Origin of the sequence: Nocardioides soli, from assembly GCF_014191495.1 — a bacterium.
GTDB classification, from domain to species: Bacteria; Actinomycetota; Actinomycetes; order Propionibacteriales; family Nocardioidaceae; genus Nocardioides; species Nocardioides soli.
In genome coordinates, this window is the sequence record NZ_JACHWR010000009.1 from 1 (window position 1) to 43,894 (window position 43,894).

A 43,894-nucleotide genomic window follows, 5' to 3' on the forward strand; every position below is an offset into this window, starting at 1 on the left:
CGACGTCGCCGCCCCGCCGTGGATCTCCTCGACGGGGGTCTCCCGCCTGCGTCGCCACCACGAGATCTGGTCGCGCACCAGGATCGTCCGCGCGTACGCCGTCGGGTTGCCGTCACGCAGCCGGTCCCAGCGCAGCGCCACCTTCACGAACGCCTCCTGGACCAGATCCTCGGCACGGTGCAGGTCGCCGGTGAGCAGGTACGCCGAGCGCAGCAGCCGGCGCTCGACGCCGGCCGCCCACGCCGTGAAGTCCTGGCTGTCCATCGGCCTCCCTCGCCGGATGAACGCTCGCACCACCCCGGCCGGTTGGCACGACTTTCGACGGATGCGGGCCCGTGCCGCCGGGACGTCATACGGACGGAGTGTCCCCTTGCTCGGAACGTATGACGTCCCGGCGACCCGACCGGCCGGCCGGCCCGACGACACCCTCAGCCGGAGACGGGCTCCTTCCGCTTCTTGATGCCCAGCAGCGTGTAGAGCAGCGCCACGAGTGCGGTGGCGCACAGCAGCATCAGCCCGATCGTGTAGCTGTGGTCGGCCTCGTCGTACGTCGCGCCCATCACCAGGGGCGGGAAGAACCCACCGAGGCCGCCGGCGGCGCCGACGATGCCCGAGACGCTGCCCACGCGCTCCTTGGGCGCCATCGCGGCGACCCAGGCGAAGACGCCGCCGGTGCCGAGGCCGAGGAACGCGGCGAGCACCACGAAGGAGATCCCGGCCGGGATCTCCGGCTCGGGCTGGAGGGCGACCACGACGGCCATCACCGCGGCGCCGGCGAACGAGGTCGCCGCCACGGCCCGCGGCCCGATCCGGTCGGAGAGCACGCCGCCGATCGGCCGGCAGACGACCGCGGCGATCGCGAAGCCCGCCGTCCGGGTGCCGGCCTGGGTGAGGTCGAACTCGTAGACGTCCTTGAGGTACGTCGGGAGGTAGGTCGAGAACGCCACGAAGCCGCCGAAGGCGACGGCGTACAGGAAGGACATCTGCCAGGTCACCGGGAGCCGCATCGCCGCGGCGAGCTTGGGCACCACGGGGTCGGTGTTGGGCGACCAGACCGGCGAGTCCCGCATCGCCGACCAGACCACGAGCGCGACCACGACCAGCGCGACCGCGATGATCACGTGCGTCACGCCGTACCCGAACCAGTCGACGAACCGCGGGGTGAAGAACGCCGAGAGGGCGGTGCCGCCCATGCCGGCGCCGAAGACGCCGGTGGCGAAGCCGCGCCGGTCGGCCGCGAACCACGCATTGACGAAGGGGATGCCGACCGCGAACGTGGTGCCGCCGATCCCGAGGAAGAAGCCGAAGAGCAGCATCAGGCCGTAGGAGTCCTGGTCGCCGGCGAACGCGACCAGCAGCACGAACGGCGCGGTCGCCACCAGCAGGACCGTGAACATCAGCCGGCCGCCGAAGCGGTCGGTCAGCGCGCCCGCCAGGATCCGGCCGAGCGAGCCGACCAGCACCGGCGTCGCGACCAGCAGCGACTTCTCACCCGAGGTGAGGCCCATGCTCTCGGCGTAGCGGACGCCGAGCGGCGCGATCATGTTCCACGCCCAGAAGCTCACCGCGAAGGCGAGCGTCGCGAGTGCGAGGTTCTTCGACTGACCGGACCTGAGATCCGGTACGACGGCGGTGTCGCTCGTGTGGCTCATCGGGTGCTCCGATCCCGGTCGGGAGTGCCCACCGGACTCCAGCCGGCGCGCGGCCGGCCGGTCGGCGCCGGGGTCCGGGCGTCGCGGCTCCGGTAGACGATGTAGGGGCGGAAGAGGTAGTGCACGGGCGCGGTGAACGCGTGCACGAGCCGGGTGAACGGCCACGCGGCGAAGAGCAGCATCCCGACCAGCACGTGCACGTGGAACTGGATCGGCGCCTCGGCCATGGCGTGGACGTCAGGGTTGAGCCGCCAGATCGAGCGGAACCACGGCGAGACCGTCTCACGGTAGTTGTGCGCCTCCGACCCGGCGCCGACCGCGACCAGCGTCGTCCAGAGGCCGAGCGTGATCGCGCCGACGAGCAGCACGTACATCACCTTGTCGTTGACGGTGGTCGCCATGAAGACCGGCCCGGTCCTGCGCCGCCGGACGACCAGGATGATGATCCCGGCCAGCGTGCAGAAGCCGGCGATGCCGCCGAAGAGCAGGGCGTTGAAGTGGTACATGCTCTCGGAGATCCCGACCGCCTCGGTCCAGTCCTCCGGGATCAGCAGGCCGCCGACGTGGCCGATGAACACCACGAGGATGCCGAAGTGGAAGAGCGGCGACCCGATCCGCAGCAGCCGCGACTCGTAGAGCTGGGAGGACCGGGTGGTCCAGCCGAACTTGTCGTAGCGATAGCGCCAGATCGTGCCGAGCACGAGCGTCGCGATTACCAGGTAGGGCAGCACGCCCCAGAGCAGCACGTTCATGGGCGCTCTCCTCCGCTGTTGGCCATCGGCAGCAGGCGCGGGTCGTAGGGCTCGAGGCCGACGAACTCCGTCGGCGGGCCGCCGACCATCGCCTGCACGGCGGCCCGATCGGCGGGCGAGGCGCCCGGCAGGGTGGCGCAGACGGCCGCCACCACCTCGGCGTACGGCGCCCCGTCCTCCTCGAGACCGATCCGCAGCAGCTCCAGGCTGGGGCGGTACTCGCGCAGGATCGTCTCGCCCACCTCCGGGTCGGCGATCGCCGCGAACTCCAGCACCATCGGCAGGTAGTCGGGCAGCTCACCGGAGGTGTCGACGACGAAGCCGCAGGCCCGGTACGCCGCCTTGAACCGCGCCAGCACCTCGCCCCGCCGCCGGGTGTCGCCATCGGTCCAGTAGGACAGGTAGAGCGCGTGCCGGCGGGAGAGGTCGAAGACCTCGACGTACTGCCGCTCCAGCTCGCGCAGCGGAGTGCCCTCGAGATGGTCGAGGAAGGCGTCGAGGCCGTCGACCCCCTGCTCGGCCAACGCGTCCCGCAGCAGCGGCACCCGGTCGAGCAGCGCCTGGTCGGGGTAGGCGAGCAGGTACGACGCGGCCTGTCGGGTCACCCGCGCCCTCATGTCGTCGCCTCCCTGGTGGTGGTTTCGAGGCTCAGGCCTAGCGGCCTTCGCACCTCAACCACCGTGTCGGTGGTTGAGGTGCGAGCGAAGCGAGCCTCGAAACCACCCCGTCCCGCGCTCATCGCGACTCCTCCTCCCGCCGCGGCGGGAACAGCCCCCGAGGGGTGCCGTTGCCGTCCCAGTTGAGCAGGTTGACCCGGCCGCGCAGCTCCTCGTTGCCGGCGGGCTCGTCGCTGGTCTGGCGCTGCTGCAGCGCCTGGAAGTTCTCGACCGCGACCGGTACCGGGCGACCGCTGGCCTCGCCGAACGGGCCGTACATGCCCGGGCCCTCGTCGTAGTCGAGCGAGCAGCCGAGCTCCTCGAGGTCGTGGGCCTGCTCGACGTGCGCCTTCGGGATCACGTAGCGCTCGTCGTACTTGGCGATCGCCATCAGGCGGTACATCTCGTACATCGTCTCGCCGCTCAGGCCGACCGAGGCCGGGATGGACTCGTCCGGCTCGCGGCCCAGGTTGATGCCGCGCATGTAGGAGCGCATCGCGGCCAGCTTGCGCAGCACGCCGTCGATCACCTCGGTGTCGCCGGCACTGAAGAGCTCGGCGAGGTACTCGATCGGGATCCGCAGCGCCTCGATCGCGCCGAAGAGCACGTCGCGGTCCTCGGCGTCGTGCCCCTGCTCGGAGAGCAGGTCGACGATCGGGGACAGCGGCGGGACGTACCAGACCATCGGCATCGTGCGGTACTCCGGGTGCAGCGGCAGCGCGACGCGGTACTTCTTCGCCAGCGCGTAGACCGGGGAGCGCCGGGCGGCGTCCAGCCAGTCCTCGGGGATGCCCTGCTCCCGCGCCGCGGCGATCACCTGCGGGTCCTCCGGGTCGAGGAGCAGGTCCATCTGCGCCTCGTAGAGGTCCTTCTCGTCGGGCACCGAGGCCGCCGCGGTGACGGCGTCGGCGTCGTACAGGAAGAGCCCGAGGTAGCGCAGCCGGCCGACGCAGGTCTCCGCGCACACGGTCGGGATGCCGACCTCGATCCGCGGGTAGCAGAACGTGCACTTCTCGGCCTTGCCGGACTTGTGGTTGAAGTAGATCTTCTTGTACGGGCAGCCGGTGATGCACTGGCGCCAGCCCCGGCAGCGGTCCTGGTCGACGAGCACGATGCCGTCCTCGGAGCGCTTGTAGATCGCGCCGGAGGGGCAGGAGGCCATGCACGACGGGTTCAGGCAGTGCTCGCAGATCCGCGGCAGGTAGAACATGAAGGTCTGCTCGAACTCGAACTTGATCTTGTCCTCGGACTCCTGGCGGATCTTCGCGACGATCGGGTCGAGGTGGCCCAGCTCCGACGTGCCGCCCAGGTTGTCGTCCCAGTTGGCCGACCAGGTGACCTTGGTGTCCTCGCCGGTGATCAGCGACTTGGGCCGGGCCACCGGGAAGTCGTCGCCGAGCGGGGCCTCGACCAGCGTCGCGTAGTCGTAGGTCCAGGGCTCGTAGTAGTCCTTGAGCTCCGGCTGCACCGGGCTGGCGAAGATCGACAGCAGCCGCTTGAGCCGGCCGCCGGTCTTGAGCTGGAGCCGGCCGCGCTTGTTCAGCTCCCAGCCGCCGTGCCACTGCTCCTGGTCCTCGTAGCGGCGCGGGTAGCCCTGGCCGGGGCGGGTCTCGACATTGTTGAACCAGACGTACTCGGTGCCGGCCCGGTTGGTCCACGCCTGCTTGCAGGTCACCGAGCAGGTCTGGCACCCGATGCACTTGTCGAGGTTCATCACCATGCCCATCTGGGCCATGACGCGCATCAGCTCTCCCCTCCGATGGTGGTTTCGAGGCTCAGGCGCAGAGCGCCTTCGCACCTCAACCACCGTCTCGGTGGTTGAGGAAGGCGCGCTAGCGCCTGTCTCGAAACCACCCATCAGTAGGTCACCTCCTGCGAGCGCTTGCGGATCGTGGAGACCATGTCGCGCTGGTTGCCGGTCGGGCCGAGGTAGTTGAACGTGTAGGACAGCTGGGCGTAGCCGCCGATCAGGTGCGTCGGCTTGACCAGCAGCCGGGTCACGGAGTTGTGGATGCCGCCGCGGCGGCCGGTCGCCTCCGACTTGGGTACGTCGATGGTCCGCTCCTGCGCGTGGTGCACGTAGACCACGCCCTGCGGCATCCGGTGGCTGACGATCGCCCGGGCGACCAGGACGCCGTTCGCGTTGGTCGCCTCGACCCAGTCGTTGTCGTGGACGTCGATCGCGCCGGCGTCCTGCGGGCTCATCCAGACCGTCGGGCCACCGCGGGAGAGCGACAGCATGAAGAGGTTGTCCTGGTACTCGGAGTGGATCGACCACTTCGAGTGCGGGGTCAGGTAGCGCACCGTGATCTGCAGCTGTCCGTCGGAGCCGAGCGCCGGCTCGCCGAAGAGCCGTTGCATGTCCAGCGGCGGCCGGTACGTCGGCAGCGCCTCGCCCACATCGGTCATCCAGTCGTGGTCGAGGTAGAAGTGCATCCGCCCGGTCAGGGTGTGGAACGGCTTGAGCCGCTCGATGTTGACGGTGAACGGGGCGTAGCGGCGTCCTCCGGTCTCCGAGCCCGACCACTCCGGCGAGGTGATCACCGGCACCGGCGCCGCCTGGGTGTCGGCGAAGCTGATCCGCTTCTCCTCCGACCCTTCGGCCAGGTCGTGCAGCTGCTTGCCGACCCGCTCCTCGAGGGTCCGGAAGCCCTGCACCGCGAGCGCGCCGTTCGACGTGCCGGAGAAGCGCAGGATCGCCTCGGCCAGGTGCTGGTCGGTGGCGATCGAGGGCCGCCCGGCGCCGGCACCGGACGACATCACGCCGTTGCTCCGGGCGAGCGCGGCGACCTGCTCCTCGAGCCGGTAGGTGACGTTCTTGACCGTGAACCCGAGGGTGTCGGCGAGTGGGCCGACGCTGGCGAGCTTGTCGGCGATCGCGGTGTAGTCGCGCTCGACCACCTGGAAGACCGGGGTCGTGTCGTACGGGTCGCGCGGCGTCTCGCCCGGGGTGTCGTGCTGCAGCGGGACGCTGACCAGGTCCTGGCGCGTGCCGAGGTGCTTCTTCGACAGCTCGGAGAGCCGCTGCGCGATCGCGTGGAACGTCTCGAAGTCGGTGCGCGCCTCCCACGGTGGGTCGATCGCCGGGCTGAAGGCGTGCACGAAGGGGTGCATGTCGGTCGAGGAGAGATCGTGCTTCTCGTACCAGGTCGCCGCCGGTAGCACGACGTCGGAGAGCAGCGTCGTCGAGGTCATCCGGAAGTCGGCGGAGACGAGCAGGTCGAGCTTGCCCTCCGGTGCCTCGTCGTGCCACGCCACCTCGCTCGGCCGGGGCGCGGCCGGGTTCTCGCTCCCGAGCACGTTGGAGTGCGTGCCCAGCAGGTTCCTGAGGAAGTACTCGTTGCCCTTCGCGCTGGAGCCGAAGAGGTTGGAGCGCCAGAGCACGAGGGTGCGCGGCCAGGACTCCGGTGCGTCGACGTCGGCGATCGCGGGCTTCAGCCGCCCGTCCGCGAGCGCGTCCTTGACGTACTGCGCCGGGTCGTCGGCAGCGGCCGCCTCCGCGCCGACGTCGAGCGAGCTCCGGTCGAACTGCGGGTAGAAGGGCATCCAGCCCTTGCGCGCCGACTCCGCGATGACGTCGGCGGTGTGCTTCCCGGAGAGATGCCCCCGAGCGAGCGGGGAGTTGAGCGAGTCGGCCGAGTAGCCGTCGGTGCGCCACTGGCCGGTGTGCATGTACCAGAACGACGTGCCGGTCATCGTGCGCGGCGGCCGGCTCCAGTCCAGCGCGTTCGCGAGCGAGATCCACCCGGTGATCGGGCGGCACTTCTCCTGCCCGACGTAGTGGGCCCATCCTCCTCCGTTGCGGCCCATCGCACCGGTGAGGATCAGCAGCGAGAGGATCGCCCGGTAGGTCGCGTCGCCGTGGAACCACTGGCAGATGCCGGCGCCCATGATGATCATCGAGCGGCCGCCGGACTCCTCGGAGTTGCGGGCGAACTCGCGGGCGATCCGGATGCACTGCTCCGCCGGCACGCTGGTGCGCTCGGCCTGCCAGGCCGGGGTGTACGGCGTGCTCGCGTCGTCGTAGCCGGTCGGCCACTCGCCGGGCAGGCCGTCCCTGCCGACGCCGTACTGCGCCAGCATCAGGTCGAACACGGTCGTCACGAGATGACCACCGACCCGGCGGGCCGGGACGCCGCGCCGCAGCACCGTGCCGCTGCCGTCGGCGTCGACGAAGGCCGGCAGCAGCACCTCGACCGGCTCGCTCGCATCGCCGGCCAGGGTCAGCGCCGGCGCGACGCCCTCGAGGTCGAGGTTCCACTTCCCCTTGCCGGACTCGGCGTACCGGAACCCCATCGACCCGTTGGGGACGACGGCCTCGCCGGTCGTGCCGTCGAGCAGCACGGTCTTCCAGGCGTCCTCGGGGGTGGCACCGCCCAGGTCGGTCGCGGTGAGGAACTTGCCCGGGACCAGGCCTCCCCCGGAATCGGCACCGTCGTGCTCCTCCAGCCGGATCAGGAACGGCAGGTCGGTGTACTTCTGCACGTAGTCGACGAAGAACGGCGTGCGCCGGTCGACGAAGAACTCCTTGAGCAGCACGTGGCCCATGGCCATCGCGAGCGCGGCGTCGGTGCCGGCCTGGGCGGGCATCCACTCGTCGGCGAACTTGGTGTTGTCGGCGTAGTCGGGGCTGACCGTGACGACCTTGGTGCCGCGGTAGCGGACCTCGGCCATCCAGTGGGCGTCGGGCGTCCGGGTGACCGGCACGTTGGAGCCCCACATCATCAGGTACGTCGCGTCCCACCAGTCGCCGGACTCGGGCACGTCGGTCTGGTCGCCGAAGACCTGCGGGCTCGCGACGGGCAGGTCGGCGTACCAGTCGTAGAACGACGTCATCACGCCGCCGATGAGCTGGATGAACCGGTTGCCGGCCGCGTGGGAGACCATCGACATCGCCGGGATCGGCGAGAAGCCGGTGCAGCGGTCGGGCCCGTGGGTCTTGATCGTGTGCACGTGCGCGGCGGCGACCATGTCGATCGCGTCGCGCCAGCTGACCCGCACCAGGCCGCCCTTGCCGCGCGCCTGCTGGTACGTCCGTCGCTTGACCGGGTCGCCGACGATCTCGGCCCACGCCTCCACCGGGTCGCCGAGGCGGTCGCGGGCCTCGCGGAACATCTCGACGAGCACGCCGCGCGCGTAGGGATAGCGCACCCGCGTGGGTGAGTAGGTGTACCAGGAGAACGCCGCGCCCCGCGGACAGCCGCGGGGCTCGTACTCCGGCCGGTCCGGCCCGACCGAGGGGTAGTCGGTCTCCTGGCTCTCCCAGGTGATGATCCCGTCCTTGACGTAGACCTTCCACGAGCAGGAGCCGGTGCAGTTCACCCCGTGCGTCGAGCGGACCACCTTGTCGTGGCTCCACCGGTCGCGGTAGAAGACGTCGCCCGCGCGGCCGCCCTCGCGGAACACCGCCCGGCCGTCGTCGGTCTCCTCCCACCTCGTGAAGAAACGTCCGGCCCGCAGCAACGCATCGCTGCCCGCGCCGTCCAGACCTGTCCGAGAGGTGTCGGTCATGCGCTTCAACGTAGGGAACCTCCGGTCTCGCTGACAAGGACGACCGGCTCGGCGCGCCCCCTTCGGGTGCCGGCGTCGGCGGCGCGGGCCGCGACGTCCGCATCGCTGCAGAAGCCGGTACGCCGCCGCTTCAGGCACAGCAGCCCGACGAGCCGCCCCTCGCCGTCGACGACGGCGAGGCGCCGCTCGCCACGGGAGAGCAGCAGCTGCCGGGCCTGCTCGACGCCGACCGAGGGCGGGATCGTCCGGCCCTCCAGCACGGCGTACCCCAGCGCCGGGTCCGCGCCGGGCGCGTCGTCCGGCAGGTCGGCGCGCACCAGCGTGCCGAGCAGCTGCCCATCGTCGGTGAGCAGCAGCATGTGCACGTGGTCGCGCTCGAAGGCCGACCGGGCCTGTGCAACCGTGGCCGCACGGCCGAGCGTCTTGGGCAGTCGCACGACGACCTCGGCGACGGTCCGGACGTCGGGACCCATCGGTCTGCCCTCCTGTGCTGTCGGGTCAGGGTGCTGTCGGGGTGACGGTGACCGCCCTCCCGCGGAACATGCCGTCATCCTGGGCGGCGCTGCTCCGTGTGTCTCAGGGACGTTAGTCCCTGACGCCCGTGCCCATCGGCCCACCGGACCGGCGCGCCGGGGACCTTCGGCCCTGGCCCGGCGCGGTCCGACGACCCAGACTCGGCGACATGTGCGAGCACTGCGGCTGCCGCGGGGTCGAGCCCATCGCCGAGCTGATGGACGAGCACCTCGATCTCCTCGACCACGCCGGCGAGGTGCGCCGGCTCCTGGACGGCGCCGACCTCGACGGCGCCTGGGACCGGATGGGGCTGCTCGCCGGCCTGCTGACCCGGCACGTGCGGCGCGAGGAGGCCGGCATCTTCACCGCGATGAAGGAGCAGGGCGACTTCGCCGACGCGGTCGTCGAGCTGGAAGCGGAGCACCGGTCCTTCGACGAGGCCCTCAGCGACCTGGACCGCTCCTCCCCGACGCTGGGCGCCGACCTCGAGGCGCTGTTCGCCGAGCTGACCGAGCACATCGACAAGGAGAACCTCGGCATCTTCCCGGTCGCGGTCGTCACGCTCGGCGCCGACGGGTGGGACACCGTCGCGCGCGCCCACCGCCAGCACCCGCCCCTGGCCTCCTAGGCCGAGGCCCTACGCTCGATCCATGACCATCCTCGACTCCTCGATCGCCCACCTCGACGGCACCCCGGCCACCCTCGGCGAGCTCACCGCCGGCCGCCCCGCGCTCCTGGTCAACGTCGCCAGCAGGTGCGGACTGACGCCGCAGTACACCGGCCTGGAGCAGCTCCAGGAGAAGTACGCCGAGCGTGGCTTCACCGTCGTCGGCCTGCCGTGCAACCAGTTCATGGGCCAGGAGCCCGGCACCGCCGAGGAGATCGCCGAGTTCTGCTCCGCGACCTACGGCGTCACCTTCCCGATGACCGAGAAGATCGAGGTCAACGGCGACGGCCGGCACGAGATCTACCGGACCCTCACCGAGGCGACCGACGAGAAGGGCGACACCGGCGACGTCCAGTGGAACTTCGAGAAGTACCTGGTCTCCGCCGACGGCGCGGTCGTGGCCCGCTTCTCGCCCAAGGTCGAGCCCGACGACGAGCGGATCGTCGGCGCGATCGAGGCGCAGCTGGGCTGAGCCGGCCCCCTTGCACTCGGCCGGTGACGAAGCCCACGTCGCCGGCAGACGAAAGTCGGATGACCACTGTCGGTGGCGACACCTAGCCTCCTACGAGTGAGTACTGAGACCCAACCAGCCCCCGAACCGGAGACCGAGAAGCTCGACGGCCGCGTGCTCGTCATCGCGGGGGTGGTCGTGCTGGGCGCGATCATGTCCATCCTCGACATCACCGTCGTGTCGGTGGCGCTCGAGACGTTCAAGCAGGAGTTCGACGCCACGGCGGCGCAGGTCGCCTGGACCATGACCGGCTACACGCTGGCCCTGGCCGCGGTGATCCCGATGACCGGGTGGGCGGCCGACCGGTTCGGCACCAAGCGGCTCTACCTCCTCGCGATCGTGCTGTTCGCGGCCGGGTCGGCGCTCTGCGCGCTGGCCACGAGCCTGCCGATGCTGGTCGCGTTCCGCGTCGTCCAGGGTCTCGGCGGCGGCATGTTGATGCCGCTCGGCATGACGATCCTGACCCGGGTCGCCGGCCCCGAGCGGGTCGGCCGCGTGATGGCGATCATGGGCATCCCGATGCTGCTCGGCCCGATCTTCGGCCCGATCCTGGGCGGCTGGCTGATCGACATCGCGAGCTGGCACTGGATCTTCCTGATCAACCTCCCGATCGGCGTCGCCGCGATCATCTACGCCGCGAAGGTGCTGCCCCGCGACCACGTCGAGCCGTCCGAGACCTTCGACTGGCTGGGCATGATCATGCTCTCCCCGGGCCTGGCGCTGTTCCTCTTCGGCATCTCCACGATCCCCGAGACCGGCACCTTCTTCGCAACCAAGGTCGTCGTGCCCGTCGTGGTCGGCATCGTCCTGATCGCCGCGTTCGTACCGTGGGCGCTCAACCGCCGCAACATCCACCCGCTCATCGACCTGCGGCTCTTCCAGAACCGCAACATGACGGTCGCGGTGCTCGCGATGTCGCTCTTCGCGATCTCGTTCTTCGGCGCCGGCCTGCTGTTCCCGCTCTACTTCCAGCAGGTCCGTGGCGAGGACGCCATGAACGCCGGGCTGCTGCTCGCCCCGCAGGGCCTCGGCGCCATGATCACCATGCCGATCGCCGGCATGCTCGCCGACAAGATCGGCCCCGGCAAGATCGTGATGACCGGCATCGTGGTCATCACGATCGGGATGGGCATGTTCTCGACGCTGACCGACACCACGTCGTACGCCTTCCTGCTGACCTCGCTGTTCATCATGGGTCTCGGCATGGGCGGCACGATGATGCCGATCATGTCGGCCGCGCTCGCGACGCTGCGCGAGCACACGATCGCCCGGGGCTCCACGCTGATGAACATCGTCCAGCAGGTCGCCGCGTCGATCGGCACCGCGGTCTTCACGGTGCTGCTGACCAACGGCCTGCAGGACAAGCTGACCCCGAGCACCCCGCCCGACGAGATCTCCAGCGTGACCGCCGGGGTCTACGGCGACGTGTTCGTGGTCGCGGCCGTGCTCGTCGCGCTGGTGCTGGTGCCGGCGTTCTTCCTGCCCCGCAGGAAGGTCGAGCACGAGCTCGACCCGGCCGTGCTCGTCGGCCACTAGCCGGTTTCGGCTGTCAGCAGCCACGACCCGCACAACACGCCGTGTTCGACCGGTGTGTCGTGCGGGTTTCGGCTGTCAGCAGCCGAAACCCGCCAGCCACCCGGTGATCGGCGGCAGGTCCGCGAGCGTCACGATGCCGGGTGGCGCGGCGACGACGTACGGCACCGCGTTGGTGACCGGCATCGCGGTGTAGATCATCCCGAGGCCCATGAAGCCGGGCTCGGTCCAGTCCTCGGGCGGCAGGCAGTGCAGCACGGTGCGCATGTTCGGTCGCCCGAAGACCTGGATCACGTGCCCGTGCGCGAGCGGCTTCGGCGGCACGGCGTACTCGCCCATCACCCAGTTGAAGCCGACGCTGACGACGTTGCGACCGCCGGACCAGCCCCGGTGGTAGCCCAGCACGCCGCCGACGGTGCCGGCGGGGATCGTCATGAAGCCGAGGTCGCTGTCGCCGGTCGCGGTGGTGAACTCGACGTCGAAGGTCATCTCGTCCAGGGTGACCCCGAGCGCGTCGGCCATCATCGCCGCCGACTCGGCGAAGACCTCGCTCTCCCGGCGCACGCTCTCGGCGAGGCCCGGGGTGTCCGGGTGCTGCGCGAAGCCCATCGCCCGCTGGGTGCCGGCGCTCTCGTACGTCGAGCAGTCGACCGACTCGGTGATCCGGATCTCGTCGACGCGCTCGCACGCCCCGGAGAGCACCATGCCGACGAGGTTGGTCATCCCGGGGTGTGCGCCGCTGCCGAAGATCGTGGCGTCGCCGCGCTCGCAGGCCTTCCGGATCCGGTCGAGGTCCTCCGGCGTCTGCTTGCCGCCGGTGATCCAGGCCGCCGAGGTGCACACGTTGACGCCCGCCTCGAGCAGCACGCACAGCTCGTCGATGCTCGGCCAGAGCGGGTTGTAGCAGCAGGCGTCGGCCCCGAGCGCGAGCAGCGCGGCCACGTCACCGGTGGCCAGCACCCCGGTCGGCGTCGGCCACCCGCACAGGTCGGCGGCGTCCTTGCCGATCTTCTCCGCACCGTGGGCGTAGACGCCGACCAGCTCCAGGTCCGGTCGGCCGAGGATCGCGTGCAGCGACCGACGGCCGATGTTGCCGGTGGTCCACTGGATGACGCGCAGGGGTCTGTCCATCCCCGAAGATTAGAACGCGTTCTAGGATTGGACCAGTCCCTGACCGGCTACGCCTGGGTGGCCAGCACCAGGGGCCGGACCTCGGCGGCGCCCGCCCCGCGGATCGCCCGCGCGGCCAGGGTGAGCGTCCAGCCGGTGCCGACCCGGTCGTCGACCAGCAGGATCCGGCCGCCCTCGGGCACCTCGGCCCGGAGGTCGAAGCGCCGGCCCACCGCGGCGATCCGCTGCGCGGAGTTGGCCGCTCCCTGGTCGGGCGCCACGTCGGGGTCGACGATGGCCCACCGCCCCACGACCGGCACCCGCAGGTAGCGGGAGAGGCCGTCGGCCAGGTCGGCGGTCAGCGTCGGCCGGGTGGCGGACTCGACGACCACGATGCCGTCGACCGGCGGCCGCCAGTCGTCGAGCACCTCGATGACCGCGCGGACCAGCGGCACGGGCACCGGGCCGTCCGGGGTCGACGTCGCGAAGAGCTCGCGCAGCGCGTTGCCGTAGCCGAGGTCGGTGAGCCGGGCGACGGCCCGGCCCTCCTCGGCGGCCTCCCGGATCTTGCCCTTGAGCTCGACGCCGAGGTTGCCGAGCGCGGTCGGCCACATCTTGCGCGGCTCGATCACCACGCCGGGCCGCGCGAGCCGGGCCTCGGCCTCCTCGACCGCGGCGGCGGAGATCTCGGTGGCGACGCTCAGGCCGCCGCAGTTGTCGCAACGGCCGCAGTCGAGCTCGGCGTCGAGGTCGGGATCGTCGAGCTGCTCACGCAGGTAGCGCATCCGGCAGCCGTCGGTCGCGATGTAGTCGAGCATCGCCTGCTGCTCGCGCTCGCGCGCCTCACGGACCCGGAGGTAGCGCTCCTCGTCGTAGGTCCACGGCCGGCCGGTCGCCTCCCAGCCGCCGCGGACCCGGCGCACGGCACCGTCGACGTCGAGCACCTTCAGCATCGTCTCGAGCCGGGTGCGGTTGAGGTCGACGTACGTCTCGAGCGTGGCGGTGCTCAGCGGCCGGCCCTCCTCGGCCAGCACCTCGAGCGTGCGGCGCACCTGCTCCTCGCGCGGGAAGGCGAGCGAGGCGAAGTAGGCCCAGATGTCGCGGTCCTCGGTCGCCGGCAGGAGCACCACCGTGGCGCTCTCCAGATCCTCGGGGAGTCCGCGGCCGGCGCGGCCGACCTGCTGGTAGTAGGACACCGGCGACGCGGGCGCGCCCAGGTTGACCACGAAGCCGAGCGTCGCGTCGAAGCCCATGCCGAGCGCGCTGGTCGCGACCAGCGCCTTGACCCGCCCGCCGGCGAGATCCTGCTCGAGGGCGTGCCGCTCGGTGGTCTCGGTCTGGCCGGAGTACGCCGCGACGTCGTGGCCGCGCGAGCGCAGGTAGTCGGCGACCTCCTGGGTGGCCGCCACCGTCAGGCAGTAGACGATGCCGGACCCGGGCTGCTCGGCGAGATGGTCGGCGAGCCAGGCCAGGCGCTGCTCGGGGGTCCTCAGCCGCACCACGCCGAGCCGCAGCGACTCGCGGTCGAGCGAGCCGCGCAGCACCAGGACGTCTCCCAGGGATCCGGCACGGCCCAGCTGCTCGGCGACGTCCTGGGTGACCCGGGCGTTGGCGGTCGCGGTGGTCGCGAGCACCGGGATACCGTCGGGCAGGTCGCCGAGCAGCGTACGGATCCGGCGGTAGTCGGGCCGGAAGTCGTGGCCCCAGTCGGAGATGCAGTGGGCCTCGTCGACGACCAGCAGCCCGCAGGTCGCCGCCAGCCGCGGCAGCACCTCGTCGCGGAAGCCGGGGTTGTTGAGTCGCTCGGGGCTAACCAGCAGCACGTCGACCTCGCCGGCCCGGATCGACTCCTGGATCGGCTCCCAGTCCTCCATGTTCGTGGAGTTGATGGTCACCGCCCGGATGCCCGCACGCTCCGCGGCGGCGATCTGGTTGCGCATCAGCGCGAGCAGCGGCGACACGATCACGGTCGGGCCCGCGCCCTGCTCGCGCAGCAGCAGCGTCGCGACGAAGTAGACCGCCGACTTGCCCCAGCCCGTCTTCTGCACCACCAGCGCCCGGCGCCGGTGCACGACGAGCGCCTCGATCGCCGACCACTGGTCCTCGCGCAGCACGGCGTCGCCCTGGCCGTCGCGGGGGCCGACCAGCGCTCGGAGGTGGGCCTCCGCGCTGCGGCGTACGTCGGTCGTGGTCGGCGTGCTCATGTCGCCTGTCTACCAGCGGCCGCCGACCGCCGATCCCCGCCCTCCACAGGAAAGTGCTGGGACCGAGGTATCTGCGGCCCGGAGGCGTGCTCCTGGAAGGTGCCAGCGCGCAACACGGGGTGCGTTCGCTGGCAGGGGTCACACCCTGGGCAGGTGCCCTGCGTGAGCCGCAGCGACGCAGGGCGCCTGTCCGCCTCCGGTCGGTCAGCCCGCCACGAACGCGCCGTGCGTCAGCACGGGTACGACGTCGCTGCCGTCGAGTTCGGCGGCCACGGCGACGTCGCCGGCGAAGCCGATCGCGGCCAGCTCCCGACCGCTCGCACACGCCGCGAGCTCGTCGGCCAGGTGCGGCTCGACGGCCCGGAACGCCCGCTCGGCCAGCCGCGCCTCCGGGCTGAGGTCGCCCACCCCGAGGTCGACCAGCGCGGCGATGACGGCGCCGGCGCCCCAGAGGTCCTCGACGGCCGGCCGCAGCGACCCGTCGGGCCACCGCTCGCCGCCCGCGACCACCGCCACCGCACCCCCGCGCCCCGCGAGCCGGCGGGCGACCGCGGATCGATTGCGCAGCGCGGCGCCGACGACCTCGGCGCCGGCCTCCGCGAGGGCGACGCTGATCGCCGAGCCGTTGGGCGAGGGCAGCACCAGCCGCTCGACGCCCACCGACTCACGCACCGACACCGGCGACAGGCTCACGCCCTCCCGCTGGGACCGCCCGGTCGCGAGGACGGCGCCGCGCGCCTCGGCGTACGCCGTCGCCCGCTCGTCCTTCCAGCGGAACGGATAGACGGTGATTCCACGGTCGGCCGCGACGCTCAGCGTCGTCGTGAACGACAGCACGTCGACCACGACCGCCACCGGCGCCGCCACGGCCGCGGCGCCGGTCGGGCCCCACTCCAGGCGGACGTCGTACGCCGCCTGGCGGTGGGCCGGGTTCACCAGATCCGTACCCGATCGGCGGGGTCGAGCCAGAGGCCGTCACCGTCCGAGGTCTCGAAGACCTCGTGGAACTCGTCGAGGTTGCGCACGATGTTGGCGCGGAACTCCGGCGGGCTGTGCGGGTCGATGGTGAGGTACTGCTGGTCAAGCTCCTTGCGGCGCTTGGTGCGCCAGCAGTAGGCCCAGTTCATGAAGAGCCGCTGCCGCTCCTCGACGGAGGCGGAGCCGCCGCGGGCGATGAGGTACGCCGTGTGGCCGATCGTCAGGCCGCCGAGGTCGCCGATGTTCTCGCCGACGGTCAGGGCGCCGTTGACGTGCTCGCCGGGCAGGTTGCGCGGCTCGAAGCCGTCGTACTGCTCGATCAGCTTCTTCGACTTCACCTCGAAGGCGGACTTGTCGTCGGGGGTCCACCAGTCGTTGAGGTTGCCGGCACCGTCGTACTGCGCGCCCTGGTCGTCGAAGCCGTGGCCGATCTCGTGTCCGATGACCGCGCCGATGCCGCCGTAGTTCTCGGCCTCCTCGGCGTCGGCGGAGAAGAACGGCTTCTGCAGGATCCCAGCCGGGAAGCAGATCTCGTTGGTGCCGGGGTTGTAGTAGGCGTTGACGGTCTGCGGCAGCATGAACCACTCGTCGCGGTCGACCGGTGCGCCGATCTTCGCGAGCTCGCGGTCGGTCTCGAAGGCCGACGCGGCGGCGACGTTGCCGAGCAGGTCGTCGCGGGCGACCTGGAGCGCCGAGTAGTCGCGGAACTTCTCGGGGTAGCCGATCTTGGGCCGGAACCGGTCGAGCTTCTCGTACGCCCGCTGCTTGGTCTCCTCGGTCATCCAGTCGAGCCGGGAGATCGACTGGCGGTAGGCCGCGAGCAGGTTGGCGACCAGCTCGTCCATCATCGCCTTCGACCGGGGCGGGAAGTGCCGCGCGACGTACTCCTTGCCGACGGCCTCGCCGATCGCGCCCTCGGCGAACGCCACCCCGCGCTTCCAGCGGGCCCGCAGCTCCGGCGTGCCGTTGAGGGTGCGGCCGTAGAAGTCGAAGTTGGCCTCGACGAACTCGTCGGTGAGGTAGCCCGCGGCCGCGCGCAGCACGTGGGAGAGCAGCCACTCGCGCCAGTCGTCGATCGGGACCTCGTCGAGCACCGTCGAGAGGTGCTCGAAGTACGACGGCTGCCGCACGCAGACCTCCGCGAGCGTCTCGTCGGAGCCGCCGAGGTTGGTGACGTAGGCGTCCCAGTCGAAGCTCGGGCAGATCTCGACGAGCTCCGCCTTGGTCTTCAGGTTGTAGGTCTTCTGGACGTCGCGGGTCTCCGCGCGCTCCCAGTGGCCGGCCGCGAGCCGGGTGTCGATGCCGAGCACGGTGGCCGCGGCGCCCTCGGGGTCGGGACGCTCGGCGAGCGTGAAGAGCCTCGTCAGGTAGGCGACGTACTTCTCCCGCACCTCGGCGAACTTCTCGTCGCGGTAGTAGGACTCGTCGGGCAGGCCCAGGCCGCCCTGGACCAGGTTGAAGAGGTAGCGATCGGAGTTCTTGCTGTCGGTGTCGACGTAGGACCCGAAGAGGCCGTGCCCGCCGGTGCGCTCGAACTCGCCGAGGAAGGCCGCCAGGTCGCGCACGTCGCGCAGCCCGGCCACCGCGTCGATCATCGGCTGCACCGGGCGGAGGCCCTGGGCGTCGATCGTCTCGGTGTCCATGAACGAGTGGAAGAGGTCGCCGATCTTGCGGGCGTCCTCGTCGACGTCCTCGCCCGCCGCGACGCGCTGGGCGAGGTCCTCGATGATCGCGTGCACCTGCTCCTCGGCGATCTCCGCGAGCTGGACGAAGGGGCCCCAGCTCGAGCGGTCGGACGGGATCTCGGTCTGCGCGAGCCAGCGCCCGTTGACGTGACCGAAGAGGTCGTCCTGCGGACGGATGGTGGTGTCCATGCCCTCGCGGGCGTCCTCGAGAATGCTCACGCCCTCGACCCTAGTCCCCATCCCAGGGGCGGGCGTAGAGGCGGGGCGACGAACGACGCCGCCGATCGGCCGCGGTAGCCGAACCACCCGAAGGGACCATTCCGGTGGCGCCCCCGCCGATGCCACGCTCGGCTCTCGTCCCTCAGTTCCGCACCGCTGGTCACACACGATCGGAGTCGGCATGCGCTCCCGCCTGTTCGCCGCCGCCGCGCTCGGCGCACTGACGCTCACCGCGCTCGCCCCAGCCTCCGTCTCCGCGGCCGAAGACGCCGGTACGTCGTACCAGCGCGGCGCCCCGGGCACGTGGACCAGGATCACCACCGGCGAGGTCACGAACATCGCGGAGCCCGGGCTCTACCGGACCCCCGACGGCGTGCTGCACGTGCTCTACCACCGGCGGAACGCCTCCAGCGAGGACCTCGCCTTCACCAACGTCTCCTCGACCGGCAAGGTCGTCGCGACCGGCAACGCCGTCACCGGCTGGGCGAGCCTGCCGAACGACCCGAAGATCGTGGCCGGACCGGGCGGCGGCATGCGCCTGGTCTTCGGCGGGCTCCAGGACACCGACGTCGAGAACCCCTACAGCGCGGGCCGGATGTACAGCTCGCTCGCCGACGCCGCCGGCACCTCGTGGGCACTGCAGCCGGGCGCGCTGACGCAGAGCGGCTACGCCTACGGCAGCTACGGCACCGGCGCGACCACCCTGGCCGACGGCAGCACCCCGGTCGTGAGCTTCCCGCTCAACACCGAGGTGACCTGGAACGCCGGCGGCGCCGATGCGGCCTTCACCACGGGCCAGTGCTGCTCCTACCACACGACCCTCGCCCGCGAGGGCGACGCGGTGTGGGTGGCCTACTACTCGAACAGCTCGGCCGAGGCCGAGCAGGGCACCTTCGTGCGGCAGCTGCTGCCGAGCGCCGGCCCGTCGATCAAGGCGCCGCAGTCGACGACGAACGGCGACTCGCTCGCCCCCGGCCAGTCCACGCCGTTCGTCGCCCGCCCGGGCGGCGGGCTGTTCGCGACGTACTGCATCGGCTACCCGACCTGCACCAGGCTCGGGCTCTGGCAGGTCGGCTCGGGCAAGCCGATCACGGTCCCCGGCTCGGTGGGCGCGCAGGAGTACGCGATGGCGGTCGGCCCCGCCGGCCGGATCTGGGTGGCGTGGGCGGAGGCGGACACCAACGTCGTGCACGCCACGCACACCGGCACGAAGGGCCTGCGGTTCGGCGCCGTCAGCACGATCAAGCCGCCGAAGGGCGCCACGATCTACCGGATCGCCGTGGCCGGCTCCGACGGCTCGGCCGACCTGGTCGTCGGCGACGGCGCGTCGATGTTCCACCAGCTGGTGCTGCCCGGCCTGTCGCTCAAGGCCTCCCCGACCGCCTGGAAGAGGGCGACGAAGCGGAAGGTCACCTTCAAGGTGACCGACGCCGGCGTCGCGGTGAAGGGCGCCAAGGTCATCGCCGCCGGCAGGTCCTGCACCACCGCCGGCTCGGGCGCCTGCTCGATCACCTTCGCCCCGTCCAACAAGAAGCACCGCCTCTGGGCCACCGCCCGCCACACCGGCTACGGCGCCGCCAAGGTCCGCCTGCGCCAGAAGTAGCCCCGCCCTTCGGTGGTTGAGGAAGGCGCGCTAGCGCCTGTCTCGAAACCACCCCGCTCACCCCAACGACTCCCGCATCCTCCAACACCGCACGGACACGCGTGCGCGGTAGCAGTGGTTTCGAGACGGTTGCTAGCGCAACCTCCTCAACCATCGTGCCGCGCGGACTCAGGCGCCCTGCGGCCGGAGCTGGCACGCATCGGGTGGGTTCCAGGCTCAACCACCGGGTCCCGGTGGTTGAGGAAGGCGCGCTAGCGCCTGTCTCGAAACCACCCCGCTCACCCCAACGACTCCCGCATCCTCCAACACCGCACGGACACGCGTGCGCGGTAGCAGTGGTTTCGAGACGGTTGCTAGCGCAACCTCCTCAACCACCGTTGTTGCTAGCGCAACCTCCTCAACCACCGTTGTTGCTAGCGCAACCTCCTCAACCACCGTCGTTGCTAGCGAGGTCGACGGCCCGCATCAGCACCCCCGCCAGCGGGGCCGGCACCCGGTCGGGCTCCAGGGCATCGGTCAGCAACCCCGCGTAGCGCGCCTTGCGACCCGCCTTGGATCCCAGGAAGCGGCGGAGCACCTCGGTGCGGGTCCAGGACCGCTGGGCGGGCATCGCCGCCAGCAGGTCCAGCGAGCGCGTCTCCCCGGCGTCGCCGATCACCCGCTCGACGGCCGGTACGCCGAGCGCGCGGATGAGCTCGTCCTCCAGGTCCGCGGTGCAGGCGAAGAAGCCGAGCGCCGACAGCGCGCCGGGGTCCCGGGTCACGGTGAGGCCGGCCGCGCGGAGACCGCGGCGGACGACGTGCTCCTCGGGGGCGTCGTACAGGCCGGCGAGCGGGAGGTCGAGCCCGCGAGGTCCGAAGGGCAGGGCGGAGGACCGGAGGTTCGTGATGCCGCCCATCGCGACGACCGCGACCCCGTGGGCGATGAGGTCGTGGCCGAGGAGCCGGGCGAGCGCGTGCACCGCGCACCGGTCGCTGTCGCCCTCGACCAGCACGACGACCCGCGGTGACTCCACCCCACCATTGGCCGGGACCCGCCACGGCGGGTCAACCGGATATCGGTGCGCCGGTCAGTCCCGCACCCGGACCACGGACTTGCCGAGCGTACGGCGCTCCTCCATGTCGACGAGGGCGCGGCCGAACTCCTCGAGCTCGTACGTCGCGCCGATCGGCGGCCGGATCACGCCGGACTCCATCATCGGGAGCAGCTCGGCCCACTGCTGCTGCAGGTAGCCGGGACGCGCCATCGCGTAGGCACCCCAGCCGACGCCGCGCACGTCGATGTTGTTGAGCAGCAGCCGGTTGACCTTCACCTCCGGGATGCCCTGGCCCGCGGCGAACCCGACGACCAGCAGCCGCCCCTGAGCCGCCAGCGCCCGCAGCGAGTCGGTGAAGGCCGCGCCGCCCACGACGTCGAGGACCACGTCGACGCCCCGGCCGTCGGTGAGGTCCTTGACCGCCGGGAGGAACCCGTCGAGCAGCACGACCTCGTCGGCACCGGCGGCCCGCGCGATCGCGGCCTTCTCCTCGGTGCTGACGACGGCGATGGTGCGCGCGCCGTACCCCTGGGCCACCTGGAGGGTCGCGGTCCCGACCCCGCCGGCCGCGCCGTGCACCAGCACGGTCTCGCCCGGGCAGAGCTGACCGCGCTCGGCGAGCGCGAACTGTGCGGTGAGGTAGTTCATCGGCAGCGCCGCGCCCTCGTCGAGGGAGACGCCGTCGGGCAGCGCGAACGTGAAGTCCGCCGGGCTCGCGACCCGCTCGGCGGCGTTGCCGTAGCCCCCCACGCCCGCGACCCGCTGCCCGGGCTCGAAGCCCGCCGGACCGGAGACGACGACGCCGGCGAAGTCGACGCCGAGGGTGAACGGCAGCTCCGGCCTGAGCTGGTACTGCCCCTTGCTCAGCAGCAGGTCGGGGAAGGAGACCCCGATCCGGTGCACGTCGACCAGCACGTCGCCCGGCCCCGGCGTCGGCTCGGGCACCTCGTTGACGACGACGTCGGCGGGACCGGTGGGCTGGACGACCTGGACGGCGCGCATGGCCCGAGGCTAGCGAGTCACGCCGGGGCCGGGTCAGCGCGGGGAGACCAGCTCGTGCATCTCGAAGTGCATCGGGTCGGTGTAGCGCCAGCGGCCGCCCCAGGTGAATCCCCACTTCTCGAAGGCGGCGACCACGCCGCGGTCCATCTCGCCCGTGGTGCCGCGCTGGTTGCCGGAGACGTTGAGGTCGAGGGCGAGCCCGAAGGCGTGGTTGGACAGGGTTGTCGAGCCGGCGATGAAGCGCGGGTAGTAGCAGCCGGCGTAGTCGTCGCGGTCGATCTCGTCGGCGAGCCCGCGCGAGACGACCTCCTCGAGGGCGGCCCGCAGCTGGGGGAGGATCAGCTTGTTGCAGGTGACCGACCCGAGGATCGGCACCGACTCCGTGGTGATGTGCTCGGCGACCCAGCCCGGGTCGGGCTCGATCTTGCCGGCGCCCAGCACCCGGTAGCGGTAGACGCCCACCGCGTCGGCGATCGTCCCGACGACGACGGCGGTCTGCACGACGTCGGGGTCCAGTCCCTCGCGGGCCACGACGTCGGTCATCTGCACCGACGCGTCGGTGCCGCGCAGCAGCCGCTCGATCGGCTTGCGCAGCGGTCCGGGCGCGGCGGTCGCCGTCCGGATCAGCAGGGAGTTGTCCGGCGTCATGCCGAGCGTCTTCACCCACGTCTCGTTGACGACCGCGTCGGCCTGCCAGGTCTGCTGGGCGTAGGCGCCGACGTGGATGCGGGGCGCGTCGGCGGTGCTACCGAGCGCGACGAACCCCTGCTCGTCGACCGGCAGCTCGCGCTCCGCCGCCGGCCGGATGGCGAGCTCTCCACCGGCGACCCGGTCCCAGATCGCCTGCTTCCTGGCGCTGGGCAGCGAGACGACGTAGTTGCGGTACGTCGCGGGGTCGACCGCGAGCACCGAGAGCGTGCGGTTCTCGACCGGGATCTCCGCCCGGGCGACCCGCTCCACGTCGGTGACGCCGGGAAGCGCGCGGATCCGGGCGACCAGGTCGGGCGGGATGGTCTCGGCGCTGGTCACGATGATGTCCGGCGGCCCCCAGCGGCCCTCGCGCGCACCCGGGGCGGCGACGGCGTGGGCGGGGTCCAGCGTCGGGACCGCGGACGGCGTGGGCGTGCCGCTCGCGGACCCCGACGTCGCCGGGTCGGCCGGTCGGTCGTCGGCACGCGGCGAGCCCTCGCAGGCGGTGGCGGACGCGGCCAGGAGCAGCACGAGGGCGAGCGAGGCGCCCCGCCGTCGCCCGGTCGCGCGTGCTCCCCCCGATCTCACCGGTCCAAGGGTAGGCGGACCGGGTACGGCGCGCAGCGGTCAGCCCGCGCGCCGGCGCCTGATCTCGGCGTTGATCGCCGGCACCACCTCGTGCAGGTCGCCGATCACGGCGTACGTCGCCTTGGTGACCATCGGCGCCTCGGCGTCGGTGTTGATCGCGAGGATCGCCTTGGCCGACGAGCAGCCGGCCCAGTGCTGGATGGCGCCGCTGATGCCGCACGGGATGTAGAGGTCCGGCGAGATCCGCGACCCGGTCTGGCCCACCTGCTCGTGGTGTGGCCGCCAGCCGAGCGAGGTGACCACCCGCGAGACGCCGAGGGACCCGTCGAGCAGCTCGGTCAGCTCCAGCAGGTCGGCGAACCCGTCGGCCGACCCGGCGCCGCGGCCCGCGCCGACGACGACCTTGGCGGACTTGAGGCTGCCGGACAGGTCCGGCTCGGGCTCCTCGGTCGACACCACCCGCGCGACCAGGTCGGCGGGGTCGACGACCGGCCGCTCGACCACGACGTTCCCGACGCCCGGGGTCGGCGCCGGCGTCGCCTCCACGGCGTGGCCGGCGACGGTGAACACCGCGGGCCGCTGCCCGAGCTCCATCTCCTCGAGCGCCGCGCCACCGACGACCTGGCGGGTCACGGTGAAGGGCGACAGGCCCGAGAACGACAGCACGTTGGCCGCCATCGCGACACCGGCCCGGGCGGCGACGTGGGCCATCACCTCGTTGCCGCGCGGCGTGCCGGCGGCCATCACGACCACGGCGTTCTTGGCGGCCCGCACGCCGAGGACGCCCGCGGCCCAGGCCGCCCCGGAGAACGCGTCGAACGCCTCGCCGGTCAGCGCGTGCACGTCGCGGACGCCGTACGCCGCGAGCTGCTCGGCCAGCCCGGCCGACGGCTCGCCGACGACCACGGCGTCGATCGGCACGCCGCCCCCGGCCTCGGCGAGCGAGCGGGCGAAGGCGACGGTCTCGCGGGAGACCTCGACGGCGGCGCCGGACAGGTCGGTCTCGACGAGCACGACGATCATCGGGCGATCACCCCCAGCCGCTCGAACAGGTCGACCACGGCGGGCGCGGCCTCGGCGCCCTTGCCGAGCACCTGCACGTCCGACGGCGTCGGCGGGGGCAGCAGCAGCCGGACCCGGCCGGTCCCCGCGGGCGGAGCGGCCGGCTCGCGCTCCTCGATCGGGACCTTCTTCGCCTTCATCCGGCCCGGGACGGTCGGGTAGCGCGGCTCGACCCCGCCCTCGAGCACGGTGACGACCGCGGGCAGCGGCAGCCGGTAGGTCTCGTGCCCGTCGGGGCCCGAGACGTGCACGGTCGCGGTCGGCCCGTCGGGACCGTCCTCCACCGTCACGGTCTGGGCGCCGTTGACCACCGGCCAGCCCAGCTCGTAGGCCAGCCGGATGCCGACCTGGAAGTCGCCGCTGTCGGCGGCGTCGTTGCCGAGCAGCACCAGGTCGTGCCCGTGCTCGCGGACGACGCCCGCCAGCTCGCGGGCGACGTCGGCGGGGCCGAAGGTCTGCGGGTCGGCCACGAGGTGGGTGGCCGCCGTGCAGCCGACCGCGAGTGCCGCACGCAGCTGCTCGACCGCGTCGGCGTCGCCGAGGGTGACGACCCGGGACTCACCGAGACGGACGGCGAGCTCGACCGCACACTCCTCGTGCGCGCTCATGGTGAAGCCGGCGAATCGGCCGTCCACCGCCTGCGCGTCGTCGGTCAGCACCACCTCGCTGGAGGAGTCGACGACCCGCTTGACGGCGACCAGCGGCGCGACCATCACTTCATCCGCTCGTTGGCGGGGTCGTACGGCGCGGTGGCGTCGGCGGAGACGACGGTGACCGGGTAGAGCTCCTCCATGTAGGACACGGCGAGCTCGGTGCCCACCCGCGCCTGCTCGGGCGGCAGGTAGGCCATCAGCAGGTGCTTGCCCAGCGACGGCGCCGAGCCGGCGGTGGTGACGTAGGGGTGGTGACCGTGGCCGTCGGTGAGCGGCTCGCCGGAGCGGGTCAGGATCGGCTCGCCGCCCAGCATGTAGCGCTTCACCCCGGACGCCGACGTGTGGTCGTCGACGGCCATCGTGCAGAGCACGGTCTCCGGCGCCTCCCCGGAATCGAGCCGAGCGCGCTGCGCGAGGTAGGCCTCCCGGCCGGTGAAGTCGGCGGCCTTGACCTTCGGCCGCTGCATGCCGGCCTCGACGATGGTCCGCTCGGCGTCGAGCTCCGCGCCGACGGCCCGGTAGGCCTTCTCGATCCGGCCGGTGGTGCCGTAGACACCGATGCCGACCGGCACCACGCCGGACGACGAGCCGGCGTCGAGCAGCGCGTCCCAGAGCTGCGCGGCGGCGTCGACCCCGACGTAGAGCTCCCAGCCGAGCTCGCCGACGTAGGAGATCCGCGACGCGAGCACCGGCAGGCCGGCGACCGTGATCTCACGGCAGGTGAGCATCGCGAAGCCCTCGCCGGACACGTCGTCGGAGGTGAGTGAGGCGAGCACATCGCGGGCCCGCGGACCCCACAAACCGATCGTCGCGATGTCGTCGGTGCGCGAGGTGAGCACCGTGTCGGGCCCGGCGTGGTCGGCGAACCACGAGCGGTCCGCCGGGCCGTGCGCTGCTCCGGTGACGACGCGGAAGTGCTCGTCGCCCAGGCGCATCACGGTGAGGTCGGCCTTGAAGCCGCCCGCCCCGTCGAGCACCGGCGTGTAGACGACCTTCCCGACCGGCACGTCGCACTGGGCGACGCAGGTGCTCTGCACGGCGTCGAGCGAGCCCGGGCCCGTGATGTCGAAGACCTCGAACGCCGAGAGGTCGACGACGCCGCCGGCCTCGCGCATCCGGAGGTGCTCGGCGTTGATGATCGGGCTCCACCAGCGGGCGTCCCACTCGTGCTCGCGGGGCAGCACCGCGTCGCCGTACTCCTCGAGCAGCGGGGCGTTGGACTCGTACCAGTGCGGCCGCTCCCAGCCGCCGGTCTCGAAGAAGACGGCGCCCAGCTTGACCTGGGAGTCGTGCATCGCGGCGAGGCGCTGGTCGCGGTCGGACTCGTACTGCTCGGACGGGTGCACGATCCCGTAGGTCTTGATGAACGACTCGGTGGTGCGCAGCCGGGTGTGCTCGCGGCGCATCTGGTGGGGGTGGAAGCGCCGGATGTCGCTGTGGCTGACGTCGATCTCCGAGTGACCGTCGACCATCCACTCGGCGACCGCACGGCCGACGCCCGGGCCCTCCTTGATCCAGACCGCGGCCGCGGTCCACAGACCCTCGACCAGGCTCTCACCGAGGATCGGGTTGCCGTCGCAGGTCAGCGACAGCAGGCCGTTGATGGCGTAGCGCATCTCCGCGCCCTCGGCGCCGAGCAGCTCCGGCATCAGCTCGTAGGCCTGCTCCAGCTGCGGGTCGAAGTCGTCGGAGGTGAAGGGCATCTCGGTGGGCGACAGCTTCGCCTGCTCGATCGAGGGGATGTCCTCGGGCTCGTGCAGGATCGCGCGGTGCGCGTAGGAGCCGACCTCCATGTCGGCGCCGTGCTGCCGCTCGTAGCAGAAGGTGTCCATGTCGCGGACGATCGGGAAGGAGATCTCGCCCTCCCGCTCGGCCAGCTGCGGGCACGGCCCGACGCTGATCATCTGGTGCACCGCGGGCGTCAGCGGGATCGAGATCCCGGCCATGTCGCCGATCTTGGGGCTCCAGACGCCGCAGGCGATCACGACGTACTCGGTCTCGATGTCGCCGCCGTCGGTGCGCACCCGGCGGATCCTGCGACCACTGGGCACGTCCTCCACGTCGAGGCCGACGACCTCGGCGTTCGGCACCACGGTCAGCGCCCCGGCCTCCAGCGCGCGCTCGCGCATGATCGTGCCCGCCCGCAGCGAGTCGACCACGCCCACGCTCGGCGTCCAGAACGCCCCGATGAACTGGTCCTCCTCGATGAAGGGCACCTTCTCCTTCACGAACGCCGGGTCGACCAGCTCGGACTCGATGCCCCACGCCCGCGCGCTCGACATCCGGCGCCGCAGCTCCTCCATGCGCTCCGGCGTGCGCGCGATCTCGAAGCCGCCGGACTGGGTGAAGACGCCCATCTCCTGGTACTGCCGCACGGAGTCGAGCGTCAGATCGGTGATCTCCCGGGAGTGGTCCACGGGGAAGATGAAGTTGGAGGCGTGGCCGGTCGAGCCGCCCGGGTTCGGCAGCGGCCCCTTGTCGATCTGCACGATGTCGCGCCAGCCGAGCCGCGCGAGGTGGTGGACGAGGCTGTTGCCGACGATGCCGGCGCCGATCACGACGACCTTCGCCGAGGCGGGGACGGTGGCCATGGCGTCTCCTTCATTGTTGCGTATTGTGCAACACGATGCGTATTACGAAACCATCCTCAGTGTTGGCCGGACGCCCCGCGACTGTCAAGGCGGTCGCGGGGTCGTCCGGTCGTCGGTCACTCCGGCGCGGAGCCCTCTCGGCGCTGCTCGAGCAGCAGCTCGCGCTCGCGACTCGGAATCAGCGAGATGTCGGGCTCCTGGCGCAGCGCCTTCATCAGCGAGAAGCACATCGCGATCAGCACCACCATGAACGGCCCGGCGACGATGATCACCAGGGTCTGCAGGGCCTCCAGTCCGCCCTGCCAGAGCAGCAGCGCGGCGACGCAGCCCATCGCCACGCCCCAGAAGACGACCAGCCAGCGCCGCGGCTCCTCCTCGCCGTGCTCGCTGAGCATCCCCATCACGATCGACGCGCTGTCCGCGCCGGTGACGAAGAAGATCGCCACCAGGAAGATCGCCAGGCCGACCGTGATGCCCGACAGCGGGAACTCGCGCAGGGTGTCGAAGAGCGCGTTCTCCAGCCCGGCGGCGAGCGAGGCCGGCATGTCGACGCCCTCCTTGAGCTGGAGGTCGAACGCCGCGCCGCCCATGATCGAGAACCAGACGAACGACACCAGGCTCGGCACCAGGATCACGAAGATCACGAACTGCCGGATGGTCCGGCCCTTCGAGATCCGGGCGATGAACATGCCGACGAACGGCGTCCACGAGATCCACCAGGCCCAGTAGAAGATCGTCCAGCCGTTCAACCACGCGCTGTCGCCGAACACCCCGGTGCGGAAGCTCATCGTCGGCAGGTGGGTGAGATAGCCGCCGAGCGACTCGGTGAACGTGCCCAGGATGAACACGGTCGGGCCGACGACGAAGAGGAAGAGCACCAGCAGCCCGGCCGCGACCGCGTTGGCGTTCGAGAGGTACTTGATGCCCCTCTCGACGCCCGAGACCGCGGACGCCACGAAGCAGAGCGTCAGGAAGCCGATCACCCCGACCGCCAGGAGCTTGCTGTCACCGCCCTCGCCGAAGACGTTGTCGATGCCCCCGGTGATCTGGAGCGCTCCGAGGCCGAGCGAGGTGGCCGAGCCGAAGAGCGTCGCGAAGATCGCGATGACGTCGATGCCCTTGCCGACCGGTCCGTCCACCCGGTCGCCGAGCAGCGGCCGGAACGTGCCGCTCACCAGGTTGCCGGCGCGCTTGCGGTAGGCGAAGTAGCCGATCGCCAGGCCGATCACGGCGTACATCGCCCACGGGTGGAAGCCCCAGTGGAAGAACGTGTACTCCATGGCGAGGTTGGCGGCCTCCGGGCTCGCCGGCTCGGCGAGCCCGAGCGGCGGGGTGTTCAGGTGGGTCAGGGGCTCGGCGACGCCCCAGAACATCAGCCCGATCCCCATGCCGGTCGCGAACATCATCGAGACCCAGGAGAACGTCGAGAACTCCGGCTCGGAGTCGTCGGGGCCGAGCTTGATGTTCCCGAACCGGGAGATGGCCAGGTAGGCCGAGAAGATCACGAAGCCCGCGCTGGTGAGCACGAACAGCCACCCGAACGAGTCGGTGACCCAGGCCAGGATCTCGGACGTGCCGTCTCCCATCGCCTCCGGGGCGACGACCCCGGAGGCGACGAAGGCGATGGAGATCGCGGCGGCGACGCCGAATACGACCTTGTCGATCGGCAGCTTGCCGTCGGGCTCCCGCGGGGCGCCGGACCCCGCCGGCGCTCCCGCTCTCTCGTGTACGTCGGTCATCTGCGGCTCCTCCCCGATCGCACGCGACTCAGCCGATCCAGGCGTCCACCTTGTCGGGGTTCTCCTCGACCCACTTGGCCGCGGCATCCGCGGGGGACATACCGTCGGAGGTGATCCAGGCCGCGACGAGGTTCTGGTCGTCGTTGGTCCAGTTGAAGTTCTTGACCAGGTCGACGCCCGGGCCGCCCTCGTCGGCCCACGAAGTCGACACGATCTTCTTCAACGGGGTCTCGGGGTAGTCGCAATCGACCGTGGCGGGGTCGTCCTGGCAGCCGTCCTCGTACGGCGGCAGCGCGACCTTCTCCATCGGGACCTCGGCGTGGACGTACTGCGGCTCCCAGAAGTAGCCGATCAGCCACTCCTTGTTCTTCTGCGCCTGCTCGAACGCCGTGATCGTCGCGGCCTCGCCACCCGAGAAGACGACCTTGAAGTCGAGGCCGAGGTTGCTGATGATCGCCTCGTCGAACTGGACGTACGACGGGTCGGACCCGAGGAACTGGCCCTTGCCACCGGACTCCGACGTGGCGAACTCCTTGGCGTACTTGTTCAGGTTGTTCCAGTCGAGGATGTCGGGGTGCTCCTCGGCGAGCCAGCCGGGGACGTACCAGCCGATGATGCCGACGTTGCCGTTCTCGCCGAAGTCGGTCGCGCTGCCGTCGCCGGAGCCGTCGAAGAACTTCTTCTCGAGGTCCGGATGGCCCCAGTCCTCGATGACGACGTCGACCTCGCCGGTGCCGAAGCCCTGCCAGGAGACGTCCTCCTTGAGGTCCTTGTAGTTGACCTTGCAGCCGAGCTTCTCCTGCGCGACGGTGCCGACCACGTAGGCGCTGGCCTCGTAGCCGACCCACGGGTTGACCGCCATGTTGAGGTCGCCGCAGTCGCCGGCACCGGCGGCGCCCGACTCGTTGGCCTCGGTCTGCTCGTCGATCGACCCGCCGTCGCCGCAGCCGGCCAGGACGAACGCCGCGACCGCCGCGACCGCCGTCAGCTTCGTTCCGATTCGCATCTTCCGCATTCCATCTCCTCCGTCGGGCTGTGCGATGTCTTCCGTTCCGAGCGTGTGGTTCGTCAACCGCCGAGGGCGGCTCGCCATCGGGGCCGCCGGGTGGCGTCGTGCGTCACGGCCTCGTCGTGGGCGGCGGCGCGGCAGATGCGGTCGACCATGATCCCGATCAGCACGATGCTGATGCCGGCGGCCGCGCCCTTGCCCCACTCCTCCGAGCGCGAGAAGCCGAGCACCACGTCGTACCCGAGGGCGCCGGCGCCGACCATGCCGCCGATGACGGCCATCGCCAGCACGTAGAGCAGTCCCTGGTTGGCGGCCAGCACCAGCGAGCTCCGGCTCATCGGCAGCTGCACCTTCGTGATCTCCTGCCAGGTGGTCGCGCCGGTGGAGCGCGACGCCTCGAGCGTGGTCGGCGAGACCCCCCGGACCCCGTCGGCCACGAGCTTGATCGCCACCGGCGCGGCGTACACGACCCCGGCGACGATCGCGGTGAACCGGGTGGGCCCGAAGAGCGCCAGCATCGGGATCAGGTAGACGAACGGCGGGATCGTCTGGCCGGCGTCGAGCACCGGCCGGAGCATCAGGTCGACGGAGGCCCGGCGGGCCATCCAGACGCCGAACACCACGGCGAGGATCATCACCAGGAGCGTGCCGACCAGGGTCATCGTCAGCGTGATCATCGAGTCGTGCCACAGGCCGAAGTAGCGCAGCCCGGCCAGGCAGATCACCGTCGGCAGCAGCGCGCGGGCGCGGCCGAAGACGAACGCGAGCAGCAGGATCGCGGTGGCGGTGACGTACCAGGGCGACTCGGCGATCAGCGACTGGAGCGGGTTGAGCAGGTAGTCGCTGATGAGGTTCTTGAACCAGTCGGTCGCGCCCCGGAACGTGTCGGTGAACCACTCGGTGAAGTCGTCGACCCACCCGGCGAGCGTGGGTCCCCAGGACGTCTCGGGGAACTCCGCGAGCGAGATGTAGGTGCGCGACGCCCACACCGCGACCAGTGCGCCCACCGCGGTGACCGCGAGGACGATCCGGCGTAGCCGGAGGTCGACCTGACCGCGGGCGGCCCGCTCGGACGCCTCGCTGGCGGCGGTCGTCGTCCGGTCGAGCATCACGGCCATGACCACGATCAGCATGCCCGGCACGAACGCGCCGCCGACGTCGTTCTTGAACAGCGCGGACAGCACCGGCTTGCCCAGGCCGGGGCCGTCGACGTACGCCGCGATGGTCGCCATCGAGAGCGCCGCCATGATCGTCTGGTTGAGGCCGACCACGATCGTCTTGCGCGCCATCGGCAGCTGCACCTTGCGCAGCCGCTGGAAGGAGGTCTGCCCGGCCGCGTCGGTGGCCTCGATCGTGGTCGGCGAGACGTTGCGGATGCCGTGGCCGGCGACCCGGATGATCGGCGGCAGCGCGTAGATCAGCGTGCAGACCACCGCGGCGGAGGCGCCGATGCCGAAGAAGAGCACGATCGGCAGCAGGTACACGAACGTCGGCATCGTCTGGAAGATGTCCAGGAGCGTGTTGATCATGGACACCACCCACGGCCGGCGGCTGGTGCCCAACCAGACGGCGAGCGGCATCCCGATCAGCACGGAGAAGACGACCGCCACGAACGTGACGATCAGCAGGTCCATCGAGTCCGACCAGTAGCCGAACAGGCCGAACGAGACGAAGGACGCACCCACCAGCAGCGCGATCCGCCAGCCGGCCACCGCCAGCCCGATCCAGGTGGCGATCGCGGTGACGCCGAGCCACCCGATCTGCGGGACCGGCCGCGGGAAGTCGGGGATCGAGATCATCCGCTGGGCCCAGTCGACGACGTCGGTGAACCAGCCGCCGAGGCTGTAGGTGAACTGGATCAGCGGATTGGTGTCGCGGCTGGCCAGCACGGAGTCGCGGAAGTCGGTGAGCTGCTGCTGGACCTCCGTGTGCACCCGCACCGGGATCTCGAGTGTGTCGGTGCCCTTGGTCAGCGCCCAGACCACGATCCAGACGCCGATGACCACGAGCGCCCAGGCCCAGCGCGGCAGGCTGCGCGGCTCACTCGGGGGCGGCGGCTCGGCGCCGGCCTGCGGGCGCGGCGGGGCGATGGTGGCCGTCATGCGGGATCCTCGCGGAATCGTGGGCTGGAGGAGCGCAGCGGGGGAAGCTCGCGATTTCGTGGGGTGCTCATGCTGAAACTTCTTCCTCCGCGACCACGACGCGCAGGATCGCGTCGTCGTCGACGATGCCGACCAGCTGCCCGTCGTCGACCACGCGCACCGGGTGCTCGGAGGCGAGCGCGGCCTGGGCCGCCCGGCGGACGACGGTGTCGGAGCTCATCACCGGACCGTCGGTCGAGTCGCCGGGCCGTGGGTCGCGCATCACCCACTTGAGCGTGAGCACGTGCGAGCGCGGCACCTCGGAGGTGAAGTCCTTGACATAGTCGTCGGCCGGGGCGCCGACCACCTCGTCCGGCGTGCCGATCTGCACGACCGCGCCGTCGCGCATGATCAGGATCCGGTCGCCGAGCTTGAGCGCCTCCTGGAGGTCGTGGGTGATGAAGACCATCGTCTTCCCGAGCTCGCGGTGGAGCCGGATCACCTCGTTCTGCATGTCCCGGCGGATCAGCGGGTCCAGTGCCGAGAACGGCTCGTCGAAGAGCAGCAGCGACGGGTCGCTGGCCAGCGCCCGGGCCAGGCCGACGCGCTGCTGCATGCCGCCCGAGAGCTGGTCGGGGTAGGAGCGCTCGTAGCCCGAGAGCCCGACCAGGCCGACGATCTCCTCGGCCTTGGCCCGGCGCTCCTTCTTGCCGACGCCGCGCACCTCGAGGCCGTAGGCCACGTTGTCGATCACCTGGCGGTGCGGCAGCAGGCCGAAGTGCTGGAACACCATCGAGGCGTGGGTACGCCGCAGCTCGCGCAGCTCGGCCTCGCTGGCGGAGACGACGTCGTGGCCGTCGACGACGATCTCACCGGAGGTGGGCTCGATGAGGCGGGTCAGGCAGCGCACCAGCGTCGACTTGCCGGAGCCCGACAGGCCCATGACGACGAAGACCTCACCGGGCGCGACCTCGAAGGAGACGTCGCGGACGCCGACGACGCAGCCGGACTTCTCCTTCAGCTCCGCGCGGGACAGCTCGGCGTCGGGTGTGCCGACGATCCGGTCGGCGCCGCGGCCGAAGATCTTCCAGAGGTTCTTGACGGAGAGGGCTGCGTCGCCGTTCTGGACGGTTCGCTCGCTGCGCTCGTTCATGAGGACTCCTCGGGATAGAGCGGCATGCCGTCGCGGTAGCGGTAGTACGGCACGTCGGCGGGCGGGAGTGGCGTGTTGCCGGCGATCAGGTCGGCGGCCTTCTCGGCGACCATCATCACGGGGGCGTAGATGTTGCCGTTGGTGACGAAGGGGAAGACGGAGGCGTCGACGACCCGCAGTCCCTCGACGCCGTGCACGCGCATCGAGGCGGGGTCGACGACGGTGTTCTCGTCGACGCCCATCCGCGCGGTGCACGAGGGGTGCAGCGCGGTCTCGGCGTCGGCGCGGACCCAGTCGAGGATCTGCTCGTCGGTCTCGACGTCGCGGCCGGGCGAGAGCTCGCCGCCGTTGTACGGCGCGAAGGCCGGCTGGTTGAGGATGGTGCGGGCGACCCGGATCGCCTCGACCCACTCGCGCCGGTCGTTGGGCGTCGAGAGGTAGTTGAAGAGGATCGAGGGGTGCTGCCGCGGGTCGCGGGAGCGGATCCGCACGTGGCCGCGGGTGTCGGCGTACATCGGCCCGATGTGCACCTGGTAGCCGTGCCCCTCGGTCGGCGCGGAGCCGTCGTACCGGATCGCGACCGGGAGGAAGTGGAACATCAGGTTCGGGTAGTCGACGTCGTCGTTGCTGCGGCAGAAGCCGCCGCCCTCGAAGTGGTTGGTCGCGCCGAGCCCGCGGCGGTGCACCAGCCACTGGTAGCCGATGCCCGGCCGCTTGCGCCACGCGAGCCCGGGTGCGATCGAGACCGGCTGCTTGGAGGCGTACTGGATGTAGACCTCGAGGTGGTCCTGCGCGTTGGCGCCCACGCCCGGCAGGTGCTGCACGATCGGGACGCCGTGCCGGCGCAGCAGCTCCTCGTCGCCGATGCCGGAGAGCTGCAGCAGCTGCGGGGTGTTGATCGCGCCGCCGCAGAGGATCACCTCGCCGGCGTACGCCGTGCGCCGCAGCCGCCCGCCGCGCAGGTAGTCGACCCCGACCGCCCGCGTGCCCTGCACGCGCACCCCGGTGACGAACGCGAGCGTCTCGACCCGGAGGTTCTTCCGGTGCCGCACCGGGTGCAGGTAGGCGCGCGCGGCCGAGAGCCGCCGGCCGCGGTGCACGTTGCGGTCGAACTTCGCGAACCCCTCCTGGCGGTACCCGTTGACGTCGTCGGTCAGCGGGTAGCCCGCCTGCTGGGCGGCCGCGAAGAAGGCGCCGAAGAGCGGGTTGTCGGCCGGGCCGCGCTCGAGCACCAGCGGCCCGTCGCCGCCGCGCCAGGCGTCCGCGCCGTCGCTGCCGTCGGGCAGCAGCAGGCGCTCCATCCGCTTGAAGTAGGGCAGGCAGTGCCGGTAGTCCCAGTCCGCCATCCCCGGCTCGGCGGCCCAGCGCTCGTAGTCCATCGGGTTGCCGCGCTGGAAGATCATGCCGTTGATCGAGGAGGACCCGCCGAGCACCTTGCCCCGCGCGTGGTAGACCCGGCGGTCGTTCAGGTGCGGCTCGGGGTCGGTCTCGTAGCGCCAGTCGTAGAGGCGGTTCCCGATCGGGAAGGGCAGCGCGGCGGGCATGTGGATGAAGGGGTCGATCCGGAAGTCCGAGCGGCCCGCCTCGAGGACGAGCACGGACGTGCCGGGGTCGGCGGAGAGCCGGTTCGCCAGGGCACATCCCGCGGAGCCACCGCCCACGATGACGTAGTCGAACCGGTCCGCACCCATGTCCCGCTCCTACCCCGCGAACCAGTTCTGGACTGCCGGCCGGATGTTGTGCCAGACGTGCTTGGTCTCGCGGTACTCGTCGAGACCGGCCTGCCCGAGCTCGCGGCCGATGCCGGACTGCTTGTAGCCGCCCCACTCGGCCTGCGGCACGTACGGGTGGTAGTCATTGATCCACACGGTGCCCATCCGCAGCCGGGCGGCGACCCGCTGCCCCTTCCCGGCGTCCTGGGTCCAGACCGCGCCGGCCAGGCCGTAGATCGAGTCGTTGGCGATCCGCACCGCGTCGTCCTCGTCGGCGAACGTCTCGACGGTGAGCACCGGCCCGAAGGACTCGTCCTGGGTGACCGACATGTCGCTGCGACAGCCGTCGAGCACGGTCGGCAGGTAGTAGAACCCGTCGGCCAGCGCGGGGTCGGCCGGCCGGGCCCCGCCGCACCGGAGCACCGCGCCCTCGGCGAGGCCGCGCGCGACGTACGCCTCGACCTTGTCGCGATGCGCGGCGCTGGTGAGCGGCCCGGTCTCCGCCTTGTCGTCGAACGGGCCGCCGAGCCGGATCCGCTCCGCGCGCTCGACCAGTCGGTCGACGAACTCGTCGTGGATCTCCGCCTGGACCAGCAGGCGCGCCCCGGCCGAGCAGACCTGACCGGAGTGCAGGAAGACGGCGGTCAGCGCGAAGTCGAGGGCGACGTCGAGGTCGGCGTCGGCGAACACCACGTTGGGGTTCTTGCCGCCGAGCTCGAGCGCCACCCGCTTCACGGTGGCGGCCGCCCCGGCCATCAGCCGCCGGCCGGTCTCCAGGCCGCCGGTGAAGGAGACCAGGTCGACCCGCGGGTCGGTGGCCAGCGGCGCGCCCGCGGTGGCGCCGGCGCCGAGGACCAGGTTGCCGACGCCAGCCGGCAGGCCGGCCTCCTCGAGCACCCGCATCAGGTGGACCGCCGAGTGTGGGGTGATCTCGCTGGGCTTGAGCACGAACGTGTTGCCGGCCGCGAGGCACGGCGCGACCTTCCAGGAGACCTGGAGCAGCGGGTAGTTCCACGGGGTGATCAGCGCACAGACGCCGACCGGCTCGTGCACGATCCGGCTGACGACGTCGGGGTTGCCGGTGTCGACGACGCGGCCGGCGTCCTCGGCGGCGACCCGGCCGTAGTGCCGGAACACGGAGACGACGTCGGCCACGTCGTACCGGCTCTCGACCAGGCGCTTGCCGGTGTCGAGCGACTCCAGTCGGGCGATCTCCTCGGTGTCGCGCTCGAGGAGGTCGGCGACGGCGAGCAGCAGGTCGCCGCGCTCGCGGCTCGAGGTCTGCGGCCAGCCGCCGTCGTGGAAGGCGTGGTACGCCGCGGCGATCGCGCGGTCGGTGTCCGCGGCGGTGGCCTCGTCGACCTCGCCGACGAGCGTGCCGTCGGCCGGGCACCGGATCTCACGGCGCGCTCCACCCGAAGCGCTTGCCCACGCGCCGTCCAGGTAGAGCTCGGGTACCATCCGAATCACTCCCCTGCGCGAGGTCAGAGTTGCGTATTGCGCAACAAATTCCTCTCCGCGCAACCAGTTGTTGGTCCTGAGGATGGAGTGGGGTCACTCCCCCGTCAAGGGAAACGCCGAGATGTAACGCTCCGGTGACCTGCCCGACCAGTCCGGCGGGGCACCGTCAGCGGTGCCCCCAGCCGAGTCGGTGCGAGACCTCCTCGGCGGCCGCCGTCAGCAGGGTCAGCACCTCGTCGACCCGCGGCTCCGGGAGCCGGAACGTGGGCCCCGAGACGCTCATCGAGGCGACCACGTCGCCGTGGGCGTTGCGCACCGGCGCCGCCGCAGCGGTGAGCCCCTCCTCGAGCTCGTCGACGGCCACGGCGTACCCGCGCTCGCGCACCTCGGCCAGCTCGTCGCGGAGCTTGGCCTTCGTCGTGATCGTCAGCCGGGTGTAGCGGGCAAGGGTGCCGAGCATGTCGGCCAGCTGGTCCTCGTCGAGGCCGCTGAGCAGGACCTTGCCGTTGCTGGTCGCGTGCAGCGGGATGTGCTGCCCGACCCAGTTGTGCGGCTGCAGCGCGGAGGAGCCCGCGATCTGGTCGAGGTAGAGCGCCGACCGGTCGGAGAGCACCGCGATGTTGACGGTCTCGCCGGTGTCGGCCGCCAGCTGCCGGCAGACCGGCCGCGCCTCCTGCACCAGGTCCAGCCGGGCGGTGGTGGCGCCGGCCAGCCGGAGCACGCCGACCCCGAGGCGGTAGCGCCCCCGGTCACTGGTCTGCTCCACCAGCCGGTGCGCCTCGAGCGTGGCGACGAGCCGGAACGCCGTGCTCTTGTGCACGCCCAGCTCGCCCGCGATCTCGGTGACTCCGGCCTCGCCGACCCGGGCGAGCACCTCGAGGACGGTCAGGGCACGGTCCACGGACTGGACCCCGACGGCGCCCTCGCTCATGCCCGGAGAGTAGCGCAGGATTGTTGCGTATCGCAGAATGCGTTTCGGTTCACGCAACACTCGGGGCAAGATGCTCGGAGCACATCGCGAGCACATCGGAAGGCGGCTGATCCCCGTGGCCTCTCTCGCCACCCCCACCATCGCGGCGGGTGACTATGTTCTCATCCTCTCGTGCCCGGACCGGCCCGGCATCGTGCACGCCGTCTCCGGCTTCCTGGTCTCGCGCGGCGGCAACATCTTGGAGAGCCAGCAGTTCGGCGACCCGCTCACCCAGCGGTTCTTCATGCGCATCGACTTTGAGACCCCCGGGCCGATCGACGCAGACGCCATGCGGACGGCGTTCGCGCCCGTGGCCGCGGAGTTCGACATGAGCTTCGAGCTGTGGGACGCGACCGCGCCGTACCGCACGCTGATCATGGTCTCCAAGCACCTGCACTGCCTCAACGACCTGCTCTTCCGCGCGAGCACCGGCTCGCTGCAGATCGACATCCCCGCGGTGGTCTCCAACCATCCCGACGCCGAGGCGCTGGCGTCGTCGTACGGCATCCCCTTCCACCACGTGCCCGTCACGGCCGACACCAAGCCCGACGCCGAGGCCGAGCTGATGCGGCTGGTGGACAAGTACGAGGTGCACCTGGTGGTGCTGGCGCGCTACATGCAGGTGCTCTCCGACGACCTGTGCCGCCAGCTGTCGGGGCGGGCGATCAACATCCACCACTCGTTCCTGCCGAGCTTCAAGGGCGCCAAGCCCTACCACCAGGCCTTCGACCGCGGGGTGAAGCTGGTCGGCGCCACCGCCCACTACGTCACCGCCGACCTCGACGAGGGCCCGATCATCGAGCAGGACGTGATGCGGGTCGACCACACCTACGACCAGGCACAGCTGGTCTCCGCCGGCCGCGACGTCGAGGCGCAGGTGCTCTCCCGCGCCGTCCGCTGGCACTCCCAGTCGCGCGTGCTCCTCAACGGCTCGCGGACCGTCGTCTTCCGCTGACCGACGCTGGTTGAGGTGCGAAGGCGCTCTGGCGCCTGAGCCTCGAAACCCGACGAGCGACGCACCACTGCCGCACCCGAGCATGCTTCTCGGCTCGCTAGGTTTCGAGGCTCCTCCGCTCGTTCCTCGCTCCGGAGCACCTCAACCACCGTGTCAGTCGCCGAGCTCCGCCCGCCGGCGTACGACGTAGGCCTCGAGCTCCTCGCGGATCGCGTCGTCGAGCGGCGGGGGCTCGTACTCGTCGAGCTTGCGCTGGTAGATCTCCCCGGCGCGGGCGGCGGTGTCCTTGGCGCCGCCGCGCATCCAGCGCTCGTAGTTGTCCGAGGAGGAGAGGAACGGGCGGTAGAAGCAGGTCCGGAAGCGCTCCATGGTGTGCATCGCGCCGAGGAAGTGGCCGCCGTGACCGACCTCCTGGTGGGCGTCGAAGGCCAGCGACGCCTCGTCGATCTCCAGCGGCGTGAACTCGTGCTGGAGCATCTGCACCAGCTCCACGTCGATGATGAACTTCTCGTAGCCCGACACCAGCCCGCCCTCGAGCCAGCCGGCGGAGTGCATCACCCAGTTGGCGCCGGCCAGGAACGTCGGCAGCAGCGTCATCATCGCCTCGTAGCCGGCCTGCGCGTCGGGCACCTGCGAGGAGGTGAGCCCGCCACCGGTGCGGAAGGGCAGCCCGAAGTGGCGCGCGATCTGGCCGGTGCAGAGCAGGCCGATGCCCGACTCGGGGGTCCCGAACGTCGGCGAGCCCGACTGCATGTCGATGTTGGAGAGGAACGACCCGAAGACCACCGGGCAGCCCGGGCGGATCAGCTGCGAGAGCGCGATGCCGGACAGCGCCTCGGCCATCTGCTGCACCAGCGCGGCCGGGATCGTCACCGGTGACATCGCGCCCATCAGGATGAACGGCGTCAGGACGACGGGCTGGTTGGCCGCGGAGTACTCGAACTGCGCCTCGAGCATCCGGTCGTCCCAGCGCAGCGGGCTGTTGCAGTTGACCAGCGAGATGAGCGCCGGCGTCTCCTCGATCGCCTCGCGCGACCCGAAGAGGATCTCGGTCATCGCGATCGTGTCGCGGGCGTTCACCCCGGAGACGACGTTGCCCATGTAGACCTTGTCGGTCAGCGTCTGCAGCGCGTAGGTCATGTCGAGGTGCCGGCTGTCGAGCGGCGTGTCGTTGGGCTCGGTGACCACCCCGCCCGCCGAGTCGAGCGCACCGAAGGACTGCGCGAGCCGAGCGAAGTTGCGGAAGTCGTCCATGGTGCCGTCGCGGCGCACGTCGCCCTGGCGCACGAACGGCGGGCCGTAGACGGCGCCGAAGGCCATCGCGTCGCCGCCGATGTGCACCGAGTGCTCGGGGTTGCGGGCCTGGAGGTCGAACTCACGAGGCGCCTTCGCCACCTGCTCCAGCACGAAGTCCGGGTCGAGGAAGACGGTGTCGCCCTCGACCTTCTGGCCGGCGGCCGCGAACAGGTCGCGGGCCCGGGCGTCCATGAACTCGACGCCGATCTCGCTGACCAGGCGCCGCCAGCCGGCGTCCAGCGTGGCCATCGCGTCCTCGGAGAGCACCTCGTAGCGCGGCATCTGGTTGCGGAACATCGCCCCTCCTGCTTAACCTCATGATGTGGGACCACAGTTCCACATCATGGGACCACTGACCAGAGGGAAATATCGACGTGGCACAGGCGAGGACAGAGTCGAGCACCGGCACCCAGGCGGTCGACCGCGCCGCCGCGCTGGTGTCGACGGTGGTGCAGGCCGACGAGCCGCTCACCTTCGCCGAGCTCCAGGAGTCCAGCGGGCTCGCCAAGTCCACGACCTCGCGGATGCTGGCGGCCCTCGAGCGCGGCGGCCTCCTCGAGCGCGACCAGGACGGGTCGTACGTCGCGGGCAGTCTGTTCTGGCTCTACGCCGCGCGCCACGACCCCTGGCAGGAGCTGGTCCGGCTGGCCCGGCCCGCGATGGAGCGGATCGGGGAGGAGACCTCCGAGACCGTGCACCTCTCGGTGACGCGGGGCGAGAAGGTCGTCCAGGTCGCCCAGGTCGACAGCCGCTACCTGCTCGGCACCCGCGACTGGACCGAGATCGACGTCCCCGCGCACTCCTCCGCGCTCGGCAAGGTCTTCTACGCCTGGGGGGCGCTGCCGCTGCCCGAGGGCGATCTCGAGGCGCTGACCGACACGACCATCACCACGCCCGAGGCCCTGCGCCGCGACGGCGTCCGCACCCGCAAGCGCGGCTGGGCGGTCACCGACGGCGAGCTCGAGGTCGGCCTGACCGGCCTCGCCGTACCCGTCCACGGCGTGCACGGCGACGTGGTCGCCGCGCTCGGCGTCTCGGGACCCACCCCACGACTCGAGGACCGCCTCGAGACGCTCGGCAAGCACCTGTCGTCCCACGCCGCGCAGCTCTCCCAGCTGCTGCGCGGCCGAACACCCAAGGAGGGTGTGGCATGACCCCAGAGGAGATCCTGCAGGGCCTGTACGACGAGACGCTGGTCGGCAACGGCCCGCGCGTGCTCGAGCTCACCGAGGAGGGGCTCGCGCTCCAGATGGAGCCGCAGACCCTGCTCTTCGATGCGCTCATCCCCTCGCTGGAGGAGGTCGGCGCGCGGTTCGAGCGCGGCGACTTCTTCGTGCCCGAGATGCTGATCGCGGGCCGCGCGATGGCCGGCGCGATGGAGCGGCTGCGGCCGCTGCTCGCCGAGACCGGCGTGGCGACCGTCGGCAAGTTCCTGATGGGCACGGTCAAGGGCGACGTCCACGACATCGGCAAGAACCTCGTCAACATCATGCTCGAGGGCGCCGGCTTCGAGGTCATCGATCTCGGCGTCCAGGTCGCACCGGAGAAGTTCGTCGCCGCGATCGAGGAGCACCAGCCCGACATCGTCGGCTTCTCGGCGTTCCTCACCACGACGATGCCGATGTTCAAGGCCAACATCAACGCGCTCGAGAAGGCCGGCCTGCGCGACTCCGTCGTCGTCATGGTCGGCGGCGCCCCGGTCACCCAGGAGTACGCCGACGCGGTCGGCGCCGACGGGTACGCCGCCGACGCCTCGGCCACGGTGAAGAAGGCCAAGGCGCTGCTCGACGAGCGGCGCGCGAAGGTCCCCGCATGAGCACCCCACGAAACTGCGGGCTTCCCCCGCTACGCTCCTCCAGCCCACACTTCCGCGGGGACCCCGCATGAGCACGCTCCACACCGTCCTGCGGTCCGCCTCGAAGGAGGTCGTGATCGGGCACGACCAGCGCTTCTGCCTGATCGGCGAGCGGATCAACCCGACGGGGCGCCGGATCTTCCAGGAGCAGCTCCGCGCCGGGGACCTCTCGGCGATCGAGCGGGACGTCAAGGCGCAGGTCGAGGGCGGCGCCGACGTGCTCGACGTGAACATGGGCGTGCCGCTCACCGACGAGCCCGAGCTGCTGGCGCAGGCGATCCGGATGGTGCAGTCGCTCACGGACCTGCCGGTCTGCATCGACTCCTCCGTCGTCGAGGCGCTGGAGGCGGGGCTCTCGGCGTACGAGGGTCGGGCGCTGGTCAACTCGGTCACCGCCGAGGACGAGCGGCTCGCGGCGGTGCTGCCGCTGGTGAAGAAGCACGACGCGGCGATCATCGCGCTCCCCAACGACGAGGACGAGATCCCGATGGCGGCCGACAAGCGGCTCGACCTCACCGCGAAGATCATCCGGGTCGCGACCGAGGAGTACGGCATCGCCAAGGCCGACATCGTCATCGACCCGCTGGCGATGCCGATCGGCGCCGACACCACGACGTCGCTGGTCACCTTCGAGACGATGCGCCGGATCCGCGACGAGCACGGCGTGAACATGACCTGCGGCGCCTCGAACACGTCGTTCGGCATGCCCGACCGGCACACGCTCGGCGCCGCCTGGCTGCCGATGGCGATGACCGCCGGGCTGACCAGCGCGATCATGGACGCCCGCACGCCGCAGATCGTCGACGCGGTCAAGGCCGCCGACGTCTTCCTCGGCCACGACGAGTGGGGCATGGCCTGGATCGCCGCCCACCGCGCGAAGGCGGCCGCGACGACATGACCTGCCATGGATGAGCAGGGCCACGACGGCACCGGACGCGTCGACCTGAGCTTCACGGTCGAGGAGGCCCAACGCACCGTGCGCGTGCCGCCCGGTGTGACGGTCTTCGACGCGGCGTCGTGGAACGGCATCGCGATCGACTCCACCTGCGGCGGGCACGGCACCTGCCACAAGTGCAAGGTCCGCATCGACGGGCCCAGCCCGATCACCCGGCACGACGTCAAGACGTTCTCGCGCGAGCAGCTCGACGCCGGCTGGCGGCTGGCCTGCCTGGTCAACGCCACCAGCGACCTGGCCATCGAGGTGCCGCCACTCACCACCCGACCCAAGGCGGCGACCGTGGGCGTCGGCCGCCAGGTGATCCTGCGGCCGGCGGTCCAGAAGCGGTACGTCGAGCTGGCCGAGCCGACCCTGGAGGACCAGCGCACCGACCTGACCCGGCTGCTCGACGCGATCGACGACCTGGAGCCGGTGCCCGACCTGCACGTGCTGCGTCGGCTGCCGACCGTGCTGCGGCAGGCGGACTTCAAGGTGACCGCGGTCGTCGTCGACGAGGCGCTGGTGGACGTCGAGCCCGGCGACACCACCCGCGCGGCGTACGCCATCGCCGTCGACCTCGGCACCACCACGGTCGTCGCGACGCTGCTCGACGTCACCACCGGCACGCCCGTCGCGGTGGCGTCGATGCTCAACCGGCAGCAGCCCTTCGGCGGCGACGTGATCACCCGGATCAGCGCCACGATGCTCGACCCGGCCGCGCTCGACCGGCTGCGCGACGCGGCGGCGCAGACGCTGGCGACGCTGGCCGATCAGGTCTGCACCGAGGGTGGCGTCGACCCGGCCCAGGTCTACGAGGTGGCGCTCGCCGGCAACGCCACGATGACGGCGCTCGCGCTCGGGATCGACCCGGAGCCGCTGGGCGTCGCGCCGTTCGTCATGTCGACCCCGCAGCCTCCCGACCTGCTGGCCTCCGAGCTCGGGCTGCGGCTGCACCCGCAGGCCCGGGTCACGCTGTTCCCCGCGCTGGGCGCGTACGTCGGCGGCGACATCGTCGCGGGCATGCTCGCCACCGGCATGGACCGCGACAAGCGCACCCGACTCTTCATCGACGTCGGCACCAACTGCGAGATCGTGGTCAGCGACGGCGACCGGATCGTGTCGACCGCGGCGCCGGCGGGCCCGGCCTTCGAGGGCGGCGCGATCCGCTGCGGGATGCGCGCCGCCGACGGCGCGATCGAGGTCGTGAAGCTCGGCGGAGCCGACGACCCGGTCGAGCTCGGCGTGATCGGCGACGTCGAGCCGCGCGGCCTCTGCGGCTCGGGTCTCGTCGACGCGGTGGCCGAGCTGGTGCGGGTCGGCCTGCTCGACGCGTCGGGACGCTACGTCGCGGACGACGTCGCGAAGGAGATCGCCCCGTCGCTCGCGGACCGGCTCGCGTACGTCGGGCAGGAGCGCGTCTTCGTGCTGCACCGGCCGGCGCCGGACGCGGAGCCGGAGGACTGCGTGGTGCTCTCGCAGCGCGACGTGCGCGAGCTGCAGTTCGCGAAGG

Annotated in this window: 34 protein-coding genes; 9 read left to right on the forward strand and 25 right to left on the reverse strand. The window is 71.3% G+C overall.

Going from position 1 to position 43,894, the window contains the following annotated elements; all coding sequences use genetic code 11:
- The 7 genes from FHU40_RS26175 to FHU40_RS26205 all read right to left on the reverse strand — a co-directional run.
- Nucleotides 1-264: sigma factor (locus tag FHU40_RS26175; protein WP_281374886.1), on the reverse strand; the 264-nt coding region annotated here is incomplete at its 3' end.
- A 164-nt stretch (nucleotides 265-428) separates the two neighbouring features.
- Nucleotides 429-1,652 (reverse strand): MFS transporter, encoded by a 1,224-nt coding sequence (locus tag FHU40_RS26180; RefSeq protein ID WP_183595461.1) that lies wholly within the window; start codon nucleotides 1,650-1,652, stop codon nucleotides 429-431.
- Nucleotides 1,649-2,404: a respiratory nitrate reductase subunit gamma gene (gene narI / locus FHU40_RS26185; RefSeq protein ID WP_183595462.1), complete on the reverse strand. Its 756-nt coding sequence runs from the start codon at nucleotides 2,402-2,404 to the stop codon at nucleotides 1,649-1,651. The genes FHU40_RS26180 and narI overlap by 4 nt, the downstream gene beginning before the upstream one ends.
- A complete protein-coding gene (gene narJ, locus FHU40_RS26190) occupies nucleotides 2,401-3,021 on the reverse strand; it encodes a nitrate reductase molybdenum cofactor assembly chaperone (RefSeq protein ID WP_183595463.1) in 621 nt (206 codons plus the stop codon). Before narJ ends, narI begins: the two co-directional genes overlap by 4 nt.
- Before the next feature lie 118 nt (nucleotides 3,022-3,139).
- Nucleotides 3,140-4,804: a nitrate reductase subunit beta gene (gene narH, locus FHU40_RS26195; RefSeq protein WP_183595464.1), complete on the reverse strand. Its 1,665-nt coding sequence runs from the start codon at nucleotides 4,802-4,804 to the stop codon at nucleotides 3,140-3,142.
- A gap of 113 nt (nucleotides 4,805-4,917) precedes the next feature.
- On the reverse strand, nucleotides 4,918-8,571 hold the full coding sequence (locus FHU40_RS26200) for a nitrate reductase subunit alpha (protein WP_183595465.1): 3,654 nt from the start codon (nucleotides 8,569-8,571) through the stop codon (nucleotides 4,918-4,920).
- A gap of 5 nt (nucleotides 8,572-8,576) precedes the next feature.
- Nucleotides 8,577-9,044, reverse strand: a complete 468-nt coding sequence (locus tag FHU40_RS26205) for a CBS domain-containing protein (RefSeq protein WP_183595466.1) — start codon at nucleotides 9,042-9,044, stop codon at nucleotides 8,577-8,579.
- Between the two features lie 209 nt (nucleotides 9,045-9,253).
- Between FHU40_RS26205 and FHU40_RS26210 the strand changes: the two genes are divergently transcribed.
- From FHU40_RS26210 to FHU40_RS26220, 3 genes are all read left to right on the forward strand, one after another.
- A complete protein-coding gene (locus FHU40_RS26210; protein ID WP_183595467.1) occupies nucleotides 9,254-9,712 on the forward strand; it encodes a hemerythrin domain-containing protein in 459 nt (152 codons plus the stop codon).
- 22 nt (nucleotides 9,713-9,734) lie between these two features.
- On the forward strand, nucleotides 9,735-10,223 hold the full coding sequence (locus tag FHU40_RS26215; RefSeq protein WP_183595468.1) for a glutathione peroxidase: 489 nt from the start codon (nucleotides 9,735-9,737) through the stop codon (nucleotides 10,221-10,223).
- Between the two features lie 96 nt (nucleotides 10,224-10,319).
- The gene (locus tag FHU40_RS26220) at nucleotides 10,320-11,798 is read left to right on the forward strand and encodes a DHA2 family efflux MFS transporter permease subunit (RefSeq protein WP_183595469.1); all 1,479 of its coding nucleotides are present in this window, start codon (nucleotides 10,320-10,322) and stop codon (nucleotides 11,796-11,798) included.
- Nucleotides 11,799-11,873: 75 nt separating this feature from the next.
- On the opposite strand, the gene FHU40_RS26225 is transcribed toward FHU40_RS26220, so the two are convergent.
- From FHU40_RS26225 to FHU40_RS26240, 4 genes are all read right to left on the reverse strand, one after another.
- Nucleotides 11,874-12,926 (reverse strand): NAD(P)H-dependent amine dehydrogenase family protein, encoded by a 1,053-nt coding sequence (locus FHU40_RS26225; protein ID WP_183595470.1) that lies wholly within the window; start codon nucleotides 12,924-12,926, stop codon nucleotides 11,874-11,876.
- A 47-nt stretch (nucleotides 12,927-12,973) separates the two neighbouring features.
- On the reverse strand, nucleotides 12,974-15,109 hold the full coding sequence (locus FHU40_RS26230) for a RecQ family ATP-dependent DNA helicase (protein ID WP_183595471.1): 2,136 nt from the start codon (nucleotides 15,107-15,109) through the stop codon (nucleotides 12,974-12,976).
- A 204-nt stretch (nucleotides 15,110-15,313) separates the two neighbouring features.
- Complete coding sequence (locus FHU40_RS26235; protein WP_183595472.1) at nucleotides 15,314-16,045, reverse strand: 2-phosphosulfolactate phosphatase; 732 nt, start codon at nucleotides 16,043-16,045, stop codon at nucleotides 15,314-15,316.
- Nucleotides 16,042-17,991: a M13 family metallopeptidase gene (locus tag FHU40_RS26240; RefSeq protein WP_343058066.1), complete on the reverse strand. Its 1,950-nt coding sequence runs from the start codon at nucleotides 17,989-17,991 to the stop codon at nucleotides 16,042-16,044. Before FHU40_RS26240 ends, FHU40_RS26235 begins: the two co-directional genes overlap by 4 nt.
- A gap of 181 nt (nucleotides 17,992-18,172) precedes the next feature.
- On the opposite strand from FHU40_RS26240, the gene FHU40_RS26245 reads away from it, so the two are divergent.
- Nucleotides 18,173-19,594, forward strand: a complete 1,422-nt coding sequence (locus tag FHU40_RS26245) for a hypothetical protein (protein WP_183595473.1) — start codon at nucleotides 18,173-18,175, stop codon at nucleotides 19,592-19,594.
- Nucleotides 19,595-20,021: 427 nt separating this feature from the next.
- Here FHU40_RS26245 and FHU40_RS26250 read toward each other — a convergent pair whose 3' ends face one another.
- The 13 genes from FHU40_RS26250 to FHU40_RS26310 form a co-directional block, all read right to left on the reverse strand.
- Nucleotides 20,022-20,609 (reverse strand): TOPRIM nucleotidyl transferase/hydrolase domain-containing protein, encoded by a 588-nt coding sequence (locus tag FHU40_RS26250; protein ID WP_183595474.1) that lies wholly within the window; start codon nucleotides 20,607-20,609, stop codon nucleotides 20,022-20,024.
- Between the two features lie 54 nt (nucleotides 20,610-20,663).
- On the reverse strand, nucleotides 20,664-21,632 hold the full coding sequence (locus tag FHU40_RS26255) for an NADPH:quinone oxidoreductase family protein (RefSeq protein WP_183595475.1): 969 nt from the start codon (nucleotides 21,630-21,632) through the stop codon (nucleotides 20,664-20,666).
- A gap of 33 nt (nucleotides 21,633-21,665) precedes the next feature.
- Nucleotides 21,666-22,910 carry a M15 family metallopeptidase gene (locus FHU40_RS26260; RefSeq protein ID WP_343058068.1) on the reverse strand — a complete coding sequence of 415 codons (1,245 nt, stop codon included), beginning with the start codon at nucleotides 22,908-22,910 and terminating at the stop codon, nucleotides 21,666-21,668.
- A gap of 39 nt (nucleotides 22,911-22,949) precedes the next feature.
- Complete coding sequence (locus FHU40_RS26265; RefSeq protein ID WP_183595476.1) at nucleotides 22,950-23,933, reverse strand: electron transfer flavoprotein subunit alpha/FixB family protein; 984 nt, start codon at nucleotides 23,931-23,933, stop codon at nucleotides 22,950-22,952.
- The gene (locus FHU40_RS26270) at nucleotides 23,930-24,685 is read right to left on the reverse strand and encodes an electron transfer flavoprotein subunit beta/FixA family protein (protein WP_183595477.1); all 756 of its coding nucleotides are present in this window, start codon (nucleotides 24,683-24,685) and stop codon (nucleotides 23,930-23,932) included. The genes FHU40_RS26265 and FHU40_RS26270 overlap by 4 nt, the downstream gene beginning before the upstream one ends.
- Nucleotides 24,685-27,216, reverse strand: coding sequence for a GcvT family protein (locus FHU40_RS26275; protein ID WP_183595478.1), 2,532 nt, complete (start codon nucleotides 27,214-27,216; stop codon nucleotides 24,685-24,687). Before FHU40_RS26275 ends, FHU40_RS26270 begins: the two co-directional genes overlap by 1 nt.
- 116 nt (nucleotides 27,217-27,332) lie before the next feature.
- Nucleotides 27,333-28,955, reverse strand: a complete 1,623-nt coding sequence (locus FHU40_RS26280) for a BCCT family transporter (RefSeq protein WP_183595479.1) — start codon at nucleotides 28,953-28,955, stop codon at nucleotides 27,333-27,335.
- Nucleotides 28,956-28,983: 28 nt separating this feature from the next.
- Nucleotides 28,984-29,970 (reverse strand): ABC transporter substrate-binding protein, encoded by a 987-nt coding sequence (locus tag FHU40_RS26285; protein ID WP_246391590.1) that lies wholly within the window; start codon nucleotides 29,968-29,970, stop codon nucleotides 28,984-28,986.
- A gap of 53 nt (nucleotides 29,971-30,023) precedes the next feature.
- Nucleotides 30,024-32,066, reverse strand: a complete 2,043-nt coding sequence (locus FHU40_RS26290) for an ABC transporter permease (RefSeq protein ID WP_183595480.1) — start codon at nucleotides 32,064-32,066, stop codon at nucleotides 30,024-30,026.
- Nucleotides 32,067-32,133: 67 nt separating this feature from the next.
- Nucleotides 32,134-33,198, reverse strand: coding sequence for a quaternary amine ABC transporter ATP-binding protein (locus tag FHU40_RS26295; RefSeq protein WP_183595481.1), 1,065 nt, complete (start codon nucleotides 33,196-33,198; stop codon nucleotides 32,134-32,136).
- Nucleotides 33,195-34,889: a choline dehydrogenase gene (betA, locus tag FHU40_RS26300; RefSeq protein WP_183595482.1), complete on the reverse strand. Its 1,695-nt coding sequence runs from the start codon at nucleotides 34,887-34,889 to the stop codon at nucleotides 33,195-33,197. The genes FHU40_RS26295 and betA overlap by 4 nt, the downstream gene beginning before the upstream one ends.
- A gap of 9 nt (nucleotides 34,890-34,898) precedes the next feature.
- Entirely contained in the window at nucleotides 34,899-36,371 is a 1,473-nt protein-coding gene (locus tag FHU40_RS26305; RefSeq protein WP_183595483.1) for an aldehyde dehydrogenase family protein, read from the reverse strand.
- 166 nt (nucleotides 36,372-36,537) lie between these two features.
- Nucleotides 36,538-37,302 carry an IclR family transcriptional regulator gene (locus tag FHU40_RS26310; RefSeq protein ID WP_183595484.1) on the reverse strand — a complete coding sequence of 255 codons (765 nt, stop codon included), beginning with the start codon at nucleotides 37,300-37,302 and terminating at the stop codon, nucleotides 36,538-36,540.
- A gap of 115 nt (nucleotides 37,303-37,417) precedes the next feature.
- On the opposite strand from FHU40_RS26310, the gene purU reads away from it, so the two are divergent.
- Entirely contained in the window at nucleotides 37,418-38,296 is an 879-nt protein-coding gene (purU, locus tag FHU40_RS26315) for a formyltetrahydrofolate deformylase (protein ID WP_252274939.1), read from the forward strand.
- Between the two features lie 153 nt (nucleotides 38,297-38,449).
- Here the strand turns inward: purU and FHU40_RS26320 are convergent, their stop codons facing one another.
- Complete coding sequence (locus FHU40_RS26320; RefSeq protein ID WP_183595486.1) at nucleotides 38,450-39,889, reverse strand: trimethylamine methyltransferase family protein; 1,440 nt, start codon at nucleotides 39,887-39,889, stop codon at nucleotides 38,450-38,452.
- A gap of 77 nt (nucleotides 39,890-39,966) precedes the next feature.
- Here FHU40_RS26320 and FHU40_RS29810 point away from each other — a divergent pair, with 77 nt between their 5' ends.
- From FHU40_RS29810 to FHU40_RS26340, 4 genes are all read left to right on the forward strand, one after another.
- Nucleotides 39,967-40,746, forward strand: a complete 780-nt coding sequence (locus FHU40_RS29810; protein ID WP_183595487.1) for an IclR family transcriptional regulator — start codon at nucleotides 39,967-39,969, stop codon at nucleotides 40,744-40,746.
- On the forward strand, nucleotides 40,743-41,408 hold the full coding sequence (locus FHU40_RS26330; protein WP_183595488.1) for a corrinoid protein: 666 nt from the start codon (nucleotides 40,743-40,745) through the stop codon (nucleotides 41,406-41,408). Before FHU40_RS29810 ends, FHU40_RS26330 begins: the two co-directional genes overlap by 4 nt.
- A gap of 67 nt (nucleotides 41,409-41,475) precedes the next feature.
- A complete protein-coding gene (locus FHU40_RS26335) occupies nucleotides 41,476-42,345 on the forward strand; it encodes a dihydropteroate synthase (protein ID WP_183595489.1) in 870 nt (289 codons plus the stop codon).
- A gap of 6 nt (nucleotides 42,346-42,351) precedes the next feature.
- Nucleotides 42,352-43,894: ASKHA domain-containing protein (locus tag FHU40_RS26340; protein WP_183595490.1), on the forward strand; the 1,543-nt coding region annotated here is incomplete at its 3' end.

What these genes read in the sequence shown, in the direction of transcription:
- FHU40_RS26180 (WP_183595461.1), bottom strand. Translation starts at nt 1,652, where the DNA reads ATGAGCCACACGAGCGACACCGCCGTCGTACCGGATCTCAGGTCCGGT.
- narI (WP_183595462.1), bottom strand. Translation starts at nt 2,404, where the DNA reads ATGAACGTGCTGCTCTGGGGCGTGCTGCCCTACCTGGTAATCGCGACG.
- narJ (WP_183595463.1), bottom strand. Translation starts at nt 3,021, where the DNA reads ATGAGGGCGCGGGTGACCCGACAGGCCGCGTCGTACCTGCTCGCCTAC.
- narH (WP_183595464.1), bottom strand. Translation starts at nt 4,804, where the DNA reads ATGCGCGTCATGGCCCAGATGGGCATGGTGATGAACCTCGACAAGTGC.
- FHU40_RS26200 (WP_183595465.1), bottom strand. Translation starts at nt 8,571, where the DNA reads ATGACCGACACCTCTCGGACAGGTCTGGACGGCGCGGGCAGCGATGCG.
- FHU40_RS26205 (WP_183595466.1), bottom strand. Translation starts at nt 9,044, where the DNA reads ATGGGTCCCGACGTCCGGACCGTCGCCGAGGTCGTCGTGCGACTGCCC.
- FHU40_RS26210 (WP_183595467.1), top strand. Translation starts at nt 9,254, where the DNA reads ATGTGCGAGCACTGCGGCTGCCGCGGGGTCGAGCCCATCGCCGAGCTG.
- FHU40_RS26215 (WP_183595468.1), top strand. Translation starts at nt 9,735, where the DNA reads ATGACCATCCTCGACTCCTCGATCGCCCACCTCGACGGCACCCCGGCC.
- FHU40_RS26225 (WP_183595470.1), bottom strand. Translation starts at nt 12,926, where the DNA reads ATGGACAGACCCCTGCGCGTCATCCAGTGGACCACCGGCAACATCGGC.
- FHU40_RS26230 (WP_183595471.1), bottom strand. Translation starts at nt 15,109, where the DNA reads ATGAGCACGCCGACCACGACCGACGTACGCCGCAGCGCGGAGGCCCAC.
- FHU40_RS26245 (WP_183595473.1), top strand. Translation starts at nt 18,173, where the DNA reads ATGCGCTCCCGCCTGTTCGCCGCCGCCGCGCTCGGCGCACTGACGCTC.
- FHU40_RS26255 (WP_183595475.1), bottom strand. Translation starts at nt 21,632, where the DNA reads ATGCGCGCCGTCCAGGTCGTCCAGCCCACCGGTCCCGCCGACGTCGTC.
- FHU40_RS26265 (WP_183595476.1), bottom strand. Translation starts at nt 23,933, where the DNA reads ATGATCGTCGTGCTCGTCGAGACCGACCTGTCCGGCGCCGCCGTCGAG.
- FHU40_RS26270 (WP_183595477.1), bottom strand. Translation starts at nt 24,685, where the DNA reads ATGGTCGCGCCGCTGGTCGCCGTCAAGCGGGTCGTCGACTCCTCCAGC.
- FHU40_RS26275 (WP_183595478.1), bottom strand. Translation starts at nt 27,216, where the DNA reads ATGGCCACCGTCCCCGCCTCGGCGAAGGTCGTCGTGATCGGCGCCGGC.
- FHU40_RS26280 (WP_183595479.1), bottom strand. Translation starts at nt 28,955, where the DNA reads ATGACCGACGTACACGAGAGAGCGGGAGCGCCGGCGGGGTCCGGCGCC.
- FHU40_RS26285 (WP_246391590.1), bottom strand. Translation starts at nt 29,970, where the DNA reads ATGCGGAAGATGCGAATCGGAACGAAGCTGACGGCGGTCGCGGCGGTC.
- FHU40_RS26290 (WP_183595480.1), bottom strand. Translation starts at nt 32,066, where the DNA reads ATGACGGCCACCATCGCCCCGCCGCGCCCGCAGGCCGGCGCCGAGCCG.
- FHU40_RS26295 (WP_183595481.1), bottom strand. Translation starts at nt 33,198, where the DNA reads ATGAACGAGCGCAGCGAGCGAACCGTCCAGAACGGCGACGCAGCCCTC.
- betA (WP_183595482.1), bottom strand. Translation starts at nt 34,889, where the DNA reads ATGGGTGCGGACCGGTTCGACTACGTCATCGTGGGCGGTGGCTCCGCG.
- FHU40_RS26305 (WP_183595483.1), bottom strand. Translation starts at nt 36,371, where the DNA reads ATGGTACCCGAGCTCTACCTGGACGGCGCGTGGGCAAGCGCTTCGGGT.
- FHU40_RS26310 (WP_183595484.1), bottom strand. Translation starts at nt 37,302, where the DNA reads ATGAGCGAGGGCGCCGTCGGGGTCCAGTCCGTGGACCGTGCCCTGACC.
- FHU40_RS26320 (WP_183595486.1), bottom strand. Translation starts at nt 39,889, where the DNA reads ATGTTCCGCAACCAGATGCCGCGCTACGAGGTGCTCTCCGAGGACGCG.
- FHU40_RS26330 (WP_183595488.1), top strand. Translation starts at nt 40,743, where the DNA reads ATGACCCCAGAGGAGATCCTGCAGGGCCTGTACGACGAGACGCTGGTC.
- FHU40_RS26335 (WP_183595489.1), top strand. Translation starts at nt 41,476, where the DNA reads ATGAGCACGCTCCACACCGTCCTGCGGTCCGCCTCGAAGGAGGTCGTG.